A 44,115-nucleotide genomic window follows, 5' to 3' on the forward strand; every position below is an offset into this window, starting at 1 on the left:
CCCGTGGCCATGCGGTCGGGCGGGCCGCTCTCCCGTGGCCACGCACCCGCCCGGCTGACCTCGCGTGGTCGTGCCGTCCGCCGCCCACCCGTGGCCATGCGGTCGGGCGGGCCGCTCTCCCGTGGCCACGCACCCGCCCGGCCGCTCTCACGCGGGCATGCCGTCCGCCCGTCCGGTCTCATCGGTCGTCGGCGGTGTCACGCTCTCAGTCGGAGTCCCTCGGCGGCCTCCTCGACCATGGCGAGGCCGAGGCGACTGACCCGTACGGAGAAGGGGGCGCCCGCGACCCGTAATCCGTTCAGGGTGATCTCGCCGAGGGGCGCGCTGCGGACGGGACGCAGGGTAACCGTGCCGGCGGGCGCGTCGGGGCGAATGCCGGCAAGGGTGGTGAGCAGCAGGACCCCGGCGGCGGCCGCGGTGGCGGCGGGCCGGCACGCGGCGGGGTGGGGCAGAGGAGCGCTTCCGTCGGTCCGCCGCTCCCCCGCGTACATCTCCGGCAGCCGGTGACCGAACGCCCCGGCCGCCGCCAGGACGCCCCGCAGCAGCGCACCGGCCTCCTTCTCGTATCCGGCGGCAGCCAGTCCCGCGACCGCGATCGCCGTCTCATGGGTCCGTACGGCGCCGCCGCGGTGGCCGAACGGGTTGTATCCGGCCTCCTTGGCGGCCAGTCCGCGCAGTCCCCAGCCGGAATCCATCGCCGGGCTGCCGAGGAGGCGGGCGAGGTGCCCGGTCTGCACCCGGTCGAGCAGCCCCGGCGCCGACTCGCCGCCGCCCAGCAGGCCGGTGTCCAGGAGATGGACCGCGGCAGCCCCGAGGTGCGGTAGGGGCCGGCCGTCGGGGCCGCGGGCCGCCGCGGGTCGGCCGCCGCCGAGGTCGTCGACCCAGAAGTCGGTCCGGAACGCCGGCCGCAGCGCCCGGGCCCACTCACGCAATTCGGCCCCGCCGGGCCTTCCGCAGGCATCGAGCAGGTCGGCGCCGAGCACCGCCGCTCGGTGGGCGTGTGCCTGTGTCTCGCAGCGGACCGGGCCGCCGGGCTGCGGGTCGCTCAGGTACGTGCCGTCACCCACGGTGATCCGCAGCCAGGTGAGACAACGCTCGGCGGCCGGCAGCAGCTCCGCCGTCTCGTGCTCCGGCATGCCCCAGCGGCGGGCCTCCGCGAGCAGCGCGGGGAAGAGCAGTGTGGCCTCCGTGCCGGTGCAACCCGGTGGAAGAAGGCCGCCCGCGTCCCGGCGCGGTCCGGGGATCATGCCGTACTGCCTTCCGGCGCCGGTGAGTTGGGTCCGGGCGAGGACGCGCAGGGTGCCCGTGGCGAGCCGGGTACCGAGCGGCAGCGCCATCCGGGCGGCCGCGAGTGCGTCGGCCGGGGCGAGGCCGCAGCGCCACGGCGCCCCGGCGACGGGGTACACGTCGGCCGGATGCGCGGGATCACGCAGCAGCAGCGCCTGGAGATCGTCGACGCATGCCCGCAGCAGCGCCCGCACCCCGGGGTCGTCGCCGGAGGCGTCGGCCCGGGCGAGCGGGCTCGTCGCCGGGTGGCCGACCGCGCGCACGGGCTCCGGGCCGTCCGGGCGCACCCTCAGCTCCACGCTCGCGCTGCCGCCCGGGGACAGGTCGAGTTCCCAGCGCAGCAGGCCTGCCGAGGCCAGGGCGTCGGCGGGCGGCGGGTCGGCCGTGACCGACGACGCCGCAGCGCCTCGGGACCAGCGCAGACCTGCGTCGTGGACACTGGCAGGCACCTCCGGGCCCGGGGTGCCGGACGCGATCGCGGCCAGCGCCGCCAGGTCGGTTCCCAGGGCGATCTCGACGGGGAGGCGCAGGGGGCGGGGCGCCGCGCTGTGCAGCGTGATGCGTTCCGTGCCGTCCGCGTGCCGGACGCGTTCGACGACGACGTCCGGGTCCGGACCGGCGTGCGGCGAGATGCGCAGGGTGCCCACGAAGCGGGCGCGGTCGGCGCCCGTCATCCAGGCCTGTACGGCGAGCGGTTCTCGCCCGGCCACCCGGAGCCGGCACCGGGAGAGCAGCCGCCGGCCCGCGCGGTAGAAGCCTTCCAGCCCCTGGCCGGTCAACTGGCCCCGCTCCGTGGAGACGGCCAGACCCGGCAGGGCGACGCAGATCATGGCGGAGTGGGTGGGCGGCAGTTCGCCGGAGCGGCGCAGGGGCGGAGGCTGGATCGGGGCCGGGACCTGGGTCTGGTCCGGTGGCAGTGTCGCGGGAGGGGTGCGAGCCGCGGGAGTGCGGGGTCGGTGGCCCCGGTCGGTGGCGGGGGCCGTTGTCGGCGGTCCTGGAGGCCGGCCGGTCGTCGCTGAGGAGGGTGGGGCCGAGCTGCGGCCCTCCGGGCGGGGCGGTGATGCCGTGCCGTGTGCGGATGGCTCGCGGTGTCCGAGACCCTCGCTCCGCTGAGGTGGGCCGGTGCCCGGCCCAGGGCGTGGCGTGCTCCGGGCGCGAACGGAGCGGTCGTCGGCTGAGGGGGGAGTCGGCCACCGTGTGCGCGCGTCGGTGGGGGCGGTGGAGGGCGGAGTCGGCTGGTGCATCGGGCTGCTTCCTCTGCGCTCTGTGTGCCTCGGGCTGCGGGCGGGGCCGGGCGGGAGGCTCCGTGGTACGTGATGGTGCGGCGGCGCCACCCGTCCAGGCGTTCCGCCACTCAGGTGAACGGAACGGAGCTCCCTTGGGTCACGCCTCGGCCCGGCCGACCCAACGACCGGCCCGGCCGGCCGGCGGGCGGTCCGCGTCCCGCCGTGGCGGCCGGGAGCATGCCGGGCAGCGATCGGGTGCCGGTCAGCGCCTCGGCTCGGGCTGATCCGGCAGCCTGCTCGGCCGTGCCTCATGCCTCCCCCTCGTCCCGTCGCCTGCGGGGTCGACGCCTCGCCGGGAGCCGCGCGGACGCCGTACACCGCCTTTCGGTTTGACGGGCGGGCGCGTCCGGTCGGTCCGCCCGGCATTGCGCGGGCGGCTGCCGCCGGCCGGCGCCCCGCGCGGTGACAGCGCGTCCCTGCCCACCGCCGGATCCGCCACCGGCTCGGACGTGACGGCGGCGCCTCCGCCGTCCCCGGTGCCCTCGGGTGTCTTCCGGCCTCCGGACGCCCGCGCCTCGTCGCGCCGCCCGGCCTCGGTACGGGCTCGTCCGTCCCGTTCCGCGCGCAGGCAGCGCCGGATCGACTCCGGGTCGAGGTTTTCGTTGACGGCCTGGTGCAGCAGGCGCGCGAAGAGGTAGCCGGGGTCGGCGCCCAGGGCCATGGCCAGCGCTTCCCGGGCTTCCAGGTCGTCGCCGGCCGACCAGGCGACCCAGCCCGCGAGGGTGAGAGGTGCGGCGGCGTGCTCGCCGTAGGAGCCGACGCAGCGGCGGGCCAGCGCTCGCCAGAGCCGGAGCGCTTGGGCCGCCTCGTCGCCCTCCATCCACTCGGCCGCACGGTCGCGCGTGCCACGGTCCTGCAGGCCCAGGATCAGGGCAGCCGCCTCGTCGTCGCCGAGCAGGCCGTCGTCGCGGAGGTCCGCCAGGAACGCGCCGGAGACGGGCGGTGCGTCGGCCAGTCGGCCCAGCATGCGCCGGGCCCGCCGCAACGTGCTCTCGGCCACGTCCACGCGGCCGGTCTCGTCGAGCATCCTGGGCACCAGGGTCATGCTGGCGGCGTCCAGCGCGGTCTCCTGTTCCAGGGCCGCGGCGGTCTCCCAGGGCTGGAGCCGCGCCCTCAGCTCGCGCAGCGTCCCGCGCACCTGGATCCCGGCGTAGGTGGCCGCCGCGGCCAGCACCGAAGTGCCGGGCAGCCCCATGGGCACGCCCTCGGCGGGACAGCACTCCTGGATATCGCAGCAGTACGACCAGAAGCGTCCCTCGGAGATGCACAGCGCCTCGATCACCGGAACGTCGAGCAGGCCGCACTGGAGGCGCAGTTGCTGGGCCAGCGGGCGCAGTCGCTCCATGACCTGCCGGCCGGTCTCGCCCGTACCGGGCTCCTGGCACACGTACGCCACGATCTGCTCCGGCCGGGCTCCCCTGCGCTCGCTGCCCCGCACCAGTCCGTGCGCCAGCTGGCCCGCCACGGACTCCCAGTCGTCCGCGTGCGGCGGAATGCCGAGCCGGGCCCGGCCACCGAACCGCCCGCGCCCGCCCCGGTCATGGAGGGCGACGAGGACGATGCTGTCCTCCGGCCGGTAGCCGAGCAGGTACGGCAGGGCGTCGGCCAGTTCGGCCGGGGTGCGCAGGGTGACGTGCCGGTCGGGGTCGTCGGACCGGTGCGCCCCGTCCCGGCCGGTCAGACCGTCGATGTCGTTGCCCTTGAGGTGGTGGTCGCGGTCCTCGTCGTCGTTGTGCTTGTCGAAGGGTCCAGTGGTTTCCCCGTGATGCGTCATGCGCCGACGATCTCGCGGAATGCAAAACTCCGCTTGTGCCTGTGGATAACTCCGGTCAGGGGCACGACACATGCATCGACGCACGCTCAGGCCACGGGACCGACCGGAGCCAGGAAGGTGCGCGACGGACGCCGTAGGCCCGGCGCGACGCGGCGCGGACAGCGGCTGCCAAGTGGCCGCTCGTCCCGTGCACTGCGGCGGCGGCCCGCCACGCCCCTCGCGTGCACGGTCCGGGAAGGCGGCTCACCCTGACGCGGCGAGGACCAGGGGAAGAACCGGCCCGCTTCCTGCCCGGCGGAGCAGCCGGGCGGCGACCGCGAGGGTCCAGCCCGTCTCCGTGACGTCGTCGACGAGGAGCACGGGCCCGGGATGGCCGGCCAGGGCCCCGGCCAGGTCCTCGGAGACGGTGAAGGCGCCGGACAGGGCCTTCAGGCGCTGCGCGGAGTTGCTGCGCCGCGCCGCGTGCGCACCGCCGGGCCCGGTGTACGCCAGGCTTCCCAGGAAGGGCAGGCGGCCGACGCCCGCGATGCCGCGGGCGAGTGAGCCGACCAGTTGCGGGCGGGTGAGGGACGGCACGGCGACGACCCCCGCCGGCCGGGCCGGGGCGTCGGCGGCCTGTGTCGCCCAGCCTCCCGGGGAGCGCGCCCAGTCGGTGAGGACGGCCACCGCGGCTCGCAATACGTCGTCGGGGACCGGCCCGTCGGGCGCGTTCTCCGCCAGCAGCGGACGCAGCCGGTTGCCCCAGCCGATGTCGGACAGCCGCCCCAGGGCGCGCCCGGTGGCGCACTGCTCCGCGGCCGGGATACGGCCCTTCAGGTCGACGCCCAGGGCGGGCATGCCGGTCGGCCACATCCGGCGCGGCTCGATCTCCACTCCCGGCCGGTCCAGCTCCTTGGCCGCTCCGGTCAGCGTCTCCGCCGAGACGGAGGCGTCGGCCCAGGCTCCCGCGCAGTTGTCGCAGCGGCCGCACGGGGCCGCGCCCGCGTCGTCCAGTTGCCCGCGCAGGAACTCCATCCGGCACTGGGACGTACTGACGTAGTCGCGCATGGCCTGCCGTTCTGCGGCCCGCTGCCGAGCGACCCAGGCGTACCGCTCGGCGTCGTAGGCCCAGGGCTCGCCGGTCGCGACCCAGCCGCCCTTGACCCGTCGGACGGCCCCGTCCACGTCGAGCACCTTCAGCATGGTCTCCAGACGGGTGCGCCGGAGGTCGACCACGGCCTCCAGCGCCGGTACGGACAGCGGCCGGCCCGCGTCGGCGAGCGCCGAGAGGGTCTGGCGGACCTGCGCCTCGGGCGGGAAGGCGGTGTCGGCGAAGTAGCGCCAGATGGCCTCGTCCTCCTGGCCCGGCAGCAGCAGCACGTCCGCGTGCTCCACCCCGCGGCCGGCGCGCCCCACCTGCTGGTAGTAGGCGATCGGCGAGGACGGCGAACCGAGGTGCACCACGAAGCCCAGGTCCGGCTTGTCGAAGCCCATGCCCAGCGCCGAGGTGGCGACCAGCGCCTTCACCCGGTTCGCCAGCAGGTCGGCCTCGGCCTGCAGCCGGTCGGCGTTCTCCGTGCGTCCCGTGTAGGAGGCCACCCGGAAGCCGCGCTGCCGCAGGAACGCGGCGGCTTCCTCGGCGGCGGCCACCGTCAGGGCGTAGACGATGCCCGACCCCGGCAACTCGTCCAGATGCTCGGCCAGCCACGCCAGGCGATGCGCGGCGTCCGGCAGCCGCACCACTCCGAGCCGCAGGCTCTCCCGGTCGAGCGGACCGCGCAGCACCAGAGCCTCGCCGGCCCCGGTGCCCAGCTGCTCGGCCACGTCCGCCGTCACGCGCGCGTTGGCGGTCGCGGTGGTGGCCAGCACCGGCACCCCGGGGGCGAGGCCGGCGAGCATCGCGCGCAACCGGCGGTAGTCGGGCCGGAAGTCGTGCCCCCAGTCGGAGATGCAGTGTGCCTCGTCCACCACGAGCAGACCCGTCGTGGCGGCGAGCCCGGGCAGCATCTGCTCGCGGAAGTCGACGGAGTTGAGGCGCTCCGGGCTCACCAGGAGGAGGTCGGTCTCACCGCGCTCGACCTCCTCGTGGATGGTGGCCCACTCCTCCGGGTTGGCCGAGTTGATGGTCCGCGCCCGGATCCCGGCCCGCGCCGCCGACTCGACCTGATTGCGCATCAGCGCCAGCAACGGTGAGACGATGACCGTCGGGCCCGCGCCGCGTCGGCGCAGCAGAGCGGTGGCGACGAAGTACACCGCCGACTTGCCCCAGCCGGTGCGCTGCACCACCAGCGCCCGCCGCCGCTCCCTGACCAGAGCGGCCACCGCCTGCCACTGGTCCTCGCGCAGCCGCGCCGAACTGGCCGGACCACCGACCAGCTCGGCGAGAATGGCATCGGCTTCCGCGCGCAGCTCCAGATCGTCCATGTCTCCATGCAACCCGATGGCACGGACAATCAGCCACCTCACCCACCGCGATCAGCCGCTCACACCTCGGGGACACGGCGGGAGCAGGGCGGGACGCCGAGCACGCCGCCTCACGCGGGCAGCGCCGCCACCCGCTTCTACCTGCGCCGTCTCGGCCCCCGCATCACTCCCCGCCTCTCGGGTACGGATATAAGCCACAGACTGTTCGATAAGGTTCGGTCGCCCCAATTGCTCGTTGCCGCATCCCAGTTCGACAGGAAGAATTGGAGTCCGCTCCCCGCACGGCTCGTCCCGCGACCAGGTACGGCTCTACTGCGGTGTGCGCTCCCCCGATCCAGACCCCGCCCGAGTGTGGGCGCGTAGCCGAAGGGAGGAACGTGACCTTCGGATTCGCTCCGTCCTCCGCGGCAGCCACGTCCACCTCCGCCACCTCAGCCAACACCGTGGCCCGAGTGCTGGAGCCGGCGGAATGGGCCGCCGCGGGCATCCCGCTGCTGCGCAGTCCCCGGGAAGTCGTCAGCGGGCTGCACACCCGGCACGCCCCCCGGCCGTCGACCGCGGTCGTGGCCGTGCTCGACGCGGACGAACGGCTCTGCGCCAGCGCCTCGTTCACCCGGCGTCCGGCACCCGCCGACGGCTGGCTGTTCCGCAACGCGCTGCTCGACCAGCTCCGCCGGGTCATCCCGCACGACCTGCGCCGCCGTACGCCGGTGCGTACCGCCGTACTGCTCTACTGCCGTGAGGGCGACGCGCGCTGGACGGAGGAGGACGGCGCGTGGATGTGGGGCCTGCGTGACGCCTGCACGCTGCACGGGCTGCGCTGCGGGGCGTACATCACGCTGACCCGGGACGGCTGGCAGGTGCTCGGCGAGGGCCGCGGCGGCCGCCGCCCCAACTCCGCGTCGGCCCCCGAGCCGTTCGCGCTGTCCGAGGCACCGCCCCCGCCGCCGCGCACCGGAGGCGCCGCCTCCGACGTGCTGAGCCGCGCGGCGGCCCGCTGAGGGCCCTGGACCACGAGACCGGCGCGGCACCGTCGTCGCACCGACGCCCGGCCGGCACGGCGCCCCAGCGCCCCTCCGGCAATGCCGGAGACACGCGCGGCCCCGTCGTCCCGGCACGCCGAAGGGCCCGCCGTGCAGGTGCCGCCGGGACGGCGCGTGCGCCGGCCCGGCGCTCCCGGCCCGCCGGGATCGGCTCAGACGCCGGCGCCCAGCACCGAGTTGATCTGCTGCGGGTCGCCGCAGACGATCAGCAGGGCGCCGGCCCGGGCGAGAGCCAGCGGCAGTGCGGTGGCGACGACGGCGTCGGAGTCGCCGTTGACGGCGACCACGACCACCGGCCGGGACGCAGCACGGTCGGCCACGGCGGCGTCGGCGTAGAAGACGTCGTCGCGGGCGTCGTGCTGCGCCCAGTAGGACGCCTCACCGAAGGACAGCTCGTGAGCGGCCCAGGGGTGCGGCTCGCCGGTGGTGATCACCAGCACGTCACCGGGGGCGCGGCCGGACTCCAGCAGCAGGTCCACGGCTTCCTCGGCAGCGTCGAGCGCACCCGCGGCCGGAGCCGGGATCAGCTGGATCTGCGGAGTCGCCGGAGCCGGAGCGGGAGCGGGAGCGGACGCGGCAGGAGCGGGAGTCGGGACCGGGCCGTTCGGCCCGGGCTTGGGCCCGGCCGCACCCGTACGCTGCGCCGGCGGCGTGGGCCGGAGAGAGCCGGGACGACCAGGACGCGGCGGAGCCGCGGGGCGGGGGCCGGGTACGGGGCGGGGGGCCGGCGCGGTCCGGCCACTGGCCGGCGTAGCGCGGGGACCCTGGGCACTCTCGTGAATCTGAGGCTCCTCGGGGATGAGAGGCATGAGCTGATGTCTATCAAACGTTGGTACGGCTCGCACCGGTGGGTGGCACATACGTGCGACCGGAACCGTCAGAAATCGAAGCCGAGCTGACCCTCGATCTCCGGAACGCTTCCGTCCGCCCAGTTGCGGACCTTCTTGAGGTGCCGCCACTGGGGCAGCGCATCAAGATACGCCCACGACAACCGGTGGTAGGGGGTGGGGCCCCGCTCCGCCAATGCGGCCTTGTGCACGGGAGAGGGATACCCGGCGTTGTCCGCAAAACCGAAGTCTGCATGGTCGATACCCAGTTCGGCCATCATTTTGTCGCGCTGGACCTTGGCGATCACCGAGGCCGCCGCCACGGCCACGCACGACTGATCACCTTTGATCACCGTACGGACCCGCCACGGCGCCCCGAGGTAGTCGTGTTTCCCGTCGAGGATCACCGCGTCGGGCCGGACCGGCAGGCCTTCCAGGGCGCGCACCGCCGCGATCCGCAGCGCCGCCGTCATCCCGAGGTCGTCGATCTCCTCCGCAGACGCGTGCCCCAGGGCGAACGACGTCACCCAGGTCCGCAACTCCTCGGCCAGCGCGGTCCGCCGCTTGACCGTGAGCAGCTTGGAGTCGGTGAGGCCCGTGGGAGGCCGGCGCAGTCCGGTGACGGCCGCGCAGACGGTGACGGGCCCGGCCCAGGCGCCGCGGCCCACCTCGTCGACACCGGCAATGATCTTCGCTCCGGTCGTTGCGCGAAGGGAGCGCTCGACGGTGTGGGTAGGCGGTTCGTACGGCATGGCGCCCTTAGACTACGCCGCCCGCAACCGCCCGCGACACCCTGGTCCACCCGAGCCGCCACCGGGCCGTGGCACCCCGGATCGGGCCCGCGGCCGGGCACGGTGACGGCATCCGGAACCGGTCGGCCGTCTCCGTACGCCCTGGCCCGGCCCTTCACTTACGCATATGTTCGGCCCACGCGTCGCCGGTGCCGGTCCGGCGGCACGGACGTGTCCGTTCGCCGTGCCGGACCGCCCCTCATCCGGCCGGCCACCGCGGTCGATCGGCTCGGCCTCGCTCGCCGATCCGCAGCGTGGTTCACGAGTGCGACACCCTTCACCCGGCACGGCCACAGGGCGCAGCTCCGGCACTCCCCGCCGGGCGAGCACCGCCCGCCCGGTGGGCACCTCTCCTCGCACGGGCACCTTTCGTCGCACGAGCACCTTTCGTCGCGCACGGCGGAGTCCCCACACCCCAGCGACAACCGCCAGGAACAGCACCACATCGCGCAAGAACCCCACGACCACTCCCCCGCGCCTCCCGGCACACGCACAGTCACCTGCGCCCCGCACGCACTTCGCACAGCGGTTACCAGAACAACGCCCGAATGGTCACGGAGAGTTCCCGTTCCACACGGAGAGTTAAGAGAGCGTCCCCATCCACACCGGCAGCGCCTCCGTCCGCGCCACCCACTGGGCGGGCGGCGCCCCGACCTCCCCGGCAGCGAGCACCCCGCCGACGATCGCGCAGGTGGTGTCCACGTCGCCGCCGGCCTGCGCGGTCGTCCAGAACGCCTGCTCGTAGTCGCCGAGGGCGCGCGCGGCCGACCAGAGGACGAAGGGCACGGTGTCGTGGGCGGTCGTCCGCCGTCCGCAGCCCAGGACCGCCGCGACCGTGCCCGGGTCGCCGTAGTCGAGCATGTCCCGGGCGCGCCGCAGCCCGGCGCCGACGGCGCTCTTCGGCACGAGCGCGATGACGTCGTCGAGCAGCGACTCGGGGCTGGGCGGCCCGTCGGGGTCGGCGACCAGCGCGGCGGCCGCGGCGACGGCCATGGCACCCACCACGGCCTCGCGGTGCTGATGCGTGGGGTACGCGGAGATCTCCGCCTGGTGCGTCGCCTGCGCGGGGTCTCCGGCGTACCAGGCACCCAGCGGGGCGACGCGCATCGCGGCGCCGTTGCCCCAGGAGCCCTGGCCGTTGAAGAGCGCGGCGGACAGTTCGCGCCAGTCACCGCCCTCCCGGACCAGCCGGAGGAGCCGGTTGACCGCGGGCCCGTAGCCGCGGTCGAAGTCGTGGTGCTCCGCGAAGGAGCGGGCCAGGGCGTCCTGGTCGATGCGCCGGTGGGCGGCCAGGACGGCGACCACGGAGCAGGCCATCTCCGTGTCGTCGGTCCACTGCCAGGGGCCGGCCGGCACCTCGCGGCGCTTGAGCAGCGGATAGTTCACCGGCACGAAGTACTGGGAGCCCAGCGCGTCCCCCACCGCGAGACCGCGCAGGCTGGCCAGGGCTCGGTCCAGGCGCCCGCCGGAAGAGGAGTCAGTCATCGCCCTGTCACTCTATCCAGTGATCCCGTACGGTTGCGGATCTCGCCAGCGGTCGAACGGGCGGTCCAGCGTGTACTTCCCGTCGTCCCCCAGAACGAGCATCCGTATCTCGCCGTTCCCGGGGTTCGACAGCGACTCGAACTCGGCGACCGTCCAGTGGAACCAGCGCATGCAGAACAGCCGCATGGCCAGGCCGTGGGTCACCAGCAGCACGTTCGGCGGGTGGTCCGGCGCCTCGAAGCTGCGGTACAGGCTCTCCAGGAAGCCGCCGACCCGGTCGTAGACGTCGGCGCCGCTCTCGCCCTGGGCGAAGCGGTAGAAGAAGTGCCCGTAGGTGTCGCGGTACTCCTTCTGCAGCCGTACGTCGTCGCAGTCCTGCCAGTTTCCCCAGTCCTGCTCCCGCAGCCGGGGCTCCTCGCGGACGCGGATCAGATCGGGGTCGAGGTGGAAGGCGCGGAGCGTCTCGTGGGTGCGGCGATAGGGGGAGACGTACACGCTGACACGTTCCCGGCCGAAGATGTCGCGCAGCCGCTTGCCGGTCTCCTCGGCCTGCCGCCGGCCGCGCTCGGTCAGTGCCATTGCGTGGTCGGGTTCGCGCTCATAGACGGAGTGGTCAGCGTTGCCTGCTGACTCGCCGTGCCGGACGAGGACGATGCGCCGTGGTCGTGCCATGCCGAAACCCTAGATCGGACGACAGTGTATCGAGCACTCGTGCGAGCCTCCTACGGCGTAAGTCACACAGTTCCCCCACCATCGGCCATCCGGAAGGCACGGTGCACGGATCGACGTCACACCGTCCAGGAGGGTTCCAGCTCCACTATGTCGCCGGTCAGGGCCGCGACGTCGGCCTCCGTCTGGGCCCGCAGGGCGAGCCGCTCCACGCGTTCGGTGCGGTACTTGCCGTGCTCGGCGGCCGACCGCCACATGGACAGGACCATGAACTCGTTCCCCGGGGCCTCGGCGAACAGCCCGCGGATCATCCCCGGCGAGCCGGCCATCGCCGGGTTCCAGACCTTCTCCTGCATCAGCGTGAAGTTGTCGACGCGGTCCTCGTGGACGCGGCACAGGGCCACCCGGACCAGGTCGGAGTCGGTGAAGCGCGGTTCGAATCCCGTCTTCACGTCGAAGCGGTAGTCGAACAGCCTGACCTGGGCGTCCTTGAAGGTACCGGACTGCGCCGCCGCCAGCCGGTCGTGCGAGCGGGCCATGAAGGAGTCGTAGAAGGCGCGGCTCTCCCAGAAGGCGAAGATGTGCGCCACCGACGGCCGGACCCGGCTCCAGCCCCCGCCCTGCCCCCGGAATCCCGGCTCCCCCGGAAGCCCGGCCCACTTCCGCTGCCCGCGCTCGAAACCGCGGCGGTCCACCACGGTGCAGCGCATCCACTTGACCAGCACCGCGCCATCGTAAGGCCATGGGCATGGCGCCGGTCACGGTTGGCGGCGGGGTACGCGCGCACGTCCGCCCGCGCGCGTGGCAGGATGGACAACCGGCTTGGTCCGCCCGGCAGTTCGGGCAGCGCGCACACGCGAAGGGGGACGTCCGATGAGCGGCATCACCAAGGGGATCCGCAAGGTCGAGATCGCGGTCAAGTGGGACCCCAGCACATCAGGGCAGCCGGCCACCGATCTGGACATAGTGGCCGCCACCTACCTGGGGAGCGATCCGTACGGTGAACCCGCCTACGTGGTGCACTTCGACAGCCGCTCCCCGGACGGCACCATCACGCTCAACCGGGACAGCAAGGACGGCATGGGCTTCGGCTGGGACGAGGTCCTGACGGTGGAACTGGACCGGCTCGACGCCCGCTACGCGCGCGTGGTGGTCGGCGTCGTCATCCAGCAGCGCCCCGCCCGCCGGACCTTCGTCAGCGTGATCAAACCGTCGCTGCGGATCCGCGAGGGCTACACGGACCTCGCCACGGACGACTTCGGCGGCGTCCTCGGTTCCACGGCGGCGCGAATCGCGGAGTTCGCGCGCGGCGACTCCGGGGCGTGGGACTTCCACGCCGGCGTGCACGGATTCGAGGACGACCCGTCCACCTTCACCCGGACGATGGGCCGCCGGCCCCGGCCGTGACCGGCCGGCGATTCCTTCCGGTCGCGGAATCTCGCGTCCTGTCCACAGCACCGTGAGACAGCCGATGCCGTATTCCTTACAACAGTGAGGGGCGCCGGCCACATGGCCGGCGCCCCTCACTGCCGTCACCGCTCAGCGGAACACGTCGGCCGTGCAGCCGACGCGATTCTGCTCAGGCTCAGCTGCAACCGCTGGTCGAGCCGCAGCCCTCGCAGATGTAGCAGGAGCCGGCGCGCTGCATCTTCGTACCGCAGGAGAAGCACAGCGGGGCGTCGGCCTGGATGCCCAGCTGCATCTCCACCAGTTCGGCACTGGTGTGGGCCTGCTTCGGGGCGGGCTCGGCCGCCCCGACCTCGGCCTTCGGCGTGGCGACCGCCTTGAGCTCCTGGGTTCGCGGCGCCGACTGGGCCAGACCCTCGACGTCGACGTCCTCGTCCAGCGGCTCGTACGAACCGGTCTCCAGGTGCCGCTGGCGCTCCTCTGCGGAGTGGATGCCGAGCGCGGAGCGCGTCTCGAAGGGCAGGAAGTCCAGCGCCAGGCGGCGGAAGATGTAGTCGACGATCGACTGCGCCATCCGCACGTCGGGGTCGTCGGTCATACCGGCCGGCTCGAAGCGCATGTTCGTGAACTTCGAGACGTACGTCTCCAGCGGCACGCCGTACTGGAGGCCGACGGAGACCGCGATGGAGAAGGCGTCCATCATGCCCGCGAGGGTCGAGCCCTGCTTGGACATCTTCAGGAAGACCTCGCCGAGGCCGTCGTCGGGGTAGGAGTTGGCGGTCATGTAGCCCTCGGCACCGCCGACGGTGAAGGACGTGGTGATGCCGGGACGTCCCTTCGGGAGGCGCTTGCGGACCGGGCGGTACTCGACGACCTTCTCGACGGTCTCGCGGATCGTCGCTTCGGCCTTCTCCGTGACCTCGACCTTCTCCTTCTCCTTGGTCTTCGCGGAGAGCGGCTGGCCGACCTTGCAGTTGTCGCGGTAGATGGCGAGCGCCTTGACGCCCATCTTCCAGGCCTTGAAGTAGATTTCCTCGACCTCCTCGACGGTCGCCGTCTCCGGCATGTTGACCGTCTTGGACAGGGCGCCGGAGATCCACGGCTGGATCGCGGCCATCATGCGGACGTGGCCCATCGGGGAGATGGCACGCTCGCCCATGGCGCAGTCGAACACCTCGTAGTGCTCGTGCTTCAGGCCGGGGGCGTCGATCACGTTGCCGTGCTCGGCGATGTGCGCGACGATCGCCTCGATCTGCTCCTCCTGGTAGCCCAGGCGGCGCAGGGCCTGCGGGACGGTGCCGTTGACGATCTGCATCGAGCCGCCGCCGACCAGCTTCTTGAACTTGACCAGGGCGAGGTCGGGCTCCAGGCCGGTGGTGTCACAGGACATCGCCAGGCCGATGGTGCCGGTGGGGGCGATGACGGACGCCTGGGAGTTGCGGAAACCGTTCCGCTCGCCGAGGCGCAGCACGTCCTGCCAGGCCTCCGTGGCGGCGGCCCAGATCGGCGTGTCCAGGTCGTCCATGCGGACGGCCGTGCCGTTGGCGTCGGCGTGCTGCTTCATCACGCGGTTGTGCGCGTCGGCGTTGCGGGCGTAGCCGTCGTACGGGCCGACGACCGCGGCGAGCTCGGCGGAGCGGCGGTAGGCCGTACCGGTCATCAGGGAGGTGACGGCACCGGCGAGGGCGCGGCCGCCGTCGGAGTCGTAGGCGTGGCCGGTCGCCATCAGCAGGGCGCCGAGGTTGGCGTAGCCGATGCCGAGCTGGCGGAACGCGCGCGTGTTCTCGCCGATCTTCTGGGTCGGGAAGTCCGCGAAGCAGATGGAGATGTCCATCGCGGTGATGACCAGCTCGACGACCTTGGCGAAGCGCTCGGCCTCGAAGGACTGGCGGCCCTTGCCGTCGTCCTTCAGGAACTTCATCAGGTTCAGCGAGGCGAGGTTGCAGGACGTGTTGTCCAGGTGCATGTACTCGCTGCAAGGGTTCGAGCCGTTGATCCGGCCGGACTCCGGGCACGTGTGCCAGTGGTTGATCGTATCGTCGTACTGGATGCCCGGGTCGGCGCAGGCCCAGGCGGCCTCGGCCATCTTGCGGAACAGGGCCTTGGCGTCGACCTCCTCGATGACCTCGCCGGTCATCCGGGCCCGCAGGCCGAACTTGCCGCCCTGCTCGACCGCCTTCATGAACACGTCGTTGACGCGGACCGAGTTGTTGGCGTTCTGGTACTGGACGGACGTGATGTCGTCGCCGCCCAGGTCCATGTCGAAGCCCGCGTCGCGCAGGGCGCGGATCTTCTCCTCCTCCTTCACCTTGGTCTGGATGAAGTCCTCGATGTCGGGGTGGTCGACGTCGAGGATGACCATCTTGGCGGCGCGGCGGGTGGCGCCACCCGACTTGATGGTGCCCGCGGAGGCGTCGGCGCCACGCATGAAGGAGACGGGACCGGAGGCGTTGCCGCCGGAGGAGAGGAGCTCCTTGGAGGAGCGGATCCGGGAGAGGTTCAGGCCGGCGCCGGAGCCGCCCTTGAAGATCATGCCCTCTTCCTTGTACCAGTCGAGGATCGACTCCATGGAGTCGTCGACGGACAGGATGAAGCAGGCGGAGACCTGCTGGGGCTGCGGGGTTCCGACGTTGAACCAGACCGGGCTGTTGAAGCTGAAGATCTGGTGCAGGAGGGCGTATGCCAGCTCGTGCTCGAAGATCTCGGCGTCGGCGGGCGAGGCGAAGTACGTGTAGTCCTCGCCGGCCTTCCGGTACGTCTTCACGATGCGGTCGATCAGCTGCCTGAGGCTGGTCTCGCGCTGCGGGGTGCCCACGGCACCGCGGAAGTACTTGCTGGTGACGATGTTGACCGCGTTCACCGACCAGAAGTCGGGAAACTCGACGCCACGCTGCTCGAAATTGACCGAGCCGTCGCGCCAGTTGGTCATGACGACGTCACGGCGCTCCCAGGCCACCTCGTCGTACGGGTGTACGCCAGGGGTGGTGTGGACGCGCTCGATACGCAGCCCCTTGCTGGCCTTGGTGCCCTTGGCTCGGGAACCTCGTGCCGGACCGCTCGCCGTCTCTGTCATGCCGCCTCCCTGTACGGGCAAAAACGCCCTGAAGTGCCCCGATGTTCCCGGAGCACGGTGTTCTGTCTGGTGTCGCGGGCACCCTCTCGCTGCCGCCCGCAACAGGTCTTCGGGTCGCCGCCGACCCGGCCGGTCCGGATGCCGCCTCCCGCAACCGGCCCGCCGATCAGTCGGCGGCGCGGGCGGGCTGGGGGAGCTGAGCAGCCCCTCCGGACCCGCGTTCGCCCTCCTGGCCCCCCGTGCCGCCGCCCTCGTCGTCCGCGGCCGGGCGCCCCGGCTTTTCCCTGAGTTCCGCGATCGCCGCCTCGAAGTCCTCCAGCGACTCGAACGCCCGGTAGACGGACGCGAAGCGCAGATAGGCGACGAGGTCGAGCTCCTGGAGCGGGCCGAGTATGGCCAGCCCCACGTCGTGAGTGGTCAGCTCGGCGCTGCCGGTGGCCCGCACCGCCTCCTCGACGCGCTGGCCGAGCAGAGCGAGCGCGTCCTCGGTGACGGGCCGGCCCTGGCACGCCTTGCGCACACCGTTGATGACCTTGGTACGACTGAAGGGCTCGGTGACTCCGGACCGCTTGACCACCATGAGCGAGCACGTCTCCACGGTCGTGAAGCGACGGGAGCAGTCAGGGCACTGGCGGCGCCTGCGGATCGACGTGCCGTCGTCGGTCGTACGGCTGTCGACCACACGGCTGTCGGGGTGCCTGCAGAAGGGGCAGTGCATGGCTCCAACCCTCCTTCACAGCAGACTCAATAGCCTCAACAGACCCTCCGGCCCCTCGAAGCGAGCACAAGCATAGGCGATGATCGAGCGGCCGGAGACCGGGGGGACCACAACTTCTGGGATGCCGTAGCCATCCAACCACTAGATGTGGGGATCGGCTCGCAAACCCACCCGAGCCCCGCGTGTCGACTGGCGCATCACCGCACGCCACACGCGCGTGCGACTCCCGGGGCAACGCGCGGGACACGTGGACGCGCGGCCGTGCCGCGGCGACATATGGAGAGATACCGTGGGCGCCGCAGGGAGGACACGTGGGACTTCCGCACGGACGGGAGCCGGTGCACGGCCGCCGAGGCACCGGATGGCAGACTGAGCCGCGCGCCCCACGAGGGCTCGCCCGGCGGTGAAGAGTACGACACTGGGCCCTTCCGCCCGCGGGGTGCCGCGTCAGCCATACACCCAGACACATGGTTACGTCCGGTGATTCGCACTTTTTCACTCGAACGTGTGTTTGGCGCAACCTTTCGAAAGCAACTACCGTTGTCCAGCAGGGAGACCATCGAGAGGGGCCGACGTGACCACCACCGCAGACAGCGCCACCATCACTGCCCAGGACCGCTCCCAGGGCCGACTCGAGCCGGTGCATGCCATGAACGAAGCCGCGAATCCAGAGGGGCACAAGCGCTCCTTGCCGGGCCGACCTCCAGGCATCCGGGCGGACAGCTCCGGGCTGACCGACCGGCAGCGCCGGGTGATCGAGGTCATCAGGGACTCGGTGCAGCGGCGCGGCTACCCGCCGTCGATGCGGGAGATCGGCCAGGCGGTCGGCCTGTCCAGCACCTCCTCCGTGGCGCACCAGCTGATGGCACTGGAGCGCAAGGGCTTCCTGCGCCGGGACCCGCACCGCCCGCGCGCGTACGAGGTGCGCGGCTCCGACCAGGCCGCGACCGTGCAGCCGACGGACACCGCGGGCAAGCCCGCCGCGTCGTACGTTCCGCTGGTCGGCCGCATCGCCGCCGGTGGCCCGATCCTCGCCGAGGAGTCGGTGGAGGACGTCTTCCCGCTCCCCCGGCAGCTCGTGGGTGACGGTGAGCTGTTCGTGCTGAAGGTCGTGGGTGACTCGATGATCGAGGCCGCGATCTGCGACGGCGACTGGGTGACCGTCCGGCGCCAGCCGGTCGCCGAGAACGGAGACATCGTGGCCGCCATGCTCGACGGCGAGGCCACCGTGAAGCGCTTCAAGCGCGAGGACGGCCACGTCTGGCTGCTCCCGCACAACGCCGCGTACGAGCCGATCCCGGGCGACGACGCGACGATCCTCGGCAAGGTGGTCGCCGTTCTGCGGCGCGTGTGACGCCCCCTGCGGGCGGCACCCTCGCGACCGCCCTCCCTTGACCGGGCCCCGGAACCCCTGCGCCGGTTCCGGGGTCCTGTGCTGTCCGGCTCGAGTCCTGTGCCGCACTGGCCGACTTGGGTCCTGTGCCGTCCGGTTCGGTCCTGCGCTGCGTGACCGACTCGGGTGCTGACTTGTACTGACCGACTCGGGTCCCGTGCTGGGCCGTCCGGCTCGGGTCCTGGTTCTCCCGACACGCGGGACGTTCGCGGTTGCCTGGCCGGACGATCGCGCGGGACAGCGCATGAGGCCGGCCAGGACAGACGGCCGCGGATCACGACAGGCGGGGTGGCCGAGGCGTCGTGCCTCCGGCCCCCCGCCTCTCACGGCCTATGGGGCCGGCTGCGCCTCCGTGCGCCGCGCCGCCTCGTCGATCGCGGCAAGCGACTTGCGCACCTGGTTACGGTCCGTCGTGTACCAGAAGTCGGGCAGGGACGCCTTCAGATAGCTCCCGTAGCGGGCCGTGGCCAGCCGCTGGTCGAGCACGGCGACCACACCGCGGTCACCCGAGGCCCGTACGAGACGACCGGCGCCCTGCGCCATGAGCAGCGCCGCGTGGGTGGCGGCGACCGCCATGAAGCCGTTGCCCCCAGCCTCCTCCACCGCCTTCTGCCGGGCGCTCATCAGGGGGTCGTCGGGCCGCGGGAACGGGATCTTGTCCATGACGACGAGCTGGCAGCTGGAGCCGGGTACGTCCACGCCCTGCCACAGCGACAGGGTGCCGAACAGACAGGTCCTGGGGTCGGCCGCGAAGTTCTTGATCAGCTCGCCCAGGGTCTCCTCGCCCTGGAGGAGGATCGGGAACTCGGGGATCCGGGTGCGCAGCTCCTCGGCGGCCAGCTGGGCGGCCCGCATCGAGGAGAACAGGCCGAGGGTCCGTCCGCCCGCCGCCTGGATCAGCTCCGTCAGCTCGTCGAGCATGTCCGCGCGATCACCGTCGCGCGCCGGGCGCGCCAGGTGCTTGGCGACATAGAGGATGCCCTGCTTCGGGTAGTCGAAGGGCGAGCCGACGTCGACGCCCTTCCACTGGGGCAGGTCCCCACCCTGAGTGCCTTCGGGAGAGAGTCCCAGGGACGCGCCGACGCCGTTGAAGTCACCGCCCAGTTTCAGGGTCGCGGAGGTGAGGACGACGGAGCGGTCCGTGAAGAGCTTCTCCCGCAACAGGCCCGAGACCGACATGGGGGCGACCCGGAGCGAGGCGCCGAACCGGTCGTGGCGCTCGTACCAGACGACGTCCCACTCCGAGCCGTGCGTGATGCGCTCCGCCACGTCGTGCACGGTCTCCACGGAGGCCAGCGCCTGCTTGCGGACCGCGTCCTCGTCCTGCACGGACTTGTCGCGGGTCGCGCCGATCGCGGAGATGACCGTGCGGCAGGCGTCGCGCAGCGCCGTCAGCGCGTAGCCGAGATCCTCCGGGATCTCCTCCAGACGGCCGGGCAGGGCCAGCTCCATCAGCCGCTCGAAGCCCTCGGCAGCGGTCTGGAGCTGGTCGGCGGCCTTCTCGTTGACGAGCTTCGCGGCCCGGCGCACCGCGCGGTTGACCTGGCCCGGGGTCAGCTCGCCGGTGGCGACACCGGTGACCCGTGAGACCAGCTCGTGCGCCTCGTCCACGATCAGCACCTCGTGCTGCGGGAGGACCGGGGCGCCCTCGATGGCGTCGATGGCGAGCAGCGCGTGGTTGGTGACGACGACCTCGGCGAGCTTGGCCCGCTCCCGGGCCATCTCCGCGAAACACTCGGCGCCGTACGCGCACTTCGAGGCGCCCAGACACTCCCGCGACGAGACCGACACCTGACCCCAGGCACGGTCGGAGACACCCGGCGTGAGGTCGTCGCGGTCACCGGTCTCGGTCTCGTCCGACCAGTCCCGCAGCCGCAGCAGGTCCTGACCCAGCTTGCTGCTGGGCGCGGCCGCCTCGAACTGGTCGAAGAGGCCCTCCTCCTCGTCCTGCGGCACACCCTCGTGGAGGCGGTGCAGGCACAGATAGTTCGACCGGCCCTTGAGCATCGCGAACTCCGGGCGACGGCGCAGCAGCGGGTGCAGCGCCTCGACCGTGCGCGGCAGGTCCCGCTCCACCAGCTGGCGCTGCAGCGCGAGGGTGGCGGTCGCCACGACGACGCGCTCGCCGTGCGCGAGCGCGGGCACGAGGTAGCCGAGCGACTTGCCGGTGCCGGTGCCGGCCTGGACCAGGAGATGGGAGCCGCCGTCGATCGCCTCCGCGACGGCTTCGGCCATGGTCACCTGGCCGGGGCGCTCCGTACCGCCGACGGCTGTGACGGCGGCATGCAGGAGTTCGGGGAGTGAGGGCTTCGTCATAGCTCGACCACCCTACGGCGCGGCACTGACAAACGGGTGATCGTGGGGGGAGTGGGGGTGCGATCCGGGCCGGGACAAGAGCCGGGGCCGGGGGCGAGGCCAGAGCTGGAGTTGAGGCCAGGACGGAGGCGCCGGCCAGGGTCGGGGACGGAGAGGGCGGGAGACGGCGTGTGTCCTGAAGCGGTTGAGTGCGGCATGGGACTCGGAGGGGTCGGCGCTGAGCGGGAACGGGCAGGGGCGAGGTCGGACGGGACTTGCGACGGATGCGAGGGCGAGCGGACGGAGGCCTTCGACGGCTGCGAGGGCGAGCGCAGATGGGGCATTGCGGTGGGGCATTGCGGTGGCGGGGCCCGGCGGCAAGGTGACGGGTCCGGCGCATCCAAGCGGCACTGGATCGGCGTGGGCGGCGTACCAGAAGTGATGGCACCGCGGCACAGCGCTACAGCAGATGACACAGGGACCGGTCTCGCATCATGACGGCGGCCCGTTTGGCAGGCAGGTCGACCTCGGCGGCAAACCGGTAACCGGCGTTGAGGAAGGCGGCCACGGAGGGGGCGTTGCGGATGTCGGGTTCCGCTACGACGCGCGCACAGGCGGGCCGTCTGTCGAGGACCAGGTCCGCGACGGATCTGAGGAGGGTGCTGCCGAGCCCCCGGCCCCGTTCGGCGATGTCGCCGATGAGGATATGGACGCCGGTGTCGTGGGGCCGGGCGGGATAGTAGCGGGCCAGCGAGTCGAGGTCGGCGCGGTAGATCTCCCAGTAGCTCATCGGGGTGCCGTCCAGCACGCCGAGGCAGGGGACGCTGCGCCCGTCCCCTGCCAGCTGGGCGTCGAGGTGCTTTTCCGTTACTTCCTCTGTGCCGTCCAGTGCCCAGAACGCGGCCACGGCCGGGTCGTTCATCCAGCGGGCGACAAGGGGCAGGTCCCGAGCGACCCGCACGGGGACGAGCTGGAAGACGCCCGCGGGCGTGTCGGCCGGACCCCAGTCCCGGACGTGATCGAGCAGGTCGTCCCGTACCGCCGGTACGGCGGTCAGCCGGGGTGGCGCGGCCTGCCGGGGCCGGTCCTCCTCCGCGGGCGGCGGCTCGTCCCCGGCGAGGAACGTGACCAGCTCATCGGGCAGACGCAGATCGAGCGTGTCCTCGGCGTCGGTGTCCTTGGGCGTGTCCTCGGGCGTGTCCGCGCCCGCACCCGGGCCGGGACTCCCGTCCGCGGCAGGTGCGGTACCGGAGTCGGCGCTCGCGTCGGTCGGAGGCACTGGGGGCTCCTCTCAGAAGGCGATGTCGGGGCGTCTTCCTGGTGGCTGGGTGGGTGCAGCGGGTCGGTGTCGATCAGCAGTGGAGAGGGTTGGCGATGGTGACGTACACGGACTGGGTGTCCACCGGGCCCACGAGTTCGTCGAGGCCGTGCAGCCGGGTCAGCAGGTTGGCCTTGCAGCGCAGGACGGGCGAGTCGAGGAGACAGGAAGGCAGCGAGGTGCGCAGCCGGGCAGGGCCCGACGCGGCACCTTCCAGGAAGCGGCGGAACGCGACGAGCAGCAGCCGTTCGTCGGCCAGGCGCTGTGATCCGATCGCGCCGATGAGGCCGAACACGTTGTTGATCGCCAGGTAGTAGGCGAGACGCTCGTCGGTGACCTCGTCGGAGACGAAGGTGTCACTGCGGTCGCCGAGGCCCGGCAGCCGGGCGGTCAGCTCCGCGCGCCGGGACTCACGGAAGTAATAGCCCTGATTGTCCCGGTAACGCCCCCCGGCCGGCCATCCGTCACGGTCCGACAGGAGCAGCGTGTTCTGCTGGTGTGCCTCCAGCGCGATCCCGGCCTCGCCGTCCAGCCACAGCACGGGCCGGACCACTTGTTCGAGGTAGCGCAGGAACCACTCGGCCGCCACGGCTCCGCGCGGACGACCGGTGCGGCCGGCGAGTCGAGTGATGGCGTCGGCCAGCCGCGACCGTGGTGAGGGCCGGCCGGAGTCCGGGCGGCCGGCGGGCGGGTCCGGTTCAACGCCCGGGGTGGGCGCCGTGAGCCCGGCGACGCACGAGACGTCGTCCGTGGGCACGAACGGGTTGTGCCGGATCATCACGTCGAGCCCGGGCAGCGGCACACCGTCCGGCCCGTCGACGGCGAGCCAGGCCGGGTCTCGGACGATGTCGAAGCCGGGGTGCGCGGACCGCCATTGCTGTGACAGCCCGGTGCGCAGCAAACGGTGGACCTCGACGCCGCGGTGCAGTTCCTTGCGGAGGTTTTCGCGACGGGAGTTGGTGATGCGCAGGCCCAGCGACAGTTTGAGCATGGCCGGGGCGTGGGGCCGGTAGACGGTTCGGACGGAGGAGGTGGGGTGCCAGGCAGAGCCGTGTGCCCCGAGGTCCCGGAGCAGTCCGGCGTCGAGCAGGGCGGTGATGTCGGCGCGGTGCAGGAGCTCGCGCATCTGCCAGGGGTGCACGGGCAGTGCGGTGCAGCCGTCGGGGAGGGACAGGTCGGGTCCGGCCAGGCGGGCGGTGAGCCGGGCGGCGGGGACGGCACGGCCGCGTTCGGTCCAGGCGGAGTCGGTGGCGAGTACGGAGGGAGCGACGGCCAGCCAATGCAGGGGGAAGGAACCGCGCAGCTCGGGTGAGTAGCGGCGTGCTTCGGCTTCGGTGAGACCTTCGCGGCTCTTCGGGGCCGGATGCAGGGGGTGTCCGAGCAGGAGTGCCTGCTCGGCCGCCAGGAAGAGGTCGGGTTCGTCCGCGGGGCGCTGCCGGCGATCGCTGACGAAGACGGCGACGCGGCGGGCGGAGTCCGCGACCCTCGCGACCAGGTCGGTGCCCTCGATCCGGCCGCCGGATGTCCTCCCTCCTTCGGGCGTCTCCCGGGCGAGCAGCGCGGCGAGGGCGACCGCGTCGAGAGGCTGGGACGGTCGTGCGGCGTCGGCCAGGTGCGGCAGGCCGAAGCGGTGCCATCCGGCGGGTGACCAGTAGCGCACGGGGACGAGCAGAGCGGTGCCGCTGGCGGGGAGCGGGATGCGGAGGATGCCGTGGCCAGGGGCCGGGAGGCCGGTTTCCCGTACCCAGCAGCGCAGCAGGTTGTCCACGGCTGCTGCTTGGGCGGCCGTGAGGACGTCGGGGTGGTCCAGGAGATCGGGGCGGTCCGGGAAGTCGGGCCGGTCCGGAGAGTCGGGACGCGTCTGCTGCCGGCCGCTGTGTTGTCCGGGAACCGATGCGGTCGGCGGTACGGGCGTGGCCTCGGACTCATGGCAGCGCTGAGCGGGGGTGCGGGAACGGCCGTCAGGTGTGGGGGCGGTGGTCAAGACGGTTCCTCGTGGGGGTCGATTCGGCTCGTGCGGGGCTCGATCCAGGGGGACGGGAAGTGGTTCGGCAGGCGGGGCTTCGGTCGAGCGGGGGACGTCCGGCGGCTGACGTCGGTGGGGCTGGGAGGACGGCCCAGGCGGTGACGTGGGAGAGGGCGTCCACATCCGCGCCGCCACTAGCGCGACCGCGCGGCACGGTCGGCGGGGTCACCGCGCTGGACCTGATCATCACGGTCGGTGTGATCATCACGGTCGGTTTGATCGCCACGGTCGGTGTGATCGCCACGGTCGGTGTGATCGATGTTGTCCGCGCGGTCGTCATGGCCGTACGGCCGGTGTGCCGGGCGGCGCGATGGGCCGTTGCTCGCGTCCGAGCCGTCACTCTCGCCGGAGCCGTCACTCTCGCCGGAGCCGTGACTCCCGCCGGAGCCGTCGGGGTGGGCGCGGGCCGCTGCGGTGAGGGCGTCGGCCAGGCGGTCGAGCACTGCGGAGGCCTGCTCGTCGGTGATGGTGAGCGGTGGGAGCAGCCGTACGACGCCCGGGTGCCGGCGGGCGAGTCCGACGATCAGGCCCCGCCGCAGGCACTCCCGCTGAACGGTGGCGGCGAGTGCGGAGGCGGCGGGACACGTGCGGTGGGCGTCCGCTCCCGGGCTCGGCGGCGGCCCGAGCGCACCGGCGGGCACGGCGGTCCCGGCCTCGTCCCGGACGCCACGGGCGTCTGCGGCCCGCGAAGCCGTCACCAGTTCGACGCCGATCATCAGTCCCCGTCCGCGCGCACCACCGATGCAGGGGAATTCCCCGGCCAGCTCGCGGAGCTGGGACAGCATGCGGGCGCCCACAGTCGCCGCCCGTTCGGCGAGGCGGTGTTCGCGGACGTGAGCGAGGGTCGCCGTGCCCGCGGCCAGGGCGAGTTGGTTGCCGCGGAACGGGCCGGCCGGGGCGAAGGGATGCGGGAGCGCGAGGTCGTCGTGGTGGATCACCGCGGCCAGGGGGAGGCTGCCGCCGATGGCCTCGGAGAGGATCATCACGTCGGGCGTCACTCCACTGTGCCCGACGGCCCAGAAGGTTCCGGTCCTGCCGACGCCCGTCAGCGTCTCGTCGACGATGAGAGGAACCCCCCGGGCGGCGGTGATCCGCCGTGTCGCACGCATCCATCCGTCCGGCGCGGGAAGCACTCCGCACTCGCCGTGCACGGGTTCGACGAGCATCCCGGCGGGGACGGCCGCCGGGGACGAGGACGCGAGGGTGGCCTCGGTCCAGCGGACGGCCGCTTCGGTGCCGTCCGTGCCGGCGGTGCCGAACGGACAGCGATCGGGACAGCGGTCGTCCCGCGGGGAGCCCCCGTCCGCTGCCCGGTCGGCCGCACCGGCCGTGCCCGCGTCGGCCGTGCCCGCGTCGGCGGGCGGCGTCCCGTGGTCGGCACCGGTGAGGGCGACGACGGGGGCACGCCCGGTCGCGGCGCGGACCAGAGCGGTCGCGGTCTCGACGGCTTCCGACGCCGACGGGCCGCAGAACCGCACGTGTGCGTGGTCGGCGAGTCCGGGTGGCAGGGTGCGCCGCAGCTCGGCGACGAAGGCGTCCTCGACGGGGGTGGCCAGGTCGGGGACGTTCAGGGGGGCGCCCGAGTCGAGGACCTTGCGGATCGCTTCGAGGACGACCGGATGGTTGTGGCCGAGGGCGAGGGTCCCGGCTCCGGAGAGGCAGTCCAGGTAGCGGCGGCCGTCCGCGCCCTCGACGGTCAGACCGCGGGCGCGTACCGGCACGATCGGCAGGGCACGCGGATAGGTCCGCGCTGCCGACTCGCGCGCCGGCCGGCGGCGTGGGACTCCCTCGGTCACAGCCACGGCTCCCTGTCCTCCGCTCCGGGGCCGCTTCCCGCCGCTGCACGGCTCCCTGTCCTTCGCTCCGGGCCCCGCTGCACGGCTCCCTGTCCTTCGCCTCGGGGCGGCTTCCCGCCGCTGCACGGCGACGATCCGGTCGCGCTCGATCAGCGTCCGGCCCGCGATCGCCCGCTGCCGCTGCCGCTGCCGCGCGCCCACGCGCGACGGCCGGACAGCCGACATGGGTCCGGCCGACACCCACCGACCGACACCACCGACCGACACGCACTGCCCGGCGTCCACGCCCGCACAGCCCGATGCACCGCACGGTCCGCCGCCCGGTCAGCCGTCCGCTTCTCCGACCGGTTCCTCACGCCCCGGCGCCCAGGACGACAAGGCACGAAAGAGGACCGGCCCGCTCCTCAGTTCCACCGCTACCAACCGCGGTCCGCCCACCGGGTTACGGGTTGCTTCAAGATCCTTGCCGTGACGGAACCGTTGCCGATCCGTCGGAAGTCCCCCACAGCGAGCGCATAGTGTGGGGTGCCGTTCCCAGACAGCCGTGAGATCGGCCTGAACCGCAGGTAGTTCGGCCGGGATCGCGGCCTCGGCGCCGAGTCCCGAGTCCGTTCACCACCAGCGGGAGTACCACCATGCGATCCATACGGCCGTCGTTCACCGCTCGCCGGGAGAGGGGAGCGCGCCGCAGAATGTCCCCCGTGCCGGCCGCCGTTGCGCTGGCCTCCGCGCTGGCGCTCACCGTCACCGGGTGTGGGTCGGGTGACCCCGCGGCGGACGCCCAGGCGTCGTCGGCCGCGGCGGACGACGGCAAGTTCCAGATACCGGACGACATCAGGGACCGGCTGAAGGAACACGGGATCGACCTGGACAACTGGCGGAACGGCGCCTGGAAGGACTGGGACCGGGACGACTGGCTGCGCGAGGCCGAGGACTTCATCAATCCGATCATCGAGGACCTGTGGAACCCCGACCGGATGCGGGAGGCCGAGGAACCGGACCAGTCGGTCGACGAGGGTGATCTCTCCGGGGACCAGGGGGTGACCGACCCGACGCCGGAGCCGGTGGAGGCGGAGGCCGTGCCGGCGTCCTACCACGCCAACGCCCCCGAGGCGGGCAAGGTGTTCTTCGACTCCCCCGAGGGCACGATGGTCTGCTCGGCGACGGTCGTGGAGGATCCGGCCAACCCGGGCAAGTCCAACCTGGTGTGGACGGCGGGGCACTGCGTGCACGCGGGCAAGAGCGGCGGCTGGTACCGCAACATCGCGTTCGTGCCGTCGTACAACGACGTGGGCATGACGGCGGCGGAGCTGCAGAGCGCCACGAAGGAGGAGGTCGCTCCGTACGGGGTCTGGTGGGGTGACTGGGTGCAGACCTCGGACCAGTGGATCGAGCAGGGCAGCAAGACGGGCGGGGACGGAGCGGCGTACGACTTCGCCGTGCTGCACGTGACGCCGGAGGACGGCAGCGGGGGCAGGTCCCTGGAGGAGACGGTGGGCTCGGCGCTGCCGGTGGACTTCGCCGCCCCGGCCGTGGCGCGGATGGAGAGCCTGACGGCGACGGGCTACCCGGCGGGGGCGCCGTACGACGGGCAGACGCTGTACCGGTGCGAGGACGAGCCGGGGCGCCTGTCGATCAGTGCGTCGGATCCGACGATGTACCGGATCGGCTGCACGATGACCGGTGGTTCCTCCGGCGGGGGCTGGGTCGCGACGGGGTCGGACGGGCAGCCGGCGCTGGTGTCCAACACCTCGATCGGGCCGGTGACTGCGGGCTGGCTGGCCGGGCCGCGGCTGGGTGATGAGGCCAAGGGCGTGTTCGAGGCGGTGAGCGGCAGGTTCGCGGGCCAGTAGCGGGACCGCAGTGCGGCGGCGGGGTGGTCCGGCGGGAACCTGCACCGCCTCGTCGCCGTCCGCCCGCGCTCGCGGGCACAGTGGGGTGCCGCTCACGCGGGTGAGCGGCGACGCCTCGCCGCTTCGGGTGAGCAGGCGGCGTCCGGACCGTGGCGACCGGAGCGTCGCGGACCGGCTCGGTGCCCCGGCCGTTCGGCAGGTGCACCAGCGGCACGCAGCAAGTGGAGCGTTCGACCAGGGTACCGATGGCCGAGGCGTTGTCCTTGCCGATGATCAGATCGCCTTCCCCGTGGCCGGGCACCGCCCGGTCCTCGGCCTCTGCGGGACGACCGCTGATCATCACCATGGGGTCGCGGAAGCGGGGCCGGCGTTGCTGGGCCCGGCGACAGGGCTTGCGCCGCCCGCGGCCGGTGCGCAGAGCCTTGGCCGGCTCTCGGCGCAGTTCACCCCGGCCCTGGACGCGGAGAGCCCGGCAGACGGTCTCGTGGATCACGTGCCTCTCCGGCCGTTGCTCAAGCCCTGCTGCATGAGCTGGGAGTGTGCCTCCCGCTCACGCAGCAGCTTCCTGGACCCCTGAGCCACCGTCCGGATTTCCCGGATCTCGAAGTCCCTCGCACATCCCCTGAGCTGGGGTGTGGCGACGACCACGGGAACGGAGGCACCGGCGACGAGCCTTCTCGATGGCTTCGGAATCTCCAGGGACGATCCTGGAGATTCCGGGGTGAGAACGGTCAGGCGGCCGGCGTCGGAGCGTACGGCGCGAGTTCCGCCGCCAGTTCCTCGTGCACCCGGACCTTGAGCAGGGTGCCCTCCGGGGTGTGCTCCTCGGAGATCACCTCGCCCTCGTCGTGGGCGCGGGCGACCAGCTTGCCGTGGGTGTACGGCACGAGCACCTCGACCTCGACGGACGGACGGGGCAGCTCGTTGTCGACGAGCGCGAGCAGCTCGTCGATGCCCTGGCCGGTGCGGGCCGAGACGGCGATGGAACGCTTCTCGATCCGCAGCAGCCGCTGCAGGACCAGCGGGTCGGCGGCGTCGGCCTTGTTGACGACGACGATCTCGGGTACGTCGGTGGCGCCGACGTCCCTGATCACCTCGCGCACGGCGGCCAGCTGCTCCTCCGGGTTCGGGTGCGAGCCGTCCACCACGTGCAGGATCAGGTCGGACTCGCCGACCTCCTCCATCGTGGAGCGGAACGCCTCGACCAGGTGGTGCGGCAGGTGCCGGACGAAGCCGACGGTGTCGGCCAGCGTGTAGAGCCGGCCGCTCGGGGTCTCGGCCCGGCGGACGGTCGGGTCCAGGGTCGCGAACAGGGCGTTCTCGACCAGGACGCCGGCGCCGGTGAGGCGGTTGAGCAGGGAGGACTTGCCCGCGTTGGTGTAGCCGGCGATGGCGACCGAGGGCACCTTGTGGCGCTTGCGCTCCTGGCGCTTGATGTCGCGGCCGGTCTTCATCTCCGCGATCTCCCGGCGCATCTTCGCCATCTTCTCGCGGATCCGGCGCCGGTCCGTCTCGATCTTGGTCTCACCGGGGCCACGGGTGGCGAGGCCGCCGCCCTTGCCGCCACCCATCTGCCGGGACAGCGACTGACCCCAGCCGCGCAGCCTGGGCAGCATGTACTGCATCTGCGCGAGCGCGACCTGCGCCTTGCCCTCCCGGGACTTGGCGTGCTGGGCGAAGATGTCCAGGATCAGCGCCGTGCGGTCGATGACCTTGACCTTGACGACGTCCTCCAGGGCGATCAGCTGGCCGGGGCTGAGCTCGCCGTCGCAGATCACGGTGTCGGCACCGCTCTCCAGCACGACCTCGCGCAGTTCCAGGGCCTTGCCGGAGCCGATGAAGGTGGCCGCGTCGGGCTTGTCGCGGCGCTGGATCACGCCGTCGAGCACGAGCGCGCCCGCGGTCTCCGCGAGGGCGGCGAGCTCCGCGAGGGAGTTCTCGGCGTCCTGCACGGTCCCCGAGGTCCAGACGCCGACGAGGACGACCCGCTCCAGCCGGAGCTGGCGGTACTCGACCTCGGTGACGTCCTCGAGCTCGGTGGAGAGGCCCGCGACGCGGCGCAGAGCCGCGCGCTCGGAGCGGTCGAACTGGTCGCCGTCCCGCTCTCCGTCGATCTCGTGACTCCAGGCGACGTCCTCTTCCATCAGGGCATCGGCCCGAAGACCTTCGGGATAGTCGTGCGCGAGGCGCTTGGTGTCCTGGGAAGGGGAAGAAGAGGAGGTCATTGGGTCCTTACGTCGTTGGTGTTCGCGTCTGTGCGGCGACGGGGCGCAGCGCGGGTGAGGGGTGCCGGACCTCGTCCGGAGCTGTTCCGTCACCTTGCACAACGCTCGGGTGTCCCGGGAGATTCCCGTCACCCGTGCCGCCGACCTGAAGATGGTCGCACGGAACGCCCCGTCTCGTCATCGTGTTATTCCGCCGTCGCTCCCCGGTACGCCACGACTTCGGGCGCGACCGGCCGCTGCCCCGGCCGCTGACGGGGCTGCCGACCCGGCTGCCGGGCCGGCTGCCGGGTGGAGGACGTCCAGTCCGGGTGGCCCGGCATCGGCGGGGTCCTCTCGCCGTACAGCCAGCCGTGCAAGAACCCGCTCAGGTCGCGTCCGGACACCTCGGAGGCGAGGGACACGAAGTCGGCGGTGGTCGCCGTGCCGTCCCTGTGCCGGCTCACCCAGGCCCGCTCCAGGCCCTCGAAGGCCGTCCGCCCGATCTCCTGGCGGAGGGCGTACAGGATCAGGGCCGCGCCGTCGTAGACGTTCGGCCGGAAGATCCCCAGGCGGCTGCCGGACTCGGGCACCTTGGGAGCGGCGGGCGGACCGCCGGCGGCTCGCCAGCCGTCGGAGGCGCCGTAGGCCGCACGCATCCGCGCCTCCAGGGAACGGTGCGACGTCTCCTGTGCGTACAGGGCCTCGTACCAGGTGGCGTGTCCCTCGTTGAGCCACAGGTCGGACCAGGTGCGGGGGCTGACGCTGTTGCCGAACCACTGGTGGGCCAGCTCGTGGACCATGACCGAGTCGACGAACCACTCGGGGAACGACGGGTCGGTGAAGAGGTCCTTCTCGAAGAGGGAGAGCGTCTGCGTCTCCAGTTCGAAACCGGTGGAGGCGTCCGCGACGAGCACGCCGTACGTCTCGAAGGGGTACGGGCCGACCTTGGCCTCCATCCAGGAGATCTGGTCGGGGGTCTTCGCGAGCCACGGTTCGAGCGCCGCCCGGTGCCGGGTCGGGACGACGTCCCTCAGGGGCAGCGCGTGCGGGCCGGTGCGGCGCAGCACCGTGGACCGGCCGATCGAGACCTGGGCGAGTTCGGTGGCCATCGGGTGCTGGGTGCGGTACGTCCACTCGGTCGCGGCACCGGCGCGCCGTACGCCGGAGGGCAGGCCGTTGGCGACGGCGGTGTGGCCCTCGGGGACGGTGATCCGAAAGGTGAAGGCGGCCTTGTCGGAGGGGTGGTCGTTGCACGGGAACACCAGGTGGGCCGCGTCGGCCTGGTTGGCCATGGCGAGGCCGTCGGCGGTGCGGAGCCAGCCTCCCTCACGTCCGCCGACGGGCAGCGGGTCGCTGGTGTGCCGCACGGTGATGCGCGTCCGCCGCCCCTGGGGCAGCGGCTCGTCCGGCGTGACCACCAGGTCCTCACCGGCCGCGGCGAACGAGGCCCGGCCCCCGTCGACCTCCACCGAGGCGACCTCGCCGCGCGCGAAGTCGAGGTTGACGCGCGACAGGGGCGCGGTGGTGAAGGCGTCGATCGTCGTGACGACCTGGAGCGGCTCGTCGTTGGTGCCGGGATACGTGAGGGCGAGGTCGTAGGCGGTCACGTCGTACCCCGGGTTGCCGAGGTGCGGGAAGAGCCGGTCGCCGATGCCCAGGGGGGTCGGCGAGGCGCTCGCGGCGACGAGACACACGGAGGCGGCGGAGGCGACCAGGGCCGCCCTCAGCCGACGGCGGGCCTTCGGGGTCCAGGGTGCGCTGGGGCGGGTTCCCGGGGCGTCGTCGGCGCACCTGGGAGACCTGTCGCGGGAGGTGAGCAGCATGGAGTACGGCTACCAGCGCGCTCGCAGGACGCGACGACGACGCGCGCCGGGCGCACCCGAACGGGGTGCGGGCGGCAGCCAAGAGGCGGGCGCCGGAGACCGGACGCGCCCCGGGCCCCCACACGCGCGGCGCGTGGACGCGCTGCCGGGACACCGCACGCGCACGGGGACACGCTCCCGGGACACCGCGCGCGTGCGGCCGCGTCCCTGGGCGGCGGGTCAGGTCGTGCCGTCCCTCACCACGCCGGCGCGTGGTACTGGGCCCGGCTCACGTCGTACACCCCCGCCACGTTCCGCATGGCGCGCATCAGGGCGGGCAGCTGGGCGGCGTCGGCCAGTTGGAGGGTGTAGGTGTGGCGTACGCGCTGCTGGGTCGGGGGTTCGACGGTGGCCGAGACGATCTCGGCGCCCTCCAGGGCGATGGCCTCGGTCAGGTCGGCCAGGAGGTGCGGGCGCCCGAACGATTCAGCGACCAGCGTGACCCGGCACTCGGAGGTACGCCCCCAGCGCACGCCCACCTCCGTGCGCCCCACGCTCTTCATCCGGGCCACGGCGGCGCATCCGACGCGGTGCACGGTCACCATTCCCCCGCGCACGGCGAACCCGGTCACCTCGTCGGGCGGTACGGGCGTACAGCAGCGGGCGAGCCGCACACCGGCGCCCGGCCGGTCGACGGCCACGGCGTCCGTGGCGACGGAGAAGACGGAGGCCGCTGAGCCCCGTGTGGCGGAAGTGACACAAGCGGCGGAAGTGACCGATGCGGCCTCTGGAACGAGGCGTTCGGTCAGGCCGTCGGGGCCCGTTGCCGTGTCCCCGCACCCCTCCGCTCCGGCGGGCACCGGATGCGCCGTGAGCCAGCGCTGGATGGCGATCCGGGCGGCCGGTGTGTGAGCGTGTTCCAACCACTCCCGGGAGGGCTCGGAGGCCGGGTCCTGGCCCATCAGGAGCTGGACGGTGTCGCCGTCCCGCAGGACCGTGCTCAGCGTCGCGAGACGGCCGTTGACACGGGCGCCGATGCACGCGTGCGCGTCCTCGCCGTACTGCGCGTACGCGGCGTCCACGCAGGTCGCGCCCTCGGGCAGGCCGAGGGTGCCGCCGTCGGGACGGAAGACGGTGATCTCCCGGTCCTGGGCGAGGTCCTCCCGCAGGGTGGACCAGAAGGTGTCGGGATCGGGTGCGCCCCGCTGCCATTCGAGGAGGCGGGAGAGCCAGCCGGGACGGGTGGGGTCGGCGCGCTCGCCGTCCGCCGGGTCGTCGGAGGCGGGCGGCGCGTAGGGGTTGCCCAGTGCGATGACACCGGCCTCGGCCACCTTGTGCATCTGGTGGGTGCGGATGAGGACCTCGGCGATCTGGCCGTCCGGGCGGGCGAGGGCGGTGTGCAGCGACTGGTACAGGTTGAACTTCGGTACGGCGATGAAGTCCTTGAACTCCGAGACGACGGGCGTCATGCAGGTGTGCAGTTCGCCCAGGACGCCGTAGCAGTCCGCGTCCTCGTTGACCAGCACCAGCAGCCGGCCGAAGTCGCAGCCGCGCAGCCGGCCGCGCTTGCGGGAGACGCGGTGCAGGGAGACGAAGTGCCGCGGACGGATGAGGACTTCGGAGGAGATGCCGGCTCCGTTCAGCACGGCGCGCATCTCGTCGGCGATCTCGGCGAGCGGGTCGTCGGAGCGGCCCGTGTTCCCGGCGATCAGCGCGCGGGTGCGCTCGTACTCCTCGGGGTGGAGGATGGCGAAGACCAGGTCCTCCAGCTCCGTCTTGAGGGCCTGGACCCCGAGCCGCTCGGCGAGCGGGATGAGGACGTCCCGGGTGACCTTGGCGATGCGGGCCTGTTTCTCGGGGCGCATGACGCCGAGGGTGCGCATGTTGTGCAGCCGGTCGGCGAGTTTGATCGACATCACCCGGACGTCGTTGCCGGTGGCCACGAGCATCTTGCGGAAGGTCTCGGGCTCCGCGGCGGCGCCGTAGTCGACCTTTTCCAGCTTGGTGACGCCGTCGACGAGGTAGCGGACCTCCTCACCGAACTGCTCGCGTACCTGATCGAGGGTCACATCGGTGTCCTCGACGGTGTCGTGCAGCAGGGAGGCCGTCAACGTCGTCGTCTCCGCGCCCAGTTCGGCGAGGATCAGGGTGACGGCGAGCGGATGCGTGATGTAGGGCTCGCCGCTCTTGCGCATCTGGCCGCGGTGCGAGGACTCGGCCAGGACGTAGGCGCGGCGCAGGGGTTCGAGGTCGGCGTCCGGATGGTGGGCGCGATGGGCCTCGACGACATGGCCGATCGCGTCGGGCAGCCGGTCGCGCGCGGCGGGGCCGAGCAGCGCGGCGCGGCCCAGGCGGCGCAGGTCGAGCCGTGGGAGCGACCTTCTGCGCGGCGCCGACGAGGGCGCGGGGCCTGTCATCGGGACCGCCGCAGTACCTGGGGTCGCAGGGTTCGTGGCCTCCGCACTCATGGGCACCTCCGGCTGCGTGGACCGGCGAACGGGGTGCCCCATGGCGGACACGGCTCAGGGGTTGGCGACTTCTTCCCCGTCCGGGCCGGTGCTTGATGCTACCGAGCCGACCACGCCCGCCCGACCGCCTCTCGCCCAGCGTGAAACGGATCACCCATTCGAGCGACGGTTTGGATGTTTATGCCGGACACGGCGTACGCCCGGCGACCCAACGACGCGTCAGCCGGGCGCACTCGGGCGGCCGGCCCCGGTGCGATCGCTCCCCGGGCCGCGCACGCACAAGCTCCTCGGGCCGCGCCCTCGCAAGCTCCTCGGACCGCGCACCCGGGAAACTCCTCGGACCACCCGCGGGCTCCTCGGAGCGCGCACCCGCGAGCTGATCGCTGCTCAGCCGACCGCGCCGGCCAGCCACTCCGCGTCGATCTCGCCCTCGGCGACGATCACGGCCGGGCCGGTCATCTCGATCTCGCCGTCCGGGCGCTCCGTGATGACCAGGCGTCCGCCGGGGACGTCCACGGTGTATGTCGCCGGGGTGCCGGTGACGGCCGGGTCGGCGCCGTCGCGGCGGGCGGTCGCCACGGCGACGGCGCACGCGCCCGTGCCGCAGGACCGGGTCTCGCCGGAGCCGCGCTCGTGCACGCGCATGGCGACGTGCCCGGGGCCGCGGTCGACGACGAACTCGACGTTGACGCCGTCCGGGTAGGCCGCGGCCGGGCTGAACGGCGGCGGGGTAAGCAGGTCACCGGCGTCGGTGAGGGCGTCCACGAAGGCCACGGCGTGCGGGTTGCCCATGTTCACGTTCCGCGCGGGCCAGCTGCGCTCGCCGACGCTCACCGTGACGTCCCCCTCGGGGAGCCGCGCCCGGCCCATGCCGACCGTGACGTCACCGTCCTTGGCGAGGTGCACCGTCTTCACGCCCCCGCGCGTGGCGACGGTGATGTCCCCTTCGGTCACGTGACCGGCGCGCTGGAGGTAGCGCGCGAACACCCGCACGCCGTTGCCGCACATCTCCGCGACCGAACCGTCGCCGTTGCGGTAGTCCATGAACCACTCCGCCTCGGCCGCCATCCCCTCGGCCTCGGGGTGCGCGGCGGACCGCACGACGTGCAGCAGGCCGTCCCCGCCGATGCCGGCGCGGCGGTCGCACAGGGCGGCGACGGCGGCCGGGGGCAGGTCGACGGCGTTCTCGGGGTCCGGGACGATCACGAAGTCGTTCTCGGTGCCGTGACCCTTGAGGAAGGCGATCCGCGTGCTCATTCCTCGATCGTACGGGGTGCCTGCGACACCCCGCCCCGGCCGGGCCGTCCGCCGGGGGCGGGCCCCGGCGTCAGCGCAACCGCGCCACGCGCCAGACCGCCAGCACGATCACCGCGGCGACCACGACCACGTACGCGAGCACCACCCGCCAGTCCGGCCGGCGCCCCGAGCCCCGCTGGGGCAGTCCCGGCCAGGTGTGGCCCACCCTGCGGGCGGCCATCATGCCCCAGCCCGCCGCGCAGGAGCAGATCAGCAGCCCCAGCATGGCGATCACGGCCCCGCTGTCGCCGAAGTCGAAGGCCAGCGGGAACGCGAACATCAGGGAGCCCACCGCGGCCAGCCCCACGATCGGGGCGAGCTGCCACAGACGCAGCCGGCGCTGGGGGCGCAGTTCGACCTCGACCTCGGGGCCGCCGACGAACAACTCGTCCGGCTCGGGGCCGTCGTCGGTCACGCCGCCCGGCGGCGCCTCGTCGAGTCCGTCGGGGCCCAGCGGACCACCGGCGTCGATGCCCAGACGGCCCGTGTCGTCACGCTCCGGTTCACCACGTCCGGTGATGGCGTGCTCGGTGCCTTGTGCGGTGTCGCGAGGGCCGGCCTCCATCGCCACGCGCCCTCCCAACTTGGACTCCACTTGGTCGATCGAAGCTCGATGATGGCACGGCACCGAACGCCCGGATGACGGCCGGAGCGTCCCGATGCCATGACGTGATCAGGCTGTAACCGGTCCTTCCACCAACGCCAGGGCACGCCGCGGAAGTTCCGTGAGATCCGCCGCGGCCCCACTGAGCCAATGCACCCGGGGGTCTCGCCTGAACCACGCGTCCTGACGGCGCGCGAAGCGTTTGGTGGCCCGGACGGTCTCGGCGCGGGCCTCCTCCATCGGGCACGCCCCGGCGAGCGCCGAGAGCACCTGCTGGTAGCCGAGCGCGCGCGACGCCGTACGCCCCTCGCGCAACCCCCGCGCCTCCAGTGCGCGCACTTCCTCGACGAGGCCCGCTTCCCACATCCGGTCGACCCGGCGCGCGATCCGCTCGTCGAGTTCGGGGCGCGCCACGTCGACCCCGATCTGCACGGTGTCGTAGACCGAGTCGTGCCCCGGGAGGTTGGCGGTGAAGGGCATGCCGGTGATCTCGATCACTTCCAGCGCCCGGACGATCCGGCGGCCGTTGCTGGGCAGGATCGCCCGCGCGGCCCCGGGGTCGGCGGCGGCGAGGCGGGCGTGCAGCGCGCCGGGGCCGCGCAGCGCGAGTTCCTCCTCCAGCCGGGCCCGGACCTCGGGGTCGGTGCCGGGGAACTCCAGGTTGTCGACGGCTCCGCGGACGTAGAGGCCGGAGCCGCCGACCAGGATCGGCCAGCGCCCCTCGGCGAGCAGGGCGTCGATCCGCGCGCGGGCGAGCCGCTGGTACTCGGCGACGGAGGCCGTGACCGTGACGTCCCAGATGTCCAGCAGGTGGTGCGGGACGCCACCGCGCTCCTTCGGCGTCAGCTTGGCGGTGCCGATGTCCATCCCCTGGTAGAGCTGCATGGAGTCGGCGTTGACGACCTCCCCGCCGAGCTGCTGGGCCAGATGAACGCCCAGATCGGACTTTCCGGCCGCGGTCGGTCCGACGACGGCGATGACTCGGGGGGTGGGAAGTGCGCTGCTCACCGCACCAGTCTCGCAAACCTCGCAACGCGCTCTCGAACGAGTTACGTGACGACGGCGACCCGGAGTCGTTGCCCGTTGCGAGGTTCACGCCGCCGGTCAGGGAGAGGCGGTGACCCGGGAGACGCAAACGGACGCCCCGGGCGGCGCGGGATTTCGCCCGCACGAGTAACGTATGGAGTGGATATGGGCGTTTTTGCGCGACTTTTCCGCAGGTCGAAGACCAGGGAAGAGGCGTCGACCGCCGAGGCGCGGGCCGACCGGCCGCCGGCCGGGCCGGAGGCGGACGGGGCAGCGGGAGCGAAGGGATCCGACGAGGCCGACGCCGGCGCCGGCAGGGAGCCGGCCGCGGCGGTGAAGGAGGGTGCCGGGGGCGACGCGCCGGAGGTCGTCGAGATCCCCCAGCAGCAGTCCCCCGGCAAGGCGGCCGACTCCGAGACCGACGAGGGCGCGCGGACGTAAAGGTCGTAGCGGGCGCAAAGGGTCATAGAGGCCGGACAGGTCCCGCGAGGGAAGGTGAACCATGGGTCTTTTCGAGAATCTGAAGGGCAGGCTCGGCCCGGCCAAGGGCAAGGTCTCCCACCTCGCCCAGCAGCACGGGGGCAAGATCCAGCACGGGATCGACCGGGCCGCGAAGGTGGTCGACGAGCGGACCAAGGGCAAGTACAGCCACAAGATCCACTCGGGCACCGACAAGGCCAAGGGCGCCATGGACCGGCTCGCGCACAAGGACGACGTGCACAGGGGCGGCGACACCACCGGGGGTACCCCGGGCGGCCCCACCATGCCGCCGAGCAGCCCGCCGCCGGGCAGCCCGCCGAGCAGCTCTCCGCCGAGTGGCCCGCCGCCGGCCTCCTGACCGGCCGGGGAGCGAGCTGACGGCGGGGCCCACGGGCCGCGCGGACCGGCGCCCACGACACGGCGGACGGCCACGGGACACACGCTCCCGGCCGTCCGCCGTCTCGGCCGCCGTCGCCGGGCCGGGCCCGGGCGACCGACTCGGCGGGCCCGGCCCAGGCCCTACGACCAGGCGGCCCTACGACCAGGCCGCCACCACGTACCCCACGCCGTACGGCGCGTCCTCGTACAGCGGTGTGCCGGCGAGCCCGGCGCCGGCGGCGGCTGCCGCGAGGACCTGCCAGGGGGCCCGCCCCGACACCAGCAGCCGGCGCGCCAGCTCCACGTCCAGGGCCTCCAGGGCCGCGAGGTCCACCGCCCCCAGCGCGCGTCCGACCGCCGCGTCGAACGGTGCCGCCCGTTCGTCGAGATAGCCCGGCGCCTTCAGCGAGCGGCACGCGCTGGCGTCACCCATCACCAGCAGCGCCACCCGCTCGGCCCCGGCGGCGACGGCCCTGCCGGCCTCGGCGCACCGCTCGGGCGCGAGCGACTCCGGCACGGCGTGTGCCTCGATCGGGGCGTCCGCCCACCCGACCCGCTCCAGCAGCCACGCGGCGACCGCGAGCGACGGCGGCAGCGTCCGCCCCGCCGCCGCCTCGTCGGCGGACTTCTCCCGGCCCAGCCGTACGCCGGCGTCGACGCCGAAGCCCCGGAACGAGCCGGGCGTGCCCTCCGGGTACGACTCGGCCTCGCCGTGCCGCGTGGGCCCGACGACGACCAGCCGGTCGGGCCGGGCGGCGGCGAGCACGCCGAGCGCGTCCGCGCACGCGGCACGGGCGGCGTCCAGCTCGGGTGCGGCACCCGCGGCGACCGCGGGGACGAGGAGCGGCGGGCAGGGGCAGACTGCTGCGGCGACAAGCATGATCGGCAGCGTAACCCCGCGGGCCCACGGTCAGCGCCCCGCCTCGGCTCACGGCACACATCCACTGTCCCGAGCCCGGACCGGACCCAGTCCGGCCCGAGTGCGGCCGGGCCCGGCGTCAACCACCAGCGCACCCTACGAGCGAGCCGGACGTCGGCCCCCGCCTGCCGAGCCCTGCCTCAGTCGCAGCCGCACCCGCTCCCCGAGGCCACCGGCAGCGGCTCCGGGACGCCCACCTTCGGCAGGCCCAGCAGCACACCCGCCGGCTTGGCCGCCTCGGCGGCGTTGCGCTGCTCCCAGGCGTCACCCGCGCGCGTGCGGCGCACGTCGAGGACGGGCCCCTCGGCGAGGAGGTGGTGCGGGGCGGCGTACGTCACCTCGACCGTGACCACGTCGCCGGGGCGCACCTCCTGCTCCGGCTTGGTGAAGTGGACCAGGCGGTTGTCGGGGGCGCGGCCGGAGAGGCGGTGGGTGGCCCCGTCCTTGCGGCCCTCGCCCTCGGCGACCATCAGCTCCAGGGTGCGGCCGACCTGCTTCTTGTTCTCGTCCCAGGAGATCTCCTCTTGGAGGGCGACGAGACGCTCGTAGCGCGCCTGGACGACCTCCTTGGGGATCTGCCCGTCCATCTCGGCGGCCGGGGTGCCGGGCCGCTTGGAGTACTGGAAGGTGAACGCCTGCGCGAACCGGGCCTCGCGGACCACGTGCAGGGTCTGCTCGAAGTCCTCCTCCGTCTCGCCGGGGAAGCCGACGATGATGTCGGTGGTGATCGCGGCGTGCGGAATGGCGGCGCGGACCTTCTCGATGATCCCGAGGTAGCGCTCCTGGCGGTAGGAGCGGCGCATCGCCTTCAGGACCGTGTCCGAGCCGGACTGGAGCGGCATGTGCAGCTGCGGCATCACGTTCGGCGTCTCGGCCATGGCGGCGATGACGTCGTCGGTGAAGTCGCGCGGGTGCGGCGAGGTGAAGCGGACGCGCTCCAGGCCCTCGATCCTCCCGCAGGCCCGCAGCAGCTTGCTGAACGCCTCGCGGTCGCCGATGTCGGAGCCGTACGCGTTGACGTTCTGGCCGAGCAGGGTGATCTCCGAGACGCCCTCGGCGACCAGGGCCTCGACCTCGGCGAGGACGTCGCCCGGGCGGCGGTCCTTCTCCTTGCCGCGCAGAGCCGGGACGATGCAGAAGGTGCAGGTGTTGTTGCAGCCGACGGAGACCGACACCCATGCCGCGTACGCGCTCTCGCGGCGCGTCGGCAGCGTGGAGGGGAACGCCTCCAGCGACTCGGCGATCTCGACCTGCGCCTCTTCCTGGACGCGGGCGCGCTCCAGCAGGACCGGCAGCTTGCCGATGTTGTGCGTGCCGAAGACGACGTCCACCCAGGGCGCCCGCTTGACGATGGTGTCGCGGTCCTTCTGCGCGAGGCAGCCGCCGACCGCGATCTGCATGCCGGGCCGCCCGGCCTTCTTCGGCGCGAGGTGGCCGAGGTTGCCGTAGAGCCGGTTGTCGGCGTTCTCCCGGACCGCGCAGGTGTTGAAGACGACGACGTCCGCCTCGCCGTCGGAGCCCTCCGGGGCGCGTACGTACCCGGCGTCCTCCAGCAGCCCGGCCAATCGCTCGGAGTCGTGGACGTTCATCTGGCACCCGTAGGTGCGGATCTCATAGCTGCGAGTGACGCCCACTGTCTGGCTCCGGTCGATGCTGCTCATGGCACAAGGGTAGGCCGTCCGGGGAGCGCGCCTTCCCGGCCGCCGCACGAGCAGGCCTTCGGCGGGGCCTCGGTCAGGGTTCGATGAGCCCCGCCCGGATGGCGTACCGCGTGAGTTCCAGCCGGTCCCGCATGCCGAGCTCGTGCAGCAGGTTGGCGCGATGCCGTTCGACGGTCCTGGCGCTGATGAAGAGCAGCTCCCCGATCTCCTTGGAGGTGTGTCCCTCGGCGACCAGCTTGAGGATCTCCTCCTCGCGCTCGGTGACGGCCCGCTCGGGCAGCGCGTCCCCGCGGCGGAGCCGGTCCAGGTAGGACCGGACGAGCGCCCGCTCCACGCCCGGACAGATGAACGGCTCGTCCCGCACCGCCGCCCGGCACGCCTCGACCAGGTCCCGGTCGGCGACGGACTTCAGGACGTAACCGCAGGCTCCGGCCCGGAGCGCCTCGAAGAAGTACTGCTCGTTGTCGTACATCGTCAGGATCAGGATGCGCAGGCCGGGCAGCCGCCGGGACAGCTGGCGGGCCGCCTGCAGCCCGGTGGTCCGGGGCATCGCCACGTCGAGCACGGCCAGGTCCACCCCGCCCGCCCGGGCGCGCGCGACCGCCTCCGCGCCGTCCCCGGCCTCGGCGACGACGGTCAGGTCGGGTTCGCCGTCGAGGATGAGCCGTACGCCGCGGCGTACGAGCGTGTGGTCGTCCGCGAGCAGCACGCGTATCGGTGCCGGCACCAGCGGCCCCCGCGCGCGGGTATGCGCAGTCGTACGTCCGTGCCCCGCCCGGGAGCCGCCCCCACCGTCAGCACCACCCCCACCGTCAGCACCGCTCCGACCAGCAGAGCCCGCTCGCGCATCCCGGCGATCCCGGCTCCCTCCGGCGCCGCACCGACCCCTGCGCCGTTGTCGCGGACGAGTAGTTCGACGCCGCCGCCGACCGGTCCGAACCGCAGGCCGGCACGGTCGGCGCCGGAGTGCCGCGCGGTGTTGGTGAGCCCTTCCTGGGCCACTCGGTAGACCACCAGTTCGGTCTCCTGGTCGAGCGGGGGCAGCTCGCCGTACACGTCGTGCCGCACGGTCAGGCCGTGCGCGGTGAAGTCACCGGCGAGCGCCCGCAGCGCGCTGGCCAGCCCCAGTTCGTCCAGCACCCCCGGCCGCAGCCGGCGGGCGATGCGGCGGATCTCGTCGAGACCCGCCCGGGTCGCGTCCTGGGCCTGCCCGACCTCCGCCCGCAGCTCCTCGGGCACCCGGTCGGCGACCCGCTTGAGCTGGAGCAGCACGGCGGTGAGGGTCTGCCCGACCTCGTCGTGGAGTTCGCGGGCGACGCGGTGGCGCTCCCGCTCCTGGGCGGAGAGCGCGCGGGCCGCACTGGCGGCGCGCTCGGCCTCCAGCCGGTCCAGCATCGTGTTGTACGTCGTGATGAGCTGCGCCGCCTCCACGGGCCCGGCGACCTCGGCGCGGGCGCCCGGCCGCAGCAGGTCGGCGGTGGCCATGGCCCGGCCCGGTCGGCCCAGCGGGGCCAGCCCGACCCGCAGGACCGCCGCGTTGACCGCGAGCAGCGCCGCGAGGCCGCAGACGACGACCAGGGCCTCGCCCGGCAGCACCGGAGTCGACACGGTGACCGGGCCGAGCAGCAGAGCGGCGGCCACGACCAGGCCGAGGGCGTTCAGCAAGAAGATCCGCCAGAACAACGACACCCCCGTGCCCGCTCCTCTCCCGGCCTGGTCTTCGCCGGCCGACGCCACCGCGCTGACCAGCCTCTCCGCCCTCCGCCGGTCGCGAACCACCCGTCATGACACCCATGTCGCCACCGTACGGGCGGATGGCAGCATGGCGGGGCCACGGGTCGCCGGGACGACCGGCCGGCCGACCGGCCGACCCGATCCGCGGCCCGCGGCCCGCGGTCTGCGATCCGCTCGGTCCCGGTCCGTGACCAGCGATCCGCGACCAGCGACCAGCGACCAGAGTTCGACAATCAGCGATCGAAGGGGAAGAAACGTGTCCGCTCCACGCCTGAGGGCGACGCCGCTGCCGGGCATCGGGGTCCAGTACGACCTGGAGACCCGGGAAGACCGCCATCTGTCCGTGGTGGCCCACCGCGACGGCACGCGGACGGTGAGCGTCTACCGGCCCGACGACCCCGACTCCTGCGCCCACTCGCTGCATCTCACCGCCCCGGAGGCCGGTGCGCTGATCGACGCGCTCCAGCCGTCGCACCACAGCAACAGCCTGCTCTCCACCACGGACCTGGGTCTGGTGGCCGAGCGGATCGAGGTCGGCGCGACCTCGCGCTGGAACGGCCGCGTCCTCGGCGACACCCGGATGCGCACCGAGACCGGCGCGTCCGTCGTGGCGGTGCTGCGCCGGGCCGACGCGATCCCGTCCCCGGCGCCGGACTTCCGGCTCGCCGGCGGTGACACCTTGATCGTCATCGGCACCCGCGAGGGCGTCGACGCCGCCGCGGCGATACTCGGGCGGGAGTGAGCCGGTGCACTCCGCGGTCCTGTTGATCGAGTTCGGTTCGATCCTGCTCGGCCTCGGCCTGCTCGGCAGGGTGGCCGGACGGCTGGGCTTCTCCCCCATCCCGCTGTACCTGCTCGCCGGGCTGGCGTTCGGCGAGGGCGGTCTGCTGCCGCTCGGGGCGAGCGAGGAGTTCGTGGCCATCGGCGCCGAGATCGGTGTCATCCTGCTGCTGCTCATGCTGGGCCTGGAGTACACGGCCAGCGACCTGGTCACCAACCTCAAGGCGCACTACCCGGCGGGCCTGGTCGACTGCGCGCTCAACGCCCTGCCGGGCGCGGCGGTCGCGCTGCTCCTCGGCTGGGGCCCGGTGGCCGCCGTGGTCCTGGCGGGCGTCACCTGGATCTCGTCCTCCGGCGTCATCGCCAAGGTGCTCGGCGAACTCGGCCGGATCGGCAACCGGGAGACCCCGGTGATCCTCAGCGTGCTGGTCCTGGAGGACCTGGCGATGGCCGTGTACCTGCCCATCGTCACCGCGCTGGTCGCCGGGGTCAGCCTGGCGGCGGGGAGCGTGACGCTGGCGATCGCGCTGGGCGCGGCCGGGCTGGTGCTCTTCGCGGCCGTGCGCTACGGCCGCGTGATCTCACGCTTCGTCTCCAGCGACGACCCGGAGAAGCTGCTGCTGGTCGTGCTCGGCCTGACCATCCTGGTCGCGGGTATCGCCCAGCAGTTGCAGGTGTCGGCGGCGGTGGGCGCCTTCCTGGTCGGCATCGCGCTGTCCGGGGAGGTCGCGGAGGGCGCGCACACGCTGCTGAGCCCGTTGCGCGACCTGTTCGCCGCGGTCTTCTTCGTCTTCTTCGGCCTGCACACCGATCCGGCGAGCATTCCGCCGGTGCTGCTGCCCGCCCTCGCCCTGGCCGTCGTCACCGCCGTCACCAAGATCGCCACCGGCTACTGGGCGGCCCGGCGCGCGGGCATCTCCGTCAAGGGCCGCTGGCGCACGGGCGGTGCGCTGGTGGCCCGCGGCGAGTTCTCGATCGTGATCGCCGGCCTGGCGGTGACGGCCGGCATCGAACCGTCCCTGGGCCCGCTGGCCACCGCGTACGTCCTGATCCTGGTCGTCATCGGGCCCCTCACGGCCCGCTACACCGAGCCGCTGGCGATGCGCTGGACGCGCCGCCGCGCCCCGCGCGGGGCCGAGCCGGTGCGGCGGACGGAGGACGCCAAGGCGGAGGCACCGGTGGGGGACTGAGCCCCGGGGGGCGAAGCGGCCGCGGCCCCCGACGCGTGACGGAGGAGACGGATGCCCGGGCGTGCGACGCGCTGTCGATCGCCCGCCCGGGCGTCCGGTACGACCGCCTCAGCACCCCACCGACGCCGT

At 73.0% G+C, this 44,115-nt stretch carries 32 protein-coding genes and 1 pseudogene; 8 read left to right on the plus strand and 25 right to left on the minus strand.

Annotation, left to right across the window (positions count from 1 at the left end):
- Positions 1-197 precede the first annotated feature (197 nt).
- From ACFF45_RS06990 to ACFF45_RS07000, 3 genes are all read right to left on the minus strand, one after another.
- Complete coding sequence (locus ACFF45_RS06990; RefSeq protein WP_381343345.1) at positions 198-2,117, minus strand: glycogen debranching N-terminal domain-containing protein; 1,920 nt, start codon at positions 2,115-2,117, stop codon at positions 198-200.
- Positions 2,118-2,775: 658 nt separating this feature from the next.
- Complete coding sequence (locus ACFF45_RS06995) at positions 2,776-4,347, minus strand: DUF4192 domain-containing protein (protein ID WP_381343348.1); 1,572 nt, start codon at positions 4,345-4,347, stop codon at positions 2,776-2,778.
- A 243-nt stretch (positions 4,348-4,590) separates the two neighbouring features.
- A complete protein-coding gene (locus ACFF45_RS07000; RefSeq protein WP_381343350.1) occupies positions 4,591-6,750 on the minus strand; it encodes a RecQ family ATP-dependent DNA helicase in 2,160 nt (719 codons plus the stop codon).
- A gap of 377 nt (positions 6,751-7,127) precedes the next feature.
- Between ACFF45_RS07000 and ACFF45_RS07005 the strand changes: the two genes are divergently transcribed.
- Positions 7,128-7,751, plus strand: a complete 624-nt coding sequence (locus tag ACFF45_RS07005) for a hypothetical protein (RefSeq protein ID WP_381343352.1) — start codon at positions 7,128-7,130, stop codon at positions 7,749-7,751.
- Between the two features lie 194 nt (positions 7,752-7,945).
- On the opposite strand, the gene ACFF45_RS07010 is transcribed toward ACFF45_RS07005, so the two are convergent.
- The 5 genes from ACFF45_RS07010 to ACFF45_RS07030 form a co-directional block, all read right to left on the minus strand.
- On the minus strand, positions 7,946-8,602 hold the full coding sequence (locus tag ACFF45_RS07010) for a hypothetical protein (protein ID WP_381343355.1): 657 nt from the start codon (positions 8,600-8,602) through the stop codon (positions 7,946-7,948).
- 68 nt (positions 8,603-8,670) lie between these two features.
- Entirely contained in the window at positions 8,671-9,372 is a 702-nt protein-coding gene (gene rnhB / locus ACFF45_RS07015; RefSeq protein WP_381343358.1) for a ribonuclease HII, read from the minus strand.
- Between the two features lie 621 nt (positions 9,373-9,993).
- On the minus strand, positions 9,994-10,896 hold the full coding sequence (locus tag ACFF45_RS07020) for an ADP-ribosylglycohydrolase family protein (protein ID WP_381343360.1): 903 nt from the start codon (positions 10,894-10,896) through the stop codon (positions 9,994-9,996).
- A gap of 12 nt (positions 10,897-10,908) precedes the next feature.
- The gene (locus ACFF45_RS07025) at positions 10,909-11,568 is read right to left on the minus strand and encodes a histidine phosphatase family protein (RefSeq protein WP_381343363.1); all 660 of its coding nucleotides are present in this window, start codon (positions 11,566-11,568) and stop codon (positions 10,909-10,911) included.
- Positions 11,569-11,684: 116 nt separating this feature from the next.
- Positions 11,685-12,290 carry a YdbC family protein gene (locus ACFF45_RS07030; RefSeq protein WP_381343365.1) on the minus strand — a complete coding sequence of 202 codons (606 nt, stop codon included), beginning with the start codon at positions 12,288-12,290 and terminating at the stop codon, positions 11,685-11,687.
- Positions 12,291-12,438: 148 nt separating this feature from the next.
- On the opposite strand from ACFF45_RS07030, the gene ACFF45_RS07035 reads away from it, so the two are divergent.
- Positions 12,439-12,972 (plus strand): TerD family protein, encoded by a 534-nt coding sequence (locus ACFF45_RS07035; RefSeq protein ID WP_381343367.1) that lies wholly within the window; start codon positions 12,439-12,441, stop codon positions 12,970-12,972.
- A gap of 178 nt (positions 12,973-13,150) precedes the next feature.
- On the opposite strand, the gene ACFF45_RS07040 is transcribed toward ACFF45_RS07035, so the two are convergent.
- The gene (locus tag ACFF45_RS07040; protein ID WP_381343369.1) at positions 13,151-16,045 is read right to left on the minus strand and encodes a vitamin B12-dependent ribonucleotide reductase; all 2,895 of its coding nucleotides are present in this window, start codon (positions 16,043-16,045) and stop codon (positions 13,151-13,153) included.
- 166 nt (positions 16,046-16,211) lie between these two features.
- Positions 16,212-16,763: a transcriptional regulator NrdR gene (gene nrdR, locus ACFF45_RS07045; protein WP_381343372.1), complete on the minus strand. Its 552-nt coding sequence runs from the start codon at positions 16,761-16,763 to the stop codon at positions 16,212-16,214.
- 574 nt (positions 16,764-17,337) lie between these two features.
- Here nrdR and lexA point away from each other — a divergent pair.
- Positions 17,338-18,117 (plus strand): transcriptional repressor LexA, encoded by a 780-nt coding sequence (gene lexA, locus ACFF45_RS07050; RefSeq protein WP_381343374.1) that lies wholly within the window; start codon positions 17,338-17,340, stop codon positions 18,115-18,117.
- 369 nt (positions 18,118-18,486) lie between these two features.
- Here the strand turns inward: lexA and ACFF45_RS07055 are convergent, their stop codons facing one another.
- The 4 genes from ACFF45_RS07055 to ACFF45_RS07070 form a co-directional block, all read right to left on the minus strand.
- Positions 18,487-20,472 carry an ATP-dependent DNA helicase gene (locus tag ACFF45_RS07055; RefSeq protein WP_381343377.1) on the minus strand — a complete coding sequence of 662 codons (1,986 nt, stop codon included), beginning with the start codon at positions 20,470-20,472 and terminating at the stop codon, positions 18,487-18,489.
- 439 nt (positions 20,473-20,911) lie between these two features.
- On the minus strand, positions 20,912-21,730 hold the full coding sequence (locus tag ACFF45_RS07060; protein WP_381343380.1) for a GNAT family N-acetyltransferase: 819 nt from the start codon (positions 21,728-21,730) through the stop codon (positions 20,912-20,914).
- Between the two features lie 73 nt (positions 21,731-21,803).
- The gene (locus ACFF45_RS07065) at positions 21,804-23,753 is read right to left on the minus strand and encodes an IucA/IucC family protein (protein ID WP_381343382.1); all 1,950 of its coding nucleotides are present in this window, start codon (positions 23,751-23,753) and stop codon (positions 21,804-21,806) included.
- 176 nt (positions 23,754-23,929) lie between these two features.
- Positions 23,930-25,591, minus strand: coding sequence for an aminotransferase class III-fold pyridoxal phosphate-dependent enzyme (locus ACFF45_RS07070; protein ID WP_381343385.1), 1,662 nt, complete (start codon positions 25,589-25,591; stop codon positions 23,930-23,932).
- A 635-nt stretch (positions 25,592-26,226) separates the two neighbouring features.
- Here ACFF45_RS07070 and ACFF45_RS07075 point away from each other — a divergent pair.
- The gene (locus ACFF45_RS07075; RefSeq protein WP_381343387.1) at positions 26,227-27,444 is read left to right on the plus strand and encodes a trypsin-like serine peptidase; all 1,218 of its coding nucleotides are present in this window, start codon (positions 26,227-26,229) and stop codon (positions 27,442-27,444) included.
- Positions 27,445-27,562: 118 nt separating this feature from the next.
- Here the strand turns inward: ACFF45_RS07075 and ACFF45_RS07080 are convergent.
- From ACFF45_RS07080 to miaA, 7 genes and pseudogenes are all read right to left on the minus strand, one after another.
- A pseudogene (locus ACFF45_RS07080) lies at positions 27,563-27,946 on the minus strand (transposase); the annotation flags it as partial.
- Positions 27,947-28,175: 229 nt separating this feature from the next.
- Positions 28,176-29,669, minus strand: a complete 1,494-nt coding sequence (gene hflX / locus ACFF45_RS07085) for a GTPase HflX (RefSeq protein WP_381343390.1) — start codon at positions 29,667-29,669, stop codon at positions 28,176-28,178.
- Between the two features lie 185 nt (positions 29,670-29,854).
- Entirely contained in the window at positions 29,855-31,471 is a 1,617-nt protein-coding gene (locus ACFF45_RS07090; protein WP_381343391.1) for a M1 family metallopeptidase, read from the minus strand.
- A 236-nt stretch (positions 31,472-31,707) separates the two neighbouring features.
- Positions 31,708-33,918, minus strand: coding sequence for a RelA/SpoT family protein (locus tag ACFF45_RS07095; protein WP_381343393.1), 2,211 nt, complete (start codon positions 33,916-33,918; stop codon positions 31,708-31,710).
- A gap of 387 nt (positions 33,919-34,305) precedes the next feature.
- Positions 34,306-35,175, minus strand: coding sequence for a diaminopimelate epimerase (dapF, locus tag ACFF45_RS07100; protein WP_381343395.1), 870 nt, complete (start codon positions 35,173-35,175; stop codon positions 34,306-34,308).
- Between the two features lie 70 nt (positions 35,176-35,245).
- Entirely contained in the window at positions 35,246-35,779 is a 534-nt protein-coding gene (locus ACFF45_RS07105) for a hypothetical protein (RefSeq protein WP_381343482.1), read from the minus strand.
- A 108-nt stretch (positions 35,780-35,887) separates the two neighbouring features.
- Complete coding sequence (miaA, locus tag ACFF45_RS07110; protein ID WP_381343397.1) at positions 35,888-36,826, minus strand: tRNA (adenosine(37)-N6)-dimethylallyltransferase MiaA; 939 nt, start codon at positions 36,824-36,826, stop codon at positions 35,888-35,890.
- A 183-nt stretch (positions 36,827-37,009) separates the two neighbouring features.
- Between miaA and ACFF45_RS07115 the strand changes: the two genes are divergently transcribed.
- On the plus strand, positions 37,010-37,285 hold the full coding sequence (locus tag ACFF45_RS07115; RefSeq protein WP_381343400.1) for a hypothetical protein: 276 nt from the start codon (positions 37,010-37,012) through the stop codon (positions 37,283-37,285).
- Positions 37,286-37,346: 61 nt separating this feature from the next.
- Complete coding sequence (locus tag ACFF45_RS07120; RefSeq protein WP_381343403.1) at positions 37,347-37,682, plus strand: antitoxin; 336 nt, start codon at positions 37,347-37,349, stop codon at positions 37,680-37,682.
- A gap of 177 nt (positions 37,683-37,859) precedes the next feature.
- Here the strand turns inward: ACFF45_RS07120 and ACFF45_RS07125 are convergent, their stop codons facing one another.
- The 4 genes from ACFF45_RS07125 to ACFF45_RS07140 all read right to left on the minus strand — a co-directional run bounded on the left by ACFF45_RS07125 (position 37,860) and on the right by ACFF45_RS07140 (position 41,971).
- Positions 37,860-38,582, minus strand: coding sequence for a class III extradiol ring-cleavage dioxygenase family protein (locus tag ACFF45_RS07125; RefSeq protein ID WP_381343405.1), 723 nt, complete (start codon positions 38,580-38,582; stop codon positions 37,860-37,862).
- 179 nt (positions 38,583-38,761) lie between these two features.
- Positions 38,762-40,282 (minus strand): tRNA (N6-isopentenyl adenosine(37)-C2)-methylthiotransferase MiaB, encoded by a 1,521-nt coding sequence (gene miaB / locus ACFF45_RS07130; RefSeq protein ID WP_381343408.1) that lies wholly within the window; start codon positions 40,280-40,282, stop codon positions 38,762-38,764.
- 73 nt (positions 40,283-40,355) lie between these two features.
- Positions 40,356-41,009 (minus strand): response regulator, encoded by a 654-nt coding sequence (locus ACFF45_RS07135; RefSeq protein WP_381343411.1) that lies wholly within the window; start codon positions 41,007-41,009, stop codon positions 40,356-40,358.
- Positions 40,919-41,971, minus strand: coding sequence for a sensor histidine kinase (locus ACFF45_RS07140; RefSeq protein ID WP_381343414.1), 1,053 nt, complete (start codon positions 41,969-41,971; stop codon positions 40,919-40,921). The genes ACFF45_RS07135 and ACFF45_RS07140 overlap by 91 nt, the downstream gene beginning before the upstream one ends.
- Positions 41,972-42,272: 301 nt before the next feature.
- On the opposite strand from ACFF45_RS07140, the gene ACFF45_RS07145 reads away from it, so the two are divergent.
- Together ACFF45_RS07145 and ACFF45_RS07150 are read left to right on the plus strand one after the other, a co-directional pair.
- Complete coding sequence (locus ACFF45_RS07145; RefSeq protein WP_381343417.1) at positions 42,273-42,758, plus strand: cation:proton antiporter regulatory subunit; 486 nt, start codon at positions 42,273-42,275, stop codon at positions 42,756-42,758.
- A 4-nt stretch (positions 42,759-42,762) separates the two neighbouring features.
- On the plus strand, positions 42,763-43,986 hold the full coding sequence (locus ACFF45_RS07150) for a cation:proton antiporter (protein ID WP_381343420.1): 1,224 nt from the start codon (positions 42,763-42,765) through the stop codon (positions 43,984-43,986).
- Positions 43,987-44,115: the final 129 nt, after the last annotated feature.

Origin of the sequence: Streptomyces cinereospinus, assembly GCF_042430725.1 — a bacterium.
Lineage (GTDB): Bacteria > Actinomycetota > Actinomycetes > Streptomycetales > Streptomycetaceae > Streptomyces > Streptomyces cinereospinus.

What these genes read in the sequence shown, in the direction of transcription:
- ACFF45_RS07035 (WP_381343367.1), top strand. Translation starts at nt 12,439, where the DNA reads ATGAGCGGCATCACCAAGGGGATCCGCAAGGTCGAGATCGCGGTCAAG.
- ACFF45_RS07025 (WP_381343363.1), bottom strand. Translation starts at nt 11,568, where the DNA reads ATGGCACGACCACGGCGCATCGTCCTCGTCCGGCACGGCGAGTCAGCA.
- hflX (WP_381343390.1), bottom strand. Translation starts at nt 29,669, where the DNA reads ATGACCTCCTCTTCTTCCCCTTCCCAGGACACCAAGCGCCTCGCGCAC.
- ACFF45_RS07120 (WP_381343403.1), top strand. Translation starts at nt 37,347, where the DNA reads ATGGGTCTTTTCGAGAATCTGAAGGGCAGGCTCGGCCCGGCCAAGGGC.
- ACFF45_RS07115 (WP_381343400.1), top strand. Translation starts at nt 37,010, where the DNA reads ATGGGCGTTTTTGCGCGACTTTTCCGCAGGTCGAAGACCAGGGAAGAG.
- ACFF45_RS07105 (WP_381343482.1), bottom strand. Translation starts at nt 35,779, where the DNA reads ATGGAGGCCGGCCCTCGCGACACCGCACAAGGCACCGAGCACGCCATC.
- ACFF45_RS07020 (WP_381343360.1), bottom strand. Translation starts at nt 10,896, where the DNA reads ATGACTGACTCCTCTTCCGGCGGGCGCCTGGACCGAGCCCTGGCCAGC.
- ACFF45_RS06995 (WP_381343348.1), bottom strand. Translation starts at nt 4,347, where the DNA reads ATGACGCATCACGGGGAAACCACTGGACCCTTCGACAAGCACAACGAC.
- ACFF45_RS06990 (WP_381343345.1), bottom strand. Translation starts at nt 2,117, where the DNA reads ATGATCTGCGTCGCCCTGCCGGGTCTGGCCGTCTCCACGGAGCGGGGC.
- dapF (WP_381343395.1), bottom strand. Translation starts at nt 35,175, where the DNA reads ATGAGCACGCGGATCGCCTTCCTCAAGGGTCACGGCACCGAGAACGAC.
- nrdR (WP_381343372.1), bottom strand. Translation starts at nt 16,763, where the DNA reads ATGCACTGCCCCTTCTGCAGGCACCCCGACAGCCGTGTGGTCGACAGC.
- ACFF45_RS07125 (WP_381343405.1), bottom strand. Translation starts at nt 38,582, where the DNA reads ATGCTTGTCGCCGCAGCAGTCTGCCCCTGCCCGCCGCTCCTCGTCCCC.
- ACFF45_RS07000 (WP_381343350.1), bottom strand. Translation starts at nt 6,750, where the DNA reads ATGGACGATCTGGAGCTGCGCGCGGAAGCCGATGCCATTCTCGCCGAG.
- miaB (WP_381343408.1), bottom strand. Translation starts at nt 40,282, where the DNA reads ATGAGCAGCATCGACCGGAGCCAGACAGTGGGCGTCACTCGCAGCTAT.
- rnhB (WP_381343358.1), bottom strand. Translation starts at nt 9,372, where the DNA reads ATGCCGTACGAACCGCCTACCCACACCGTCGAGCGCTCCCTTCGCGCA.
- ACFF45_RS07095 (WP_381343393.1), bottom strand. Translation starts at nt 33,918, where the DNA reads ATGAGTGCGGAGGCCACGAACCCTGCGACCCCAGGTACTGCGGCGGTC.
- ACFF45_RS07040 (WP_381343369.1), bottom strand. Translation starts at nt 16,045, where the DNA reads ATGACAGAGACGGCGAGCGGTCCGGCACGAGGTTCCCGAGCCAAGGGC.
- ACFF45_RS07010 (WP_381343355.1), bottom strand. Translation starts at nt 8,602, where the DNA reads ATGCCTCTCATCCCCGAGGAGCCTCAGATTCACGAGAGTGCCCAGGGT.
- ACFF45_RS07075 (WP_381343387.1), top strand. Translation starts at nt 26,227, where the DNA reads ATGCGATCCATACGGCCGTCGTTCACCGCTCGCCGGGAGAGGGGAGCG.
- ACFF45_RS07090 (WP_381343391.1), bottom strand. Translation starts at nt 31,471, where the DNA reads ATGCTGCTCACCTCCCGCGACAGGTCTCCCAGGTGCGCCGACGACGCC.
- ACFF45_RS07055 (WP_381343377.1), bottom strand. Translation starts at nt 20,472, where the DNA reads ATGACGAAGCCCTCACTCCCCGAACTCCTGCATGCCGCCGTCACAGCC.